48 protein-coding genes (2 of these 48 cut by a window edge) are annotated in these 57,671 nt (G+C 49.3%); 23 read left to right on the top strand and 25 right to left on the bottom strand.

What is annotated here, in order from left to right; translation table 11 throughout:
• Both FEK30_RS04025 and dnaA read right to left on the bottom strand, forming a co-directional pair.
• Positions 1 to 626, bottom strand: the 5' portion of a protein-coding gene (locus FEK30_RS04025) for a cobalamin-binding protein (RefSeq protein WP_138071957.1). 304 nt of this gene lie to the left of the window's left edge; 626 of the gene's 930 nt are visible here — the first part of the coding sequence; it begins with the start codon at positions 624 to 626; its stop codon lies beyond the left edge, outside the window.
• Between the two features lie 73 nt (positions 627 to 699).
• Positions 700 to 2,049, bottom strand: a complete 1,350-nt coding sequence (gene dnaA / locus FEK30_RS04020) for a chromosomal replication initiator protein DnaA (RefSeq protein ID WP_062431512.1) — start codon at positions 2,047 to 2,049, stop codon at positions 700 to 702.
• Between the two features lie 71 nt (positions 2,050 to 2,120).
• Between dnaA and FEK30_RS04015 the strand changes: the two genes are divergently transcribed.
• Positions 2,121 to 3,245 carry a PDDEXK family nuclease gene (locus FEK30_RS04015; RefSeq protein WP_138071955.1) on the top strand — a complete coding sequence of 375 codons (1,125 nt, stop codon included), beginning with the start codon at positions 2,121 to 2,123 and terminating at the stop codon, positions 3,243 to 3,245.
• On the opposite strand, the gene FEK30_RS04010 is transcribed toward FEK30_RS04015, so the two are convergent.
• Together FEK30_RS04010 and cysS are read right to left on the bottom strand one after the other, a co-directional pair.
• Entirely contained in the window at positions 3,238 to 3,690 is a 453-nt protein-coding gene (locus tag FEK30_RS04010; RefSeq protein ID WP_138071953.1) for a nitrate reductase associated protein, read from the bottom strand. The genes FEK30_RS04015 and FEK30_RS04010 overlap by 8 nt on opposite strands.
• A 79-nt stretch (positions 3,691 to 3,769) precedes the next feature.
• Positions 3,770 to 5,188 (bottom strand): cysteine--tRNA ligase, encoded by a 1,419-nt coding sequence (cysS, locus tag FEK30_RS04005; RefSeq protein ID WP_138071951.1) that lies wholly within the window; start codon positions 5,186 to 5,188, stop codon positions 3,770 to 3,772.
• A gap of 156 nt (positions 5,189 to 5,344) precedes the next feature.
• Between cysS and FEK30_RS04000 the strand changes: the two genes are divergently transcribed.
• Positions 5,345 to 6,982 (top strand): vWA domain-containing protein, encoded by a 1,638-nt coding sequence (locus FEK30_RS04000; protein ID WP_138071949.1) that lies wholly within the window; start codon positions 5,345 to 5,347, stop codon positions 6,980 to 6,982.
• 130 nt (positions 6,983 to 7,112) lie between these two features.
• Complete coding sequence (locus FEK30_RS03995; protein ID WP_099239989.1) at positions 7,113 to 7,490, top strand: hypothetical protein; 378 nt, start codon at positions 7,113 to 7,115, stop codon at positions 7,488 to 7,490.
• A 107-nt stretch (positions 7,491 to 7,597) separates the two neighbouring features.
• On the opposite strand, the gene FEK30_RS03990 is transcribed toward FEK30_RS03995, so the two are convergent.
• The 4 genes from FEK30_RS03990 to FEK30_RS03975 form a co-directional block, all read right to left on the bottom strand.
• Positions 7,598 to 9,424 (bottom strand): two-component system response regulator, encoded by a 1,827-nt coding sequence (locus FEK30_RS03990; RefSeq protein ID WP_255448009.1) that lies wholly within the window; start codon positions 9,422 to 9,424, stop codon positions 7,598 to 7,600.
• A gap of 369 nt (positions 9,425 to 9,793) precedes the next feature.
• Entirely contained in the window at positions 9,794 to 10,645 is an 852-nt protein-coding gene (locus tag FEK30_RS03985; RefSeq protein ID WP_255447943.1) for a sulfite exporter TauE/SafE family protein, read from the bottom strand.
• Between the two features lie 54 nt (positions 10,646 to 10,699).
• Complete coding sequence (locus tag FEK30_RS03980; protein ID WP_099239993.1) at positions 10,700 to 11,233, bottom strand: rhodanese-like domain-containing protein; 534 nt, start codon at positions 11,231 to 11,233, stop codon at positions 10,700 to 10,702.
• Positions 11,234 to 11,305: 72 nt separating this feature from the next.
• The gene (locus tag FEK30_RS03975) at positions 11,306 to 11,986 is read right to left on the bottom strand and encodes an MBL fold metallo-hydrolase (RefSeq protein WP_138071945.1); all 681 of its coding nucleotides are present in this window, start codon (positions 11,984 to 11,986) and stop codon (positions 11,306 to 11,308) included.
• A 404-nt stretch (positions 11,987 to 12,390) separates the two neighbouring features.
• Between FEK30_RS03975 and FEK30_RS03970 the strand changes: the two genes are divergently transcribed.
• The gene (locus FEK30_RS03970) at positions 12,391 to 13,809 is read left to right on the top strand and encodes a gluconeogenesis factor YvcK family protein (protein ID WP_062436397.1); all 1,419 of its coding nucleotides are present in this window, start codon (positions 12,391 to 12,393) and stop codon (positions 13,807 to 13,809) included.
• A gap of 77 nt (positions 13,810 to 13,886) precedes the next feature.
• On the opposite strand, the gene FEK30_RS03965 is transcribed toward FEK30_RS03970, so the two are convergent.
• Positions 13,887 to 15,308 (bottom strand): diguanylate cyclase, encoded by a 1,422-nt coding sequence (locus tag FEK30_RS03965; RefSeq protein ID WP_138071943.1) that lies wholly within the window; start codon positions 15,306 to 15,308, stop codon positions 13,887 to 13,889.
• Positions 15,309 to 15,460: 152 nt separating this feature from the next.
• Positions 15,461 to 17,872 carry a GH116 family glycosyl hydrolase gene (locus FEK30_RS03960; RefSeq protein WP_138071941.1) on the bottom strand — a complete coding sequence of 804 codons (2,412 nt, stop codon included), beginning with the start codon at positions 17,870 to 17,872 and terminating at the stop codon, positions 15,461 to 15,463.
• Between the two features lie 222 nt (positions 17,873 to 18,094).
• Between FEK30_RS03960 and FEK30_RS03955 the strand changes: the two genes are divergently transcribed.
• The 3 genes from FEK30_RS03955 (at position 18,095) to FEK30_RS03945 (ending at position 20,131) form a co-directional block, all read left to right on the top strand.
• Positions 18,095 to 18,337 carry a hypothetical protein gene (locus FEK30_RS03955; RefSeq protein ID WP_099240001.1) on the top strand — a complete coding sequence of 81 codons (243 nt, stop codon included), beginning with the start codon at positions 18,095 to 18,097 and terminating at the stop codon, positions 18,335 to 18,337.
• A gap of 89 nt (positions 18,338 to 18,426) precedes the next feature.
• On the top strand, positions 18,427 to 18,837 hold the full coding sequence (locus FEK30_RS03950; protein ID WP_255447942.1) for a type II toxin-antitoxin system VapC family toxin: 411 nt from the start codon (positions 18,427 to 18,429) through the stop codon (positions 18,835 to 18,837).
• A gap of 181 nt (positions 18,838 to 19,018) precedes the next feature.
• Complete coding sequence (locus tag FEK30_RS03945; RefSeq protein ID WP_062436387.1) at positions 19,019 to 20,131, top strand: VWA domain-containing protein; 1,113 nt, start codon at positions 19,019 to 19,021, stop codon at positions 20,129 to 20,131.
• Between the two features lie 63 nt (positions 20,132 to 20,194).
• On the opposite strand, the gene glcD is transcribed toward FEK30_RS03945, so the two are convergent.
• The 8 genes from glcD to ggpS form a co-directional block, all read right to left on the bottom strand.
• Positions 20,195 to 21,676, bottom strand: coding sequence for a glycolate oxidase subunit GlcD (gene glcD, locus FEK30_RS03940; protein ID WP_138071937.1), 1,482 nt, complete (start codon positions 21,674 to 21,676; stop codon positions 20,195 to 20,197).
• A gap of 173 nt (positions 21,677 to 21,849) precedes the next feature.
• On the bottom strand, positions 21,850 to 22,752 hold the full coding sequence (locus FEK30_RS03935; RefSeq protein WP_030008311.1) for a phosphoribulokinase: 903 nt from the start codon (positions 22,750 to 22,752) through the stop codon (positions 21,850 to 21,852).
• A 109-nt stretch (positions 22,753 to 22,861) separates the two neighbouring features.
• Positions 22,862 to 23,548, bottom strand: a complete 687-nt coding sequence (locus FEK30_RS03930) for a M41 family metallopeptidase (protein ID WP_138071935.1) — start codon at positions 23,546 to 23,548, stop codon at positions 22,862 to 22,864.
• 25 nt (positions 23,549 to 23,573) lie between these two features.
• Positions 23,574 to 24,170, bottom strand: a complete 597-nt coding sequence (locus tag FEK30_RS03925; protein WP_138071932.1) for a molybdenum cofactor guanylyltransferase — start codon at positions 24,168 to 24,170, stop codon at positions 23,574 to 23,576.
• Complete coding sequence (locus tag FEK30_RS03920; RefSeq protein WP_138071930.1) at positions 24,163 to 24,798, bottom strand: phosphoribosylanthranilate isomerase; 636 nt, start codon at positions 24,796 to 24,798, stop codon at positions 24,163 to 24,165. Before FEK30_RS03920 ends, FEK30_RS03925 begins: the two co-directional genes overlap by 8 nt.
• A 125-nt stretch (positions 24,799 to 24,923) precedes the next feature.
• The gene (locus tag FEK30_RS03915; RefSeq protein ID WP_339367123.1) at positions 24,924 to 25,865 is read right to left on the bottom strand and encodes an NAD(P)H-dependent glycerol-3-phosphate dehydrogenase; all 942 of its coding nucleotides are present in this window, start codon (positions 25,863 to 25,865) and stop codon (positions 24,924 to 24,926) included.
• A gap of 196 nt (positions 25,866 to 26,061) precedes the next feature.
• Positions 26,062 to 27,762 (bottom strand): glycerol-3-phosphate dehydrogenase, encoded by a 1,701-nt coding sequence (gene glpD, locus FEK30_RS03910; protein ID WP_138071928.1) that lies wholly within the window; start codon positions 27,760 to 27,762, stop codon positions 26,062 to 26,064.
• A 147-nt stretch (positions 27,763 to 27,909) separates the two neighbouring features.
• On the bottom strand, positions 27,910 to 29,412 hold the full coding sequence (ggpS, locus tag FEK30_RS03905) for a glucosylglycerol-phosphate synthase (protein WP_030007709.1): 1,503 nt from the start codon (positions 29,410 to 29,412) through the stop codon (positions 27,910 to 27,912).
• A gap of 103 nt (positions 29,413 to 29,515) precedes the next feature.
• Between ggpS and FEK30_RS03900 the strand changes: the two genes are divergently transcribed.
• Positions 29,516 to 29,776, top strand: coding sequence for a hypothetical protein (locus FEK30_RS03900; protein WP_138071926.1), 261 nt, complete (start codon positions 29,516 to 29,518; stop codon positions 29,774 to 29,776).
• A 526-nt stretch (positions 29,777 to 30,302) separates the two neighbouring features.
• Complete coding sequence (gene gghA / locus FEK30_RS03895) at positions 30,303 to 32,852, top strand: glucosylglycerol hydrolase (protein ID WP_181445677.1); 2,550 nt, start codon at positions 30,303 to 30,305, stop codon at positions 32,850 to 32,852.
• Positions 32,853 to 32,908: 56 nt separating this feature from the next.
• Here the strand turns inward: gghA (FEK30_RS03895) and FEK30_RS03890 are convergent, their stop codons facing one another.
• The 4 genes from FEK30_RS03890 to FEK30_RS03875 form a co-directional block, all read right to left on the bottom strand.
• Positions 32,909 to 34,027 carry a mannan-binding protein gene (locus FEK30_RS03890; RefSeq protein WP_138071922.1) on the bottom strand — a complete coding sequence of 373 codons (1,119 nt, stop codon included), beginning with the start codon at positions 34,025 to 34,027 and terminating at the stop codon, positions 32,909 to 32,911.
• A 190-nt stretch (positions 34,028 to 34,217) separates the two neighbouring features.
• Positions 34,218 to 35,897: a PLAT/LH2 domain-containing protein gene (locus FEK30_RS03885; RefSeq protein WP_138071920.1), complete on the bottom strand. Its 1,680-nt coding sequence runs from the start codon at positions 35,895 to 35,897 to the stop codon at positions 34,218 to 34,220.
• A gap of 644 nt (positions 35,898 to 36,541) precedes the next feature.
• On the bottom strand, positions 36,542 to 37,726 hold the full coding sequence (locus FEK30_RS03880; RefSeq protein ID WP_138071918.1) for an MFS transporter: 1,185 nt from the start codon (positions 37,724 to 37,726) through the stop codon (positions 36,542 to 36,544).
• A 160-nt stretch (positions 37,727 to 37,886) separates the two neighbouring features.
• On the bottom strand, positions 37,887 to 39,320 hold the full coding sequence (locus FEK30_RS03875; RefSeq protein WP_012308431.1) for an MFS transporter: 1,434 nt from the start codon (positions 39,318 to 39,320) through the stop codon (positions 37,887 to 37,889).
• A gap of 114 nt (positions 39,321 to 39,434) precedes the next feature.
• On the opposite strand from FEK30_RS03875, the gene FEK30_RS03870 reads away from it, so the two are divergent.
• The 5 genes from FEK30_RS03870 (at position 39,435) to FEK30_RS03850 (ending at position 45,789) form a co-directional block, all read left to right on the top strand.
• Positions 39,435 to 39,677, top strand: a complete 243-nt coding sequence (locus FEK30_RS03870) for a ssr2422 family thylakoid membrane protein (protein WP_083500730.1) — start codon at positions 39,435 to 39,437, stop codon at positions 39,675 to 39,677.
• Positions 39,678 to 39,856: 179 nt separating this feature from the next.
• Positions 39,857 to 42,205, top strand: coding sequence for a glucosylglycerol hydrolase (gene gghA, locus FEK30_RS03865; RefSeq protein WP_138071916.1), 2,349 nt, complete (start codon positions 39,857 to 39,859; stop codon positions 42,203 to 42,205).
• 76 nt (positions 42,206 to 42,281) lie between these two features.
• Positions 42,282 to 43,790: a glycerol kinase GlpK gene (gene glpK, locus FEK30_RS03860; protein ID WP_030007700.1), complete on the top strand. Its 1,509-nt coding sequence runs from the start codon at positions 42,282 to 42,284 to the stop codon at positions 43,788 to 43,790.
• 95 nt (positions 43,791 to 43,885) lie between these two features.
• A complete protein-coding gene (gene stpA / locus FEK30_RS03855; protein WP_138071914.1) occupies positions 43,886 to 45,136 on the top strand; it encodes a glucosylglycerol 3-phosphatase in 1,251 nt (416 codons plus the stop codon).
• 77 nt (positions 45,137 to 45,213) lie between these two features.
• Entirely contained in the window at positions 45,214 to 45,789 is a 576-nt protein-coding gene (locus tag FEK30_RS03850; protein ID WP_138071912.1) for a Uma2 family endonuclease, read from the top strand.
• A 20-nt stretch (positions 45,790 to 45,809) separates the two neighbouring features.
• Here FEK30_RS03850 and ccmA read toward each other — a convergent pair whose 3' ends face one another.
• The gene (gene ccmA, locus FEK30_RS03845) at positions 45,810 to 46,664 is read right to left on the bottom strand and encodes a heme ABC exporter ATP-binding protein CcmA (RefSeq protein ID WP_012308426.1); all 855 of its coding nucleotides are present in this window, start codon (positions 46,662 to 46,664) and stop codon (positions 45,810 to 45,812) included.
• Positions 46,665 to 46,761: 97 nt separating this feature from the next.
• Here ccmA and FEK30_RS03840 point away from each other — a divergent pair, with 97 nt between their 5' ends.
• From FEK30_RS03840 to FEK30_RS03815, 6 genes are all read left to right on the top strand, one after another.
• Positions 46,762 to 47,649 (top strand): glycerophosphodiester phosphodiesterase, encoded by an 888-nt coding sequence (locus FEK30_RS03840; protein ID WP_138071910.1) that lies wholly within the window; start codon positions 46,762 to 46,764, stop codon positions 47,647 to 47,649.
• Between the two features lie 26 nt (positions 47,650 to 47,675).
• On the top strand, positions 47,676 to 48,122 hold the full coding sequence (locus tag FEK30_RS03835; RefSeq protein ID WP_138071908.1) for a hypothetical protein: 447 nt from the start codon (positions 47,676 to 47,678) through the stop codon (positions 48,120 to 48,122).
• 76 nt (positions 48,123 to 48,198) lie between these two features.
• Positions 48,199 to 49,815: an RluA family pseudouridine synthase gene (locus FEK30_RS03830; protein ID WP_138071906.1), complete on the top strand. Its 1,617-nt coding sequence runs from the start codon at positions 48,199 to 48,201 to the stop codon at positions 49,813 to 49,815.
• A gap of 202 nt (positions 49,816 to 50,017) precedes the next feature.
• The gene (locus FEK30_RS03825; RefSeq protein WP_138071903.1) at positions 50,018 to 51,136 is read left to right on the top strand and encodes a response regulator; all 1,119 of its coding nucleotides are present in this window, start codon (positions 50,018 to 50,020) and stop codon (positions 51,134 to 51,136) included.
• A gap of 219 nt (positions 51,137 to 51,355) precedes the next feature.
• The gene (locus FEK30_RS03820) at positions 51,356 to 52,024 is read left to right on the top strand and encodes a Mo-dependent nitrogenase C-terminal domain-containing protein (RefSeq protein ID WP_065711749.1); all 669 of its coding nucleotides are present in this window, start codon (positions 51,356 to 51,358) and stop codon (positions 52,022 to 52,024) included.
• A gap of 92 nt (positions 52,025 to 52,116) precedes the next feature.
• Positions 52,117 to 53,019: an acyl-CoA desaturase gene (locus FEK30_RS03815; RefSeq protein WP_138071901.1), complete on the top strand. Its 903-nt coding sequence runs from the start codon at positions 52,117 to 52,119 to the stop codon at positions 53,017 to 53,019.
• A 21-nt stretch (positions 53,020 to 53,040) separates the two neighbouring features.
• On the opposite strand, the gene FEK30_RS03810 is transcribed toward FEK30_RS03815, so the two are convergent.
• Both FEK30_RS03810 and hemW read right to left on the bottom strand, forming a co-directional pair.
• The gene (locus FEK30_RS03810) at positions 53,041 to 53,979 is read right to left on the bottom strand and encodes a GDP-L-fucose synthase family protein (protein ID WP_138071899.1); all 939 of its coding nucleotides are present in this window, start codon (positions 53,977 to 53,979) and stop codon (positions 53,041 to 53,043) included.
• 30 nt (positions 53,980 to 54,009) lie between these two features.
• Complete coding sequence (gene hemW, locus FEK30_RS03805; RefSeq protein WP_138071897.1) at positions 54,010 to 55,200, bottom strand: radical SAM family heme chaperone HemW; 1,191 nt, start codon at positions 55,198 to 55,200, stop codon at positions 54,010 to 54,012.
• Between the two features lie 187 nt (positions 55,201 to 55,387).
• Between hemW and FEK30_RS03800 the strand changes: the two genes are divergently transcribed.
• The 3 genes from FEK30_RS03800 to FEK30_RS03790 form a co-directional block, all read left to right on the top strand.
• A complete protein-coding gene (locus tag FEK30_RS03800; protein ID WP_012308417.1) occupies positions 55,388 to 56,467 on the top strand; it encodes a PIN/TRAM domain-containing protein in 1,080 nt (359 codons plus the stop codon).
• Positions 56,468 to 56,513: 46 nt separating this feature from the next.
• Positions 56,514 to 57,224: a DUF1176 domain-containing protein gene (locus FEK30_RS03795; protein ID WP_138071895.1), complete on the top strand. Its 711-nt coding sequence runs from the start codon at positions 56,514 to 56,516 to the stop codon at positions 57,222 to 57,224.
• Between the two features lie 124 nt (positions 57,225 to 57,348).
• A protein-coding gene (locus FEK30_RS03790; RefSeq protein ID WP_065711545.1) for a hypothetical protein crosses the window boundary here: on the top strand, positions 57,349 to 57,671 show its beginning. The gene runs 661 nt beyond the window's last position; only the first 323 of its 984 coding nucleotides appear in the window; the start codon lies at positions 57,349 to 57,351; its stop codon lies off the right edge, out of view.

Below are 57,671 nucleotides of genomic sequence, written 5' to 3'. Positions count from 1 at the left end.
GAATGTTTGCCCGGTTTGCCTAAAATATTCTCGCCGCCCGCGAGTTCAATGAGTTCCGGGAGCCAATTACCGCCGCCCATGAGGGGATCAATCCATTCAATGGCCGCCACCCGGGGCCGTTTTGCTAAAGTCTTGCCCCGTTTTTGGCAGGCTTGTACTCGCTGTTGTAGATCCTGCAAAACGGGTTGGGGATCGCGGTTAAACTGCTGGGCAACACGGCGAATATCCTGGTAAACGTCCGCTAGGGTATTGGGCTGGAGCGAAATCAACTGCGGCGGATGATCACTCAACTGGGCGATCGCCTTTTGCACATCGGCCAGGGTGACGGCACAAACATCGCACTGATCTTGGGTGACAATGTGGGTGGGTTGTAGGGCTTGCAAGACATCGAGCTTCACTTCATAGATCCCCAAGGCTCCTTGGAGCAACGCCAAAACTTCTTGGTCAATTTCGCCGCTGGGACGTTCTGAATCAAGGCGGGCAGCGGTACACACGGGGCGATCGCCAATCTCTGGGGGATAGTCACATTCGTGGCTCCGGCCCACCACGTCCGGAGTTAAACCCAGACAATCTAAAATTTCGGTGGCACTGGGCAAGAGCGAAACAATCCGGTAGGAAGCAACCATGAATAAAACACAATCGATGAACTACTGCTCATTGTAGCGGTGTCTTTTTTGGCACGATGTGAGCCGCTTGTCCCTAGAGGTTTTGGTGGTGGTGGTTAATGCGATCGCTAATTTGGCTCACCAATTGGGAGATTTTTTGATTTTTCGTCAGTAACTGACCAATTTTGTCGCAACTGTACATCACCGTAGTGTGGTCTTTGCCACCGAACAGTTCACCAATGCGGGGCAAGCTGAGATCGGTGTGTTGGCGCATCAAATACATTGCAATTTGCCGGGCCGTACTAATTTCCCGTCGTCGAGAAGCCCCCTTCAAATCCTCAATGCTCACCCCCGTGGCTTCGGCGGCAATTTGCAAGATCACATCCGGGGCCGCTGGAGCATATTCCACCGTCGGATTCAAAATGGGGGCGAGGTTTTCGACGGTCATCGGTAGGCCAGAGATCGCAATGTGGGTCACTGCTCGCAGGAGCGCCCCTTCCAATTCGCGGATATTCGCCGTGTAGTGGGTGGCGATATATTCAATCACCGAGCGGGATAGGTTTAAATTTTCCGCCTCAGCCTTTTTCTGGAGAATCGCCATCCGGGTTTCCAGGTCGGGGGGTTGGATGTCAGCAATCAGACCCATAGAAAAACGGGAAGACAGCCGTTGTTGCAAGCCTGGAATCTGATGCGGCGGGCGATCGCTCGCGAGGACAATTTGTTTACCCGCTTCGTGGAGAGTATTAAAGGTATAGAAAAATTCTTCCTGGGTGTATTCTTTCCCCTCGATGAACTGAATGTCGTCTACCAGTAAAATATCGGCGGTGCGGTAATGCTCCCGGAACGTTTGTAGACTATCCTTGCGAATCGCAACAATTAAATCATTGGTAAATTGCTCCGTGGAAACATAGAAAATCTTCGCATCCGGCTGGGTATCCAAACGGTAATGGCCGATCGCCTGCATGAGATGCGTTTTTCCCAGACCCACCCCCCCACAGAGCACCAGGGGATTAAAATCCCGCCCCGGTGATTCCGCCACCGCTAGAGCTGCAGCATGGGCCATGCGATTGGTTGGGCCAACCACAAACCGCGAAAACGTATATTTCGAGTTGAGTTCTGGGGTCTTTTTGCCTGGACGGGTCGATTGGCCACTGCGGGAACTATAGAAACTCTGGGTCGCTGCGAGGGTATTCCCTTCTGGAGAAGTGAGGCGTACCTTAACGGGCTGCTGCAATAATTCGGCGATGGTTTCGGTGATCAACGCACCATAGTATTTCTGGATATGGTTCAGGACAAAGGCATTTGGGGCACAGAGTACGATTTCATCCTCTCGCCACTGTTGGATCGCCGTCGGCTGAATCCAAGTTTCGTAGGTGGGGCGACTCAGTTGTTGTTCAAGTTTTGTCAGGACTTCTTGCCAAAGCCATTGGGGATCTTGCGCCACAGATTTCAAATAAAATAAACAATATTGAAAAAAAGTTATTCTTTTAATTGTAAACACATTCTTTTCTTTCCATGCAACAAAGTTATCGTCTTATTAAAAAACAAGAGCAATGGCATTTGGGCAGTGAAGCAGAGCTGGAAAATTTTATCTGGGATAATCTGAAAGATATTTTTGATCTCACTCCTCTCAAGAGACAGCATTACATCGACAATAACATTTGTGATATCTTGGCCGTTTCCAAAAATAAAGAACTGGCAATTATAGAACTTAAAAATGCAGGAGATCGGCATGTTATTCAACAGTTAACGAGATACTATTATGCCACTTCAAAACAGAAGCCATTCCCAGATAAAATAGATTATGACCAGCCTGCAATCTTAATTATTATTGCTCCTATATTTCACGATGAAACCTTAATTAACTGCTTATATCACAAACTTGCATTTGAATTATTTCAATTTTCAATAGTCGGTGACTTGCATCCACAATTCAAATTGAAGAAAATCAAAGAAGATGCTATTCACTGTTTTGAAACACCTCTTAAACCAAAGCTAGAGGGTAATCACGAAATCTCACCACCATCACAAGCTTTTTTGAACATACTAGCTCGTTGTGAAAAAAACTATGACACTCATCTTATTTTGAAAATCAGAGAAAAGATACTAGCATTTGATCATAGAGTCTGTGAAATCAAACGAACCCCTAACTTATTTTTATTTGGAAAAAATGAAAAGGACTTCTGTATTGATTTAAGGTTTATCAAAAGAAAATTATTTAAGGATTTTTTTCGTTACGAGTTAGAAATATCTTTCCGCCTACCTATTTCATTCTCAAAGCCCTATAGATTCAGTCGATATACTCTGACGAGTTCACATTTTCAAATGTATCCTCTTATTGAAGGTTTTAAGATAGAAGGGAATCTTAATTGCTTCCACTTAGAAAGAAATACACAAGGGAAGAGCAAAGGATGGATGGGAGGTGCAACATCTCATTTGTTGAGTTTCTATATATATGATTTTTTGTATGCAGAACTTGATCTTGACTGTGAGTGGAATCCAGATGAGTTATCAAAACATCTTGTAAAATATTGCACAATGGAAAACCTGCCTAATCCCCTCGATAGTGCGGAATCTCTTGTGATGTTTTTGGCAGAAATAGCATTGAAACTATGGGTGAAAAAGTTTGATGTTAATTGATAACTTCAAACTCCTTTAGAGCAGGGACAAAGTTATGATTTTCGTGACTGGGGCGACTCAGCTTCAGTAGGGCAAACCGTTGCAGGGGTGTTAGGGCTTGCCATTGATCGGAAGTAATTTCTACGTTGCAACTGCGGGCTTTTTCAAGCACTTGGGCGGGAATTTCCGTTTGTAACCAAGGGGGATTTGGGTCAATGGCTAGGACTTTGGCTGGTGTGCCAGTTTTCTCTGTAATCAGACCTTGGAGTGTTTCGTGGTAAAGCTGCACCTCAGCAGGGGTTTCACAGGGCATCTGAATCAATTGCGTTTTTTCGGCCTCTGTGAGTTTGTGCCAATGGTCGAGTTTCATTTTGACGCCGCAGGTATCGAGTTTGTAGCGCATGATCATCGGAATGCAGCGCAGCGATGCAATGAAGTCCTGCTCGAACCCAAAGAAATCTGTCATGGGATTTTGCCTCAGTAAAAGTTTGAGAATTTACATCCCCCTAAATCCCCCTTCATAAGGGGGACTAAGAGTTCTTTTTTTACTCCCGGTGCCACTCGGTAATACCGCCTGGTTTGTCCACCAGCACAATCCCTTTTTCGGCGAGTAAATCCCGGAGGCGATCGCCTTCTGCATAGTTTTTATTGGCGCGGGCGTCTTTGCGCTGTTGGATCAAGGCTTCAATTTCGGCATCGGTTAAACCAGCGGCCTGTTGCTTTGTTTCCGGGACAAAACCGAGGATATCGGCCAATTCCTTAAGGGTGAGCCAAAGAGAGGCGAGAATTTGCGGATTTTGCTGGAGTTTGCCTTCGTGGACGAGGATATTTTTCTCTTTTTTTAGTTCCTTCGCCAGTTCAAAGAGAATCGCCAAGCCGCCGGAAAAGTTGAGGTCATTGTCAACAATTGCTTTAAATTTCGCCAGGATGCCCTTGTCCGCAGTGATATTGTTCGTATCCAAATGTTCTGCCCCAAATAGCAGCGCATCATTGAGGGTTTCCCAGCCTTTGGTCGCAGCGGTGAGGGCTTCGTCGGTGAAATCCAGGGGCTTAGTGTAGTGGGCCTGGAGGATAAACAAACGCACGGCCATCGGGTCATATTTTTCCAGCAGCTCCCGAATCGTGATGAAGTTGCCGAGGGATTTGGACATTTTTTCCCCTTCCACCTTCACCATGCCATTGTGCAGCCAATATTTTGCTAAAGGCTGACCCGTTGCGGCTTCCGACTGGGCGATCTCGTTTTCGTGGTGCGGGAAAATCAAGTCACTGCCCCCCACATGGATATCAATGGTTTCCCCTAGGCGATCGCGCACCATCGCCGAACATTCAATGTGCCAACCGGGACGACCGGAACCCCAGGGGGAATCCCAGGCGGGTTCCCCTGCTTTAGCAGCTTTCCAGAGGGCAAAATCGAAGGGGTCATGTTTTTTCGGCGCATCAGGATCTTCTGTGACGCGACCGCTGGCTCCTGCTTGCATATCCTCTAATTTGCGGCCAGAGAGTTTCCCATAGCCATCAAACTTGCGCACCGCATAGTACACATCTCCCTGGGAGGCATAGGCAAAACCCCGTTGTTCGAGGTCGTGGATCAGCTTTTGAATCCCATCTAAACTGTGGGTTGCCCTAGGATATTCATCGGCGGGTTGAATGTGGAGCGCTTCCATATCCTCGAAATAGGCTTCGATAAATTTTTCGGCGATCGCCCCCATGGAACTTTTTTCCGCCCGCGCCCGATTGAGGATTTTGTCGTCAATATCAGTGAAATTTTGGATGTAATGCACCTCATAGCCCGACCATTGCAAGTAACGTCGCACCACATCCCAGATCAAACAGGTGCGTGCGTGACCCAGGTGGCAATAGTCATATACCGTAATCCCACAGCAGTACATCCGCACCCGATTAGCTTCGAGGGGTTCAAAGGGTTCAGAACGGCGATGGAGGGTATTGTAAAGACTGAGGGACATGGTAAGCACTGGCGTTGAGCGTGTTTCATTCTAACCCACGATTGCCCAGGGAATTCAATCCCCATTGACTCCTGCCGTTACAGTTTTTTGAACCTAGGCGATCGCCCCAAAAGACGGTGTTAGGTTGAAGGTAATTCTTCTCCTGGAGGTCAGCCCATGGCCACTTCATCATCTCGTAAACCGTTGTCCCAACGTTCCCTCACCCTCCTCCTCAGTGGTTGTTTGTTGGGGGGACAGATCCTTGCGGGTTGTCAGATGGCCTCCCAGAGAACTTCAGACACAGGGATGGATGCCATGGCCCCCCAAGTGGCAGAAACGGAGTCCATGCCGGTGATGCCTCCTCCCGATGGAGACATTCCCCAGGAAGCGCCAGATCTTTCCCAAGAAGATTACAACCTCATCCGCGATAATCCTTTCCAATTGGTGCGCACTGAACCGCTGTCTACCTTTGCCCTTGATGTAGATTCTGGGGCCTATAGTAATGTCAGGCGCTTTTTAGATGATGGTCAGCTTCCTCCCGCTGATGCGGTGCGCCTAGAGGAGATGATTAATTATTTCACCTATGACTATCCGGCTCCGGACGATCAACCCTTCGCCATTAGCACCGAACTCTCCCAAGCTCCTTGGCAACCCCAGCACCAACTCCTCCGCATTGGTATTAAGGGCCAGGAAATTGCAAATGAAGCCCTTCCCCCCAGCAATTTGGTGTTTCTCTTTGATGTGTCGGGGTCGATGAATGATCCCGATAAATTGCCGCTTCTCAAGTCAGCGTTTCGGTTATTGGTGAACGAGTTGCGCCCAGAGGATCGCGTTTCCATTGTGGTGTATGCCGGGGCGGCGGGTTTAGTCTTGCCCTCGACTTCTGGGGCCGAAAAAGAAACTATTCTGGCGGCCTTGGATAACTTAGAAGCAGGGGGTTCCACGGCGGGTGGTGAAGGCATTGAATTGGCTTACCAGGAAGCGGCGGAAAACTTTTTCGATAATGGCAATAACCGAATTGTTCTGGCCACCGATGGGGATTTTAATGTGGGGATGTCCAGCGATGCAGAACTAATTCGTCTGATCGAACAAAAGCGAGAGCAGGATATTTTTCTGACGGTGCTGGGCTTTGGTACAGGCAATCTCAAGGACGCCAAGATGGAGCAGCTCGCCAATAACGGGAATGGGAATTACGCCTACATCGACAACATCCTCGAAGCGAAAAAGGTGCTAGTGACGGAAATGGGTGGCACGCTTTTAACTTTGGCAAAGGATGTGAAAATTCAGGTGGAATTTAACCCGGCCCAGGTGCAGGCTTATCGTCTGTTGGGTTACGAAAATCGCCTGTTAGCGGCCCAGGATTTTAATGACGACACTAAGGATGCGGGGGAATTGGGGGCTGGCCATACGGTGACGGCTCTCTATGAAATTGTGCCGGTGGGTGTTGACTCGCCCGTGGAGTTGCCGACGGTGGATGATTTGAAATACCAAGAAACGCAATCCAATTCGGGGAATTTTGCGGGGGAATTGCTGCAATTGAAGCTCCGCTATAAACCCCCCACTGGCGATAATTCGGCACTGATCACCCAGGCGATCGCCAATGACAGTACACCCCTAGATCAAGCCTCTCCAGATTTTCGGTTTGCGGCGGCGGTAGCGGAATTTGGGATGCTATTGCGGGACTCCCCCTACCGTGGCGAAAGTTCCTTTGATCAAGTTTTAGAACTGGCCCAGGGCAGCAAAGGAGCAGATCCAGAAGGCTATCGCAGTGAATTTATTCAACTGGTTAAAACGGCCCAGGCTTTGAAATTTTAAGGAAGAAGACCAACGCAGTTTTTTGTTCTCCCGTAGGTTGTGGGTTAGGCGATCGCCAAGTGCATAGGGTCTGCTACCCGGCCACTACATAGCACCACGAAATGAAACATATCCTTCGGAGAACAGATCAATGAAAATCACACGACGCACCATTGGCAAAGGTTTAATGCTTGGCACCATGATTTTAATGGGGAGTAGCTTTAGTGCTAACGCAGCGCCGCCACCCCCTAGCGGTTGCCCGACCGGCTGGGCCCCCCGTCCCCAGGAAGTAAATTTCCAGCTTGGCCCTTGCTTACCCGGTACCATTGCCACGCCTCTACCAAGTCCTCAGCAGGCTCAACCCAAACCTCTGACCTGCCCAGAAGGTTGGCAGCCCCGGCCCCAGGAAGTAAATTTCCAGCTTGGCCCTTGTCTACCCGGCACTATTGTGACACCGACTCCCCAACCCCAGGCGGAACTTCTCCTTCCTGCTATTCAAAAAATGCATTTGGGTCTGCCCGGAAGATAACTCACAAAAAAACAAGATCACCATGGTGCTGTTTTCTGAAAACTTTGACCGGGGTGATCTTATTTCTTGATTTGATTTAAGCGAGTTCAAAGGAACCGTTCAGTTACCTAAGCAACATCCGTATAGGCTTCAAAATCCATAAAAGGAGAACTATAGGGCTCAAGATCCATGAAAGGAGAGCTCAAAAACTCCTCTGCTTTGATGGGACGACTAAACAAAAAGCCCTGGATTTCATCACAGTTAAATCGCGTCAAAAATTCCAACTCTCCCTCATCTTCAACCCCTTCAGCAACTACCTTAAGGTTGAGATTGTGGGCCATTTCAATAATTGCGGTAATAATTGTTATATTAACACGGTTCCGGTGAATCCCATGGATAAAGGAGCGATCTAGTTTGAGGGTATCAAAGGAAAACTGCTGCAAATAGCTTAAAGAAGAATAACCCGTGCCAAAATCATCTAAAGCAATTTTCAAACCCAAAGACCGCAAGGCCTTTAAACGTCGTATCGATACTTCCCCATTGTTCACGAGGGTGCTTTCTGTCAATTCCAGTTGGATATCTTGGGGTTGCAATTGATTGTTGATAATAATTTGGCTGAGGCGATGGTGCAGATTGAGTTGGGTAAATTGTTTTGCCGAAAGATTGATCGACATATAAAAGTCCTTGAGGCCCGCAAGTTGCCAACGACGCAATTGGCAACAGGCTTCTTCCATGACATATTCCCCAATCGGGATGATTAAACCGGTTTCTTCGGCCAGGGAAATAAATTGATTGGGCAAAACCAAACCACGGGTTGGGTGAAACCAGCGTAAGAGGGCTTCGGCACCAACCACCTTGCCCGTTTGCAAGTTCATCTTCGGCTGGTAAACAACTTCGAGTTCGTTGCGTTCGAGAGCTTGCCGTAGGTCGGCTTCGAGGGAAACCGTATTCAAGCGGCCCACGTTCATTGCGACGGAATAAAAAGCGTGTTGATTGCCCCCTTGTTTTTGAACTCGCAACATGGCTGTGTGGGCATTACTGAGCAGTTCATCAAGGGTAATGCCATCTCTGATGTAGAGGGCGATGCCGATGCTGAGGCTGATAAAAACATCCTGTTGGTCTTCTGTGGTAAAAGGGGAGCTAAAGGCCGCGAGGATTTCTTCGGCAATGTTGACGACTTCGTGGCGATGTTCTAGGGGATGAAGAATCGCACAAAATTCTGAAGTGTTGAGACTAACGACAGTGCCATATTTCTCTAAGGTTTGTTGTAGGCGATCGCCTACCTGCTTGAGTAAAGCGCTGACAATACCGTGGCCAAGGTATTCATTAAGGAGCTGAAAGCGGTCTAGACCAATGGAGAGAAGCGGAGTGGAGGGCACTGTCTCACTATCTTCTTGACCGAGGGGTAACTGTGCCACCACCTTTTCAAAAGCATAGGTAATCCTATTTTGATTCGGTAGACCGGTGAGACTATCTTTCTCGCTCAGTTGGTTTAACTGCTCGGAATAGTATTGTTTGACCTTGGAGTATTTGTTGAGACGTACTTCGACAGCCTTGAGGAGTTCTGCAGCTTGGATCGGTTTCATCAAATAATCATCGGCTCCGGATGCCATTCCCTGGCGGAGTTGCTGACCCTCTGCTTGGGCCGTCAAAAAAATGAAGGGAATCATTTCCGTTGCTTCCTGTTGCTGGAGCCGTGCCAAAACGTCATAACCACTCAAATGGGGCATCATCACATCACAGATGATGAGATCCGGGTGATATTCCTTGGCTGCCTGAATTCCTTTTTCACCATCACTCGCTTCGATAACGATGTAGCCAGCATTTGTAAGAATTCTTCGAGTCAGTTTACGGATAACGTAGTCGTCTTCAATGACGAGAATCGCCGTGATTTCTCCGGGATTTTGCAGGCCAGAGGAAACATCATTTTGGACGGAAAAGTTGTTAGGAGACATATTCACTCAGCATCTCAGGGCGTTGGTGGAACATTTTTTCGGGGAAAGAAACCAAGCTATTTGCCATCAGATAATTGGATGTTCGCTGTTTCTGTAAGGATGTTTTCTTTCATTAAGTGCCACAATCATTGCGCTGTAGATGCCAATTGCTATCTCAAAAACGTTGGAGGTTCGGGGTCAAACCTCGGACTAGCGGGGTGGCTACGCGCGAAAAATGTTGGCTCGCCTTAATTTTGATTTATGAAAATCAAAGGCGTTATGTGTAGAAATGTAACACGGTGGCGGGAAAAAAGTAAATCTGGGGTATTTACTCTAATTTTTTTCCGTGGAAAATTAAAACCAAAAGATTGCTTTCGCTAAGGGAATTGTTTATTTCTGTTGGGCGATCGCCACAGTCGTTTCGGGCAAGGTCGTCAACCGGGGTAGGCGATCGCGCTGTTGAAACAAAATAAAAGCCGCCACTACCAAGAGAAAATACCCAAAGCCCTTTTGGAGTTGTTTTGCATTGAAATAGCGCCCACTGTAGCCGCCGAGTAAAATTCCCAGGCTCGCCACAAAGGTAAAGTTCACCATCAGATGCCAATCAAAAACCACATCAGCCTGGCCAAAGTAACCCAGGAATCCGGCGATCGCATTCATCACAATAATCACCAGGGAAGTGCCCACCGCCTCTTTCATTTCCGTTTTACCGAGTAACACCAGGGCGGGCACAATCGCAAAGCCCCCACCAACTCCCACTAGCCCCGTCAAAATGCCAATCCCCAAACCTTCCGTGAGCAACCACAGCCAACAGTAACGGCACACCGGGGCCGGATAATCTTCAAGGTGTGGCTCATTTGCTTGGTGGGCGATCGCCTTGCCGCTTTTGCGAATCATAAAAATCGCCGCGATCAACATCATCACCGCAAACAGCAATAGCTGCACCGTCCCTGTGATGAAGGGTAACCGGGTTAACTGCGCCCCCAGGAAAGCCCCCACCATGGTCGCCGAGCCAAAAATCCCTGCTTTTTTCAAGTTAATATTCCCCTGTCGCCAGTGGGGCACCAAACCCACGGCACTGACAATGCCGACGATAAACAACGTCATGGCGATCGCACTTTTCGGGTCAACCCCCATCACATAGACCAAAATCGGCACCGCCAACACCGAACCACCGCCCCCCATCAAGCCCAGACTGATTCCAATACAAGCCGCTAAAAAATATCCCAAGAGCTGCATCATATCCTCCAAAAAAAAGCCCCCAGCAACTGTGGGGAGCAATGTCGTTCGTTAAATCTATTTGACTCGGTTGTAGGGGAGACGGGCCAAAATTTTCGCCATGCCGCAGAAGCCCGTAAAGCCCGCAAACATCAACCCAGAGCCGACAAATCCTGTGAGTAGCAAAAACCAAGGAGAGACAAACGCACTCAGTAATGTACCGACGAGGACTAGACCCCCGGCGACAATTTGCACCTGGCGCATCATCGGTAAAGGCGCTTTTTTATCTTCGTTGTAGGGCAAGTTAGCGCCCTTCCAGGCCGTAAATCCGCCGTCAAAATGGGCCACTTGGTAATAGCCTGCCGCAAAGAATAATTCTGCCGCCCGTCGGGAGCGATTGCCGCTTTGACAATAAAGGATCACATTTTTCGTTGTCTGGGGCACGGTGTCTACGGTCAAGCGAGACAGGGGAATATTTTGCGCTCCCGCCACGTGTTCTCTCGCGTATTCAGCTTGTTCGCGCACATCGAAAACGACGGTATTGGGAGAATTGACCTGGGCGGCAAACTCGGCGGGTGAAAGTTCAAGTAATTGTTGTTGGGTAGTAGTCATTGCACTAAAAAAAATGGTGATGATTGGGTGTAATCCGAGACGAAAAATGGCTTGCTTGCCAGGGAAAAAGAGTTAAACATTACCACAGGCTTGGTTTGCGGGCACTGCTTCCATAATCTTTTTCGGGTCGGGGAGGTTGAGGTTATCCATCAGGTGAACAAAGGCTTGGCGATCGCCTTTGAGGCGGGGGTTAAATTGCTTTTCTTCAGCGATGGTCGAAACCATTTGCCCACGATAATCATGGCCCGGATAAACCAAGGTTTCGGGGGGTAAACGAAATAGTTTTTGAATCGAATCGTAGAGGGTGCCTGCATCACCACTCTGGAAATCGGTACGGCCACAGCCCCGGATAAACAAGGCATCCCCCGTGAATAGATGGGTGCCATTCGCTAAAAAGGCCATGTGACTATCGGTGTGTCCGGGGGTGGCGATCGCCTGAATTTCGATGGAACCGACCTTGAGCACTTCTCCATCGGTAACGGAACGATCCGCACAGGCGACTTCTGCCCCCTGGGGGACAATCCCCAAACAGTTCGTTTTTTCCCGGAGCCGACTCGTTCCCGTCACATGGTCAGCATGGACATGGGTTTCGAGACAATACTTTAACGTCAAACCCAGTTCTTGCAGAAGCTTAAGATCCCGCTCCACTTGCTCAATCACAGGGTCGATTAAGGCCGCCTCACCACTTTCAGGATCAGCCACAAGATAGGTGTAGGTATAGGTTTCGTAGTCAAAAAGTTGGCGAAAGAGCATGGTTCACAAAGACAGCAGCTGAGTGACTAAGCTGGTCGTTAAATATAAGTATATCACTAAAAAGTAATTTATCAATAGAAAATTTTAGGCTTTTTTTAGGTTTCTGGGGGAAATTTCCCCTCGCTCCCCCCGTTTAAATGCCTATACTCATGGTGACGGGGCCAGTCCACCAAAAATCTAAATTCTGCCCATCATTGGACTATTACCCCGCAAATCAAAGGTGTAGGCGTGGAGTTTGTTACATTCAGAAGCGCCATTCCGCCCTATGGTAGACCTAAGCAAAAATTCTGAAAATTTTTGTAAAAAAGGGGTTCTTTTCCTGTTTGATCTTGGGGTGTTCTTTTTTTAACAACCCTAAGCAATGCTCCCCCTGGGGTGACTCTGCTGTTCAACGATGCACCATTATGCTGATCAACCCATTTCGTCGTCCTTTCCGCAAAAACCTCCGGGCCTATCCACGACCAATGGCAGTCACTAAAAATCACCCACAACATCGCCTCAACCATTGGCTCAAATGGATGATGCCGGGTCTCTCGGTCAAGCGATGGCTCTTGATGAGTGCTTTGGGGGTTCTATTTACGGCGTTGGGGTTGGCGATTTGGCTGAATTTAACCCCTGTTTCCCGGCTGTTGGCTTTGATGGGCGCACTCCTGCAATGGTTAACGGCGGTGGTTCCGAGTAATATTTCTGGGCCAGTGGCGATCGCCGCTGGTTTGAGTCTGATTTTCTGGGGCCAAAATCGCACCTTTGGGGCAATTACCACGGTGCTAAATCCCGATGGGGACGAAGAATTAGTTGATATGCTCCACAACCACCGGCGCTTAAATAAAGGGCCGAAAATTGTTGCCATTGGTGGCGGGACAGGTCTTTCTACCCTATTGCGGGGCCTCAAAAAATACAGCAGCAACATTACCGCCGTGGTGACGGTGGCTGACGATGGTGGCTCTTCGGGACGACTGCGCCGGGAAATCGGTGTGCTACCGCCAGGGGATATCCGTAACTGTCTTGCGGCCTTTGCGGACGAAGAAAGACTCCTCACGGAATTATTTCAATATCGCTTTAAGGCTGGCGATGGGTTAGTGGGCCATAGTTTTGGGAATTTATTTCTCACGGCCATGAGCGAAATTACTGGGGATCTCGAACAGGCGGTGCTGGCTAGTTCCAAGGTTTTGGCGATTCGCGGTCGAGTTTTGCCAGCGACCCTCAGTGATGTGAAGCTTTGGGCGAGGATGGCCGACGGCCGAGTTATAGAAGGAGAATCTAATATTCCAGAGGCTGGGGGACACATTATGGAGTTGGGTTGTTGGCCCGAAAATCCGCCAGCCCTCCCCGCAGCAGTTAAGGCCATTGAAGAAGCCGACTTTATTATCATGGGGCCGGGGAGCCTCTACACCAGCGTGATCCCCAATTTGTTAGTCCCGGAAATTCGCGAGGCGATCGCCCGTAGTGGTGCCCCCCGGATTTATGTCTGCAATATCATGACCCAACCGGGAGAAACCGATGGTTATACCGTCGCTGACCACATCAAAGCCATTGACCGCGCCTGTGGCAAAAAACTCTTCGATGCTGTCCTTGTCCACCAGCGATCGCCGTCGGAAGCGGCCCTCCGTAAATATGCCCTCGAACGTTCCCACCCTGTATTTCTCGACCGCGAAGAAGTAGGGCGACTGAGGCGACGGGTGGTGATTGCCAACATCATGGACGAAGACCCAGACACAGGCTATGTCCGCCACAACCATGAACGTCTAGCGGGGATGTTGGTACGTTGGTTTAGCCGCGCCGCCGAAGTCCAAACTAAAATGGCCCATCCCCCCACCAAATAGATCCTTCCCTGGGGAAGGTGGCCGCTAGGCCGGAGGGTGTTCTCTCTCCCCTAGAGGGGAGCTAGAGGGGTGATGTTCTACCCCGAAACCCTCGATGTCACAATGCGATCGCGCCCTTCATGTTTCGCTTGATATAAAGCTTTGTCGGCCTGAAAAATGAAGTGCCCCATATCCGCCTGGGGTTGGGGTTGGGCCACATGGAGACCGATGCTGATCGTAATAAATTCACTGATCGGTGACTTTGGGTGGGGAATCTTGGCCTTGGCGATCGCCTTGATCAGTTCCTGGGCAATGTTTTTCGCGCTCGCAAAATCGACATTGGTCAATAGCAGCACAAATTCTTCCCCTCCATAGCGGGCCGCCAAGTCCGTTGGGCGACGGGCCATCAAATTTACCCAAGAGGAAACCTGTTGAATACATTTATCTCCTTTTTGGTGCCCATAGTGATCGTTGTAGTTTTTAAAAAAATCAATGTCGATCATCATCAGAGCCAAGGGATACTGATATCGCACCGCCCGCTGCCACTCCTTTGTTAGGGTGAGATCAAACATGCGGCGGTTAGCAATGCCCGTCAGCCCATCCAAGTGGGAAAGTTCCTCAAGTTCCTGATTTAACATCAAAATTTTCTGTTGGGCCTGTTTTAACGCTTCGACCTGGGCTTGCAAACGGATCGCAAACCACACGGCGATCGCCAATACCAAAGATAAAGAACTGCCTAAAATTAAGATCCCTAAAGCCACTGGGTGCTCAAATAAACTCTGGCTGGTGTCCTCGGCCACTAGCAATCTCTTGGAAAAAAAAGCCTGCCACAGGGCGATCGTCAAGGTTAATCCCAGCCATAGCAATGCCAGAGGAAAGAAAAAATTTGATACCCGACGGTGAATTTGTAGACTCAACTGCCGCGCCTGGAGAATGACGATCAGACCCACCACGATAAAACCACCGGAGGTATGAACCGCCATTTGCGTCAGCTTCCCCCAACCGTAGGTCGTCTCAATGTTCGCAAGATAGCCCAAACAAGCCACCGTCCCCAATCCCATCACCGACGCCCCCAAAAAACTTCCCCCCAGCAAATTTCTTTTTTGTTGCGGCTGCGTAATCAAAAACAATGCAATGCTGGTCAGGAAAAAACAGAGGGCGGTATTCGGGGCCATGCGTCCTGGATGGGAGGTCGCCACAACAATGTAATGGTGCATGAAAAGTTCATCCAGGGGGAGGTTTAGGCCAAAGATATATTCAGCTAGGGTCAATCCCCCCAAGAGGCCGATGAGGATCGCTAGGGCGATCGCCACTCTTTTCATCGGCCCCAAGGCAAACATAGCCAGCCCCACCAACACAAACCCCAGGGCCGTATTAAACTGCATCGGCACAAAACTAGGATGAAGCTGAATGATTTCTGGTAGGCGCAAATACCAACCCAAGATCACAGCAATCCCTAGGGTACAGACCGAAGCAGCACCAAGATAAATCAGGGCTTGGGAAAAGGGAAAACGTTTCATCAGCAGCCTGGAGTTCCACGGGCCGGGGGAGGAAAATATCGCAGTCTAATTTTGCCCGCTATTTCTATTTTGTCCTGTTGGCTCGTAAAAACTAGCAGGGGACGGTGACAAATTTGGTGAGGATCTCTTCCCTTTTGCCCCTAGTTGAGGCGTTAGATTGCCCCTAGGGCATCGTAGATCGCCCAGATACCCATGGCCCGCAGGTAGTGACAGGCGCGGAAGGTACCATTGGCCGTAATCGCTTCGGGGGTGCGGAACTGTAACCCATTGTCATAAACCTGTTTCACTACGGCTTCCACCATCCGCAGGGCTTCGGTTTGCATCCCATTACGAATCATTAGGGCGGCAATGCCAAAGTTAATCCCTGTCCACACTTCGAGGGGATGGGTATCATTTTCCTTTTCGGGGGTGCCGTCGGGGTTGAGGCCATTGGCCGCACCAAATTGACCGCCATGGAATTTTTCAAAACAAGCAGTGTAAATGGTAGCTAGGGTTGTGGCAGTGCGATCGCCGGGGTTCACATCGGGGAGATTGAGCAGTTGGGCATAGTATTGACCGCACAGTTGATCGGCCATCACCACGCGGGAATTACTCCCCGTATCTAGGGTGTAGTAGCTGCCGTTCCAGAGGGTGTCCTGGTAGAGGGGCCGGGCCTGGTCGAGCCAGGTGTGGTAGGTGGCGATCGCCTGCTCAAATTCTGCTGCGGAGACTTGATTTTGGTGTTCTTCAAAGTGACTGGGACTTTGTTGGAGGATTTTTGCCATGGCGATCGCCGCTTCGAGGGCCGCGATCCACAGCCCCCCACAGTAGGCACTGATGCCCTTAAGCTTCCAGTCATCAAAGGTTTGATCCGGTGCGCCCCCATTTTCGGGAATGCCATCGCCGTCTAGATCAAAGATCTTCAGGTAATCAAGGGCTGTGACGACACTTCCCCAACAGCTCCAGAGAAATTCCGTGTCCTCGGCCCCGGTCATCACAAAATCCCGGTACACTTGCAGGACAAAATCTGACCCCAAATCTTTCCAGAGGTTGCAATCCTGGTAAGCGGTGTAATTGGTGGCTTCCCAAGGATGTTCGTTCGGTGCCCCCAGATCATGGGGCGTTGCCCCAGCGACTTTGCGGGTGGCCATGGTCTTGTTGTAGCCGATCATCCGTTGGGTATCGTCACTGGTGGGAATCGCCCGGGCAAAGGCTTCTAGCACCGCTTTATCCAGTCGCGGCCAGAGCATCGTCAAACCAAAAGAACCATACATCCGCACATCGAGGCTTTCGTACCAGCAATAGTCGAGGCATTCTAAAACCCCAAACTGACCGACGGGATCATTTTCCGTGGCCGCCGTCCAGAGGCTGCCCCCCTGGGTTAAGAGGTACAGCTCATTAAATAAGGCCATCTTTAACCAATCCGGCAGGTCATCCCGCCCCAGGATCGGTTGTTGCCAGGCCGCGATCCGTTCTTTCCAGAGATCGCTATGTTTCATCGCCGTGCGGATCATCGTCCAGACATTATTCCCACTCCGGCCAAAAAAGTCTGTGTAGCGGCGGAAATAGGTGATATCCGGCGCAAATTCCATCACAGGCAAATCCCAGGCGAGAAAGAAGGGGATTTTCTTCGTTTTGCCGGGTCGGAGGGTAAAGCGTACGGCGATCGCCCCGGCAATTTGTTCCCCAGGTGCAGCCGGTGTTTCATCTTCAATGTCTGGCAGGGAGCCATTCCCAGCAAAATAATCCCACACATCGCGGCCATCCCCCACCGGGTTCCAACGGTTGTGATAAAAGACTTCCAAAGTCGGATTCGTCACCGTCGCAAAACACAGTTGGCCTTCCCCTTCGCTGAGATCCGCATGGGGCCGCACCCGATTCAGCAGGCAGCCCACCCGATAGCGGTCTTGTACCCACTGGTTTAAATTGCCAGTGCTATCGCCCCAACGGGATTGGTATTCGTACACCGGGGAGCCGTCATCCCGCAGTACCACCTCCGGCGTTTTTTGGGCTTTGGTAAACCACCCCACCATGTTTTGCCAAGTCATCATAATACTGATGGTGATCGGCTTATCAGTGGGATTGTGGGCTGTCCACTCAAACACGGCAACGGGATAACTGGTTTCTTGGTAATTCTGGGCAATGATCGGCGAAAACTGTTCACAGGTTAGCTCTGCGGCGAAAACCCCTTGATATTCGTACCAACTGCGCGGGTATAGGGCGGCATAGGTGCCTTTTTCAGCGGGATACCATTGCCAACTGCCCAAGGTGCCATCCTCAGGGGCGACGGTACTCATCGCGTAGGCTTGGGCTACTTCTCCCTCCGGCTGTTCAAAGACACTAAATTGACAAGCACCAGCATTGCGAAAGGTGTGTTCCCCCGCATCTAAATGCCACAGATTAAAATCTCCCCGGGGCGATCGCCCGATGCAACCCGCCCCAAACCCACCGAGGGGCATCCCATGCCAGGGGCCATCATCCAAATTACTGCCATAGCGGACGGTGTAGGGGTGATCCCATCCCAAACCAAGGGGACGTTTCCAGGCACAATCGGGGATGACAGGGGGTTCTGCAAACAGACTCATAGGGACGGGCTGATCTCATGATTAAATACAGCTTTCAGTCTATCGCCTTTATTCTCTCCCTGAACTATCCTCCCTAGAGGGAGGTGGCCGCAGGGTATTCTCCCCTGGAGGGGAGTTAGAGGGGTGCCCCTGGAGGGGAGTTAGAGGAGTGTCTCTCAAAAGTCCAAGGTTTTTAGCTAAATTGATATTGTCCAAGGAGAAAAGCCAAGGAGGAGAGGTTAAATGCTGACACAACTACGGATTCGCTCCCAAGTGGATCAAGATGGAAAGGTTCATATCCAAATGCCACCGGAATTGATGGGTCAAGAAATTGAGCTGCTGATCACCGTAGAAACAGAACCAAGCCTAGAGACCGTTGAGGCATTAGGTTATCCGGCAGATTTTTTTGAGACAGTTGCGGGGGGCTGGATGGGTGAGTTCGAGCGGGCAGATCAGGGTGAGGTAACGCCGCGGGATTGGGATTAATGATTTATCTCCTTGATACAAATACCTGTAGGGAACCTCGATTAATTGCTTTTTTGACGATTTTTTGAGCCTGAAACAACGAGGATACGTTGCCGATCTGGCGAAATTTTGAATTTTTCGAGGTTCCCTGTATTCGTTTTTTGACAAACCGTAGTAGTGGGGTATTAGCAAAATTCTGGACAGTGCCTCGTCGAGAAATCGTCATGTGTGATGTTGTCAAGGCAGAACTCTTCCATGGAGCCTGGAAAAGTCAACGACGAGAGGAAAATTTACGAATATATCGCCAGTTTTGCGATCAGTATGTCAGTTTGCCTTTTGATGGTCGAGCAGCCGAGACATTCGGGCAGGTCAAAGCCAATTTAGAAAGGCGTGGATTGATTATCGGGGCATATGACCTACAAATTGCCTCAATCGCCTTAGCAAATGACTTGGTCTTAGTAACACACAATGTCAAGGAGTTTAGTCGTGTTGATGGTTTGCGTTGGACAGATTGGGAGTAATGTTCTTTGCTTGAGTGACATTTTATTTAGACCTATTCTCATTTAGGGAAACTTGACTCTTTATCTAAGCCTTAATTTTTAGCTGAAAGCAATTTGGATGAGTGACATTGAACAAAAGGAGGGATTTTCACGTCAGGGAAGAATAAACGTTTTCTATGACATTCGAGGGGAGATGGTAAAGATGTTTCAATTCAAACGAACGTTATCGGTAGGGGCGATCGCCACTAGCCTAACCATGATCACCGGGGGAGTTTGGGCGGCAGAAAAACCCACGATCCAAATTGCGATTTTGCTGGATTCTAGCAATAGTATGGATGGCCTCATTGACCAGACCCGCCGCCAGTTGTGGACGGTGGTCAATGCCCTAACAGATGTGCGCAAAGATGGCGAAATCCCCGACCTAGAGGTGGCCCTATACCACTATGGCAATGATTCTTTACCCCCCGACGAAGGCTTTAACCGTCAACTGACAGATTTCACAGCGGAACTGGACGGGGTTTCAGAGGCATTATTTACGATCCGCACCAATGGCGGCCAGGAATATAGCGGCTGGGTGATCCAAGATGCCATTAACCAACTCAATTGGGATAGCGACCCCGAAGACTTCCGGACAATTTTTATTGCGGGGAATGAACCCTTTGATCAGGGGAGTGTGAACTGGGCCGAGGCGGTGAATCTCGCCAAAAATCAAGATGTTCTGGTCAATACAATCTACTGCGGCAATGCCGAAAGTCGCGAGCGGGATCTGTGGGCTGCTGGAGCCGAGTTGGGGGATGGGGCCAATTTTAATATCGACCAAAATCGCGCTGTGGTGATTCAACCCTCTCCCTATGACGCTGAAATTCGTCGCCTGAATGATGAACTAAACCAAACTTATCTGCCCTACGGCAGTCTAGGTGAGCAGGGCTTAGAGCGACAATTGGTACAGGATGCGAATGCTGGGGCCGCCATTGTGACGCGGGGAATCTCGAAAAGCTCTGCCTACTACCGCAACAGTTCTTGGGATCTTGTCGATGCGATCGCCGAAGCAGAAGTAAGTCTTGAAACCCTCGCAGAAACAGCCCTACCAGAGGAATTGCAGGGTCTTAGTCTGGCAGAACAAGAAGCCTACATCGCCAATACCCAAGCAGAACGCGAACAAATTCAGGCCCAAATTCGTGACCTGACGGCCCAACGGGAAGCTTATCTCAGCAGCTTGCCCAGCGATGAAGACGCCAAAGATACCCTCGACTACGTGATGATCCAAGCCCTGCGGAGTCAACTGGCGCGCAAGGGGTTTGTCTTGCCCCGCTAGGGCTATGGGAGCAAATTAATCATCCTCCAGCAATTTTGTGGGCAGCGAACCTAGGCTGACCCATTAAAAAATCTCGCTATTTTTTAGATCGGCCACATTGGTCATCTTGGCCGATTCGCCACAGGTGCGGGGGGTTGGAAACAGCTTGCCGGGATTCGCTAATCCCTTTGGATTAAAGGCTTCTCGCACATAGCCCATGGTTTCGAGATCGGCCTCGTTGAACATATCCGGCATATACATTTTTTTGTCCGCGCCGATGCCATGTTCTCCGGAAATGCTGCCCCCCTTCGCAACACAGAGCTTAAGGATTTCGCCGCCGACTTTTTCTACGGCTTCTAGATCCCCTGGAATGGCGCTGTTATACAAAATTAACGGATGTAAGTTGCCGTCCCCCGCATGGAAGACATTGGCAATTTTGTACCCGTGGCGATCGCCAATGGCATTAATCTCGGTTAGCACTTCGGCCAACTTTGTCCGGGGAATCACCCCATCCTGCACGAAATAATCGGGACTAATATTGCCCGCCGCCGCAAAGGCTGATTTACGCCCTTTCCACAATTTCAGCCGGGTTTTTGGATCATTGGCGCTGGTGATTTGCCGCGCTCCCTGGGCTAAGCAAATTTCCTTGATTCGTTCCTTTGCTGCCTTGACCTCCGCTGCCATCCCATCAATTTCGATTAACAAAATAGCCGCCGCATCACGGGGGTAACAATTCAGCTTGACGATATCTTCCACCGCATTAATGCTAAAGTTGTCCATAATCTCCATTCCCGCTGGAATAATGCCCGCACTGACGATCGCCGCCACCGAATTTCCCGCCGCCTCGATGGATGTATAATCTGCCAGAAGCACACAAACCGCTTCCGGTCGCTTCAAAATTTTCAAGGTAATTTCCGTGGCAATGCCCAGAGTCCCTTCTGATCCCACAAAAACGCCCATCAGGTCATAGCCCGGCATTTCTGGCACAACGCCGCCAAGGGTGACCACATCCCCCGTGGGGGTGACGACTTTGAGTTGGAGTACATGGTTCGTGGTGACGCCATATTTAAAACAATGGACACCGCCAGAATTTTCCGCCACATTGCCCCCAATGGAGCAGACCGTTTGACTCGAAGGGTCGGGGGCATAGTAAAAGCCAGCCCCACTCACCGCTTGGGTGACCCAATTATTGATCACGCCTGGCTGCACGGTAATCTGCTGATTTTCGAGATCCACATTCAGGATTTCTCGCATCCGCGCGGTCACGATTAAAATGCCATTTTCTAGGGGCAAAGCGCCCCCCGATAGCCCTGTCCCGGCCCCCCGCGCCACCCAGGGGATTTCTTGCTCGTGGCAAAATTTGGCGATCGCCGCAATTTCTGCAGTGGTTCTGGGGAGCACCACCAGGGCAGGCCGTTTACGGTAGGCACTGAGGCCATCGCATTCATAGGTAAGAATTTCTTCCTTACGCCGGACAACGCCATCCCGCCCGACAATTTCCACCAGTCGCCGCCGAATCCAGGGCCAATCTCGTTGTTGCGTTGAGGATACTGACGAAAAAACCATTGCTATTTTCAGGAAAGCACAGTGGTTTCTATCTTATCCCTTGGCTGAGTCGCCCCAGCACAAACCGCAGATTTTGTTACGGTTGCTGGCCCCTAAGCAAACGCCCCCACCAGCGGCAGAGGCGATTGGATAACCCATGATTAATTTCAAGCTTAGAAACCTGGGAACAACTCCTAACGGATTTTCCGGGCTTCTTCGACCATTTGGTCAATGAGGGGCGACAGAATAATTTCCATGGCAAAGCCCATTTTGCCCCCCGGAACAACCAGGGTCGTATGGCGGGACATGAAGGAACCCGGAATCATACTGAGCAGGTAAGGGAAATCAATGGAAAATCTTTCGTAGAAGCAGCGATTGGTGTGGACAATCACAAAGCTCTCATCGGGGGTGGGAATGTCCCGCGCAATAAACGGATTAGAGGTATCAACCGTTGCGACCCGTTGGAAATTGATGTGGGTGCGGGAAAATTGGGGCGTGATGTAGTTCACATAGTCGGGCATCCGGCGCAAAATCGTATCAACGATGGTTTCGGCACTGTAGCCACGCTCGGCATTATCCCGGGAAATCTTTTGGATCCACTCTAAGTTGACGATGGGCACAACCCCCACCAACAGGTCAACGTACTGGGCCACATCGATGCCATTACCCACGGCGCCCCCATGGAGCCCTTCATAAAAGAGCATATCGCTGTTGGGTTTGATATCTTCCCAGGGCGTAAATTCTCCGGGCTGGCAACTGACGCCGAGTCTTTCGTTGTGGTGTTCGGCTTCTTCGGGGCTGTGGAGATAGTAGCGTTGTTGTCCGGAGCCCTGTTCGCCATATTCTTTGAAAAGGGCTTCGAGCTTGTCGAGGACGTTCGCCCCAAGGCCAAAGTGACTGAAGTTTTTCCCGGCGGCGGAAGCCTGGGCCATCATGCGGCGCATTTCGACCCGATTATATTTGTGGTAGCTATCACCTTCGATGACAACGGGGTTGATTTGCTCACGACGGAAAATATGCTCAAAGGCGCGTTTTACGGTGGTCGTCCCGGCTCCGGAGGATCCAGTGACAGCAACAATAGGATGTTTTTTAGACATGGATGGTGATAGTAAACGGACAAGGGTAAGTAGCACAAATCATATCAGGCGATCGCTCTTTTCGCGGCAGGGGCGATCGCCTTCTGGATCTACCAGGAGACTTTGGGGATCAAGTAGATCGCTCGCTAGAATCTTGTTTAATCAGCCGATAACACTCTTCTAGGGGGGCGCGGTCAGCCATTGCGGTGACCAAATTTTGGAAAGCATCTTGGTGGCGATCCAAAAGGTTTTTTGCTTGGAGTAGGGCCCACTGTTCCCGTTGTTGGTAGCTGGCGACAGAAATGCCGAGTTTAGCTAACAGTTGGCGGAGTTGGTCGCGGTCGTTGGCTCCCCCTAGGGCTTTGCCGTAGATCGTCGTTTCGGCGGCGATCCCCGCCATTAGGGTAGTGCTGAGACGTTCGAGTAAAAGATTCATCTGCTGGGGATTTTTGAGGGAGGCTTCGACGCTTTCGAGATCAAAACTGACGCCTCCTTGACCCGTTTGTCCCTGCTTAATCGCTTCCCAAGGGGTCAGACTGTAGCCCGTAATCGGAATGCTGAGGAGATAACCCGCCAGGAAATGGCCCGCTTCGTGGTGCAAAATGCGTTGGCGCTGTTCGGCGGGGGTAAACAAATCAAGGAATAAGGTCATGCCTCGCCCTTGCCAATTGAACGTATCCATGGTGGCAAAGGCCATCACGGCAGCGGTAATGCCAGCGGGGACAAAGGGAGACAACTGAAAAATCCCTCCCAAAAGGCTGGTCATGGTCATCAAGAAAACACCGATGGCGATTAGGTTAAGGGCGGTTTGTTGCATGGCACTGGGTCGGTCAATTGATTGGCTACGGCGAGGGCGGTTGCGTCTTCAAGGTAGCGAAATCGGCGGGGGTGTTGCAATTAAAGAGCATTGCTGGGTTGGCGATCGCCAGCGGGAAAACAGGCACAGTGGCTAACCATTTTTGAAAAGAGCGCCCCCCCTGATCGATAAATTGTTGGAGCGAAGTTTGGGCCGTATTGCGATAGAAACCACAGCAGGGTTCATAAAATTGCCCCTGATTGACGAGGGCAGCTGTGTACCTTGTGGGAATTTCGTCTAGTTGCTGAATCCATTGCTCTAATTGCCCCTGATCAAGCTTGGGCAGATCACAGGCGAGCAGTAAAACCCAGCCCTGGAGATTTAGGGTTTTCATACCCTGATGTAAAGCAACGAGTCCCCCCTGTTGAGCGGGATCATCGAGCCAGTGGACAGTGGTGCTGAGATAGGGTTGATAGCGATCGCGCCAGGGGGTCAAGAGATAAATTTCGTCACTGAGGGCCGTGGCTATCTCAAGGGTACGCCGAAGCAGGGTTTGTTCACCCCATTGCAAAAGGGCTTTGTCGGTGCCCATGCGCTGGCTTTTTCCACCAAGCAAAATAAATATTGGCACAGAATTAGGCATGGAGGGGCTGGAGGGCGGCCATCAGGGCTTGAACTTTGCTGAGGTCTTTAATGCCGGGGGACAGTTCTACGCCGCTCGATAGGTCAATGCCATCAGGATGCAGTTGGCCCAGGGCGACGGCAATATTATCGGGATTGAGGCCCCCCGCGAGGAACCAAGGAATTGCTGGGCGAAATTGACGTAGATCATCCCAGTTAATTTGGTGGCCCGTCCCGCCGAGTTGTTGGGGATCGTAGGCATCGAGGAGTAGCGCATCGACCACAGTTTCGTATTGTTTTGCCCATTCTAAAGAGCGGCGATCGCGGATCCGCAGGGCTTTAATAATTTCCAGGTCGGGCCGTTGCTGGCGGAGTTGCTGGCACAATTCTGGGGATTCATCGCCATGGAGTTGGGCGGTGGTGAGGTTGCCCTGACTAATGATTGCCAGCATTTCAGACAATGTCTGGTTCGCGAAAACACCCACTTTGCCAATGTGCGCGGGCAAGGCTTCCGTCAGGGTTGCCAGTTGGGTGGGCGTCACATACCGGGGCGATTTTTGGACACAAATAAATCCCAGATCCGTTACTCCCACCTTGGCGATCGCCTGGGCCTGGTCTATCTGGGTCAGCCCACAAATTTTTATCCGCATGAAAGTTCCCTACGCCATAACCATGGTGCGAATTTAGCACAACACCGCAAAAAAAGAGGCGGCGATCGCCCCTAATCATGTTTGAAATCTTTGTAACTAGAGCTCTGGGGCCATAGAGATCACTTTTACTCCAGCAGATCACAGGCTTCTGGCTTCAGATCCCGTTCCATCAACATTGTCACCGCTTCCATGGGCGTAATTTTCCCCTTGAGAAGACGATAAACTTGCCGGGAAATGGGGATCGGAATTTCCTCACGGTTAGCCAAATCGAGCAATACAGCGGTGGTATTTACCCCTTCAGCGGTACTTCCCAGTTCTTCGAGAATCTGTTCGAGGGATTTGCCCTGGGCCAGGCCGTAACCCACGCGATAGTTGCGACTGAGGGGACTGGTACAAGTAGCAAGCATATCTCCCAGCCCTGCAAGACCCAGGAAGGTTTCCGGTTGGGCTCCTAAGTGCGCCCCTACGCGAATCATCTCCGGCAACGCCCGCGTAATTAAAGCTGATTTGGCATTGGTACCGAGCTTGAGGCCTTCGCAGACTCCCACGGCGATCGCCATGACATTTTTCAGAGTGCCGCCTAATTCAGTGCCTAGGGGATCGTTGTTGGTGTAGACCCGGAAACAGTCGGACGCAAACACTTCTTGGACAGTTTCTGCGGCCTCTAGGTCAGTGCTGGCTACTACCGTCGCGGCGGGCAAACCAGCTTCAATTTCCTTCGAGAGATTTGGCCCCGATAACACGACTACTGGGTGGTCAGGGAAAGTTTCTTGCCAAATTTGAGACGGAGTCCGGGTGGTCTTGGGATCTAAACCCTTGGTGGCCGTCACAATAATTGCCTTGGCGGGGAGGGAAATCGCCTTGAGTTGCTCTGCCACGTCGGATACCCCCTTCATGGAGATGGCCGAAATGATGATGTCAGCGTCGGCGATCGCCTCTTCGAGAGAAAGCTCACCCCGTCGCGACCAGAGCCGCAGATCGTGGTCATTCACGGCGGCTAGGGTGGCGAGGGCGGAACCCCAGGCCCCAGTCCCCAGCATGGCAATGGTTTTACGGTTTGTATTCACAGACTTTAGACGTATTGTCGGGACAACAGTATTAAGGGATTGGGCGTCTTGGTCAAGGTCATTGGGAGAAATGGTTGTCATCTATCTTCTCAGAAAAATCGGGTCTAACAAACTTGAGTCGGGAACGAAAACAACGCCAACCGCCTACCGGTGAAGTTGTTTGCTTTAGTGTAAGTAAGGATCTACGGCAAAACCGTTAGGAATAAACTTCTGTTTTTGAGGCCTGGGCCTGGGCCTCAATGCGATAGTCAGGCAGACAGTTCTGCTCAATGAAGGTTTTGTAATCGGCCACTTGGCGATCGCCTTCGGCATCATCCCAACCACAGTGGGTTTTGAGGGTCGCCACGAGGGTCGGCAGGGCATCATAGCCGTAGTTGGCCAACATCGCGAGGGTGGTGCGGCGGCGGCAAATATCCTTGAGGTTATGGGCAAGTTCAGAGCGCACCGCATAGACCGCTTGGGCCTTAATATCTGGGAGATAGGGCACCAGGCGATCACCCAGGTCAGGGGCATCATCCACAAGGGCGAGGACTTCCGGGGCTTTAGCGCCATACATCCGGAACAGATGTTGGATCGTGGTGCGATCAACCGTGGGTGTATAACGACGGATCATGGTTTCAATGGTGTGGGAATCGGCGGCGATCGCCCCCGGTAAAGTCCGTTTGCGAGTGGGACAAGGGGGAGCGGGACGATTCAATTTGCGGTAGACCAAATCCACCATTTCTTCGCCCACCTGCCGGTAGGTAGTCAGTTTTCCACCAATTAGGGAAATGAGATTTCTTGCCCCTTCAGGACTATGGTCAAACAAAATATGACTGCGGGTAATGCTGCCGGGTTTTTTATCCCCCACATAGGGTAAGGGCCGCACCCCGGAATAGGTAAAGCGAATATCAGCCCGACTGAGCTGGGCCGATGGTAACACCCGGTTGGTTTCGGCGAGGAGATAATCGATTTCGTCGTTGTCGGCCTTCACATGATCGAGGCTGCCGATATATTTCAGATCCGTGGTGCCAATGAGGTATTTACCCAACCAAGGAATGATGAAATAGGGGCGATTATCGCTGGCCGCTTCCACATAGAGGGCGGCTTGGGGAGCACCGGGGAACGGATCAACGACAATGTGGCTTCCCTTGGTACCGCCCATTTTTTGTTCCGTGCCGATGGGTTTGGCTTCGCCGGCGGCGCGGCCTAACTGACAGACTTCATCAACCCAGGGGCCGGAGGTATTTACAACGATGCTGCCCTTGGCTTGGACTGTAAAGGTTTGGCCCGTGAGTTGATCTTCACAGGCGATCGCCTGAATTGTGGCAGTATTCTCATCCCGTTGAAGAGCTGTGACGGCGGTGTAATTTAAAACCGTGGCCCCCGCTGCCTGGGCATCCAAAATATTTTCTAAACAGAGTCGCTCGGCGTATTCTACCTGGCCGTCGTAATATTGGGCGGCCCCAACCACATCCTGCGATCGCACCGTGCGGAAAAGATTCTGGAACTTACGGGCGCTCAACATCCGGTGGGAGGGTACCGTTTTATCAAAACTCAAAATATCGTAGAGCAACATCCCTGCTTGGATGAGCCAGTAGCCCCGGGCCGCCCCTTTGTAGAGGGGGATCGTCATTTGGAGCGGTTGCACCAGGTGGGGCGCGGTACGCAGGAGCACTTCTCGCTCGTGGAGGGACTCCCGCACTAGATGAAACTCTAAATACTCTAGGTAACGGAGGCCCCCATGGATTAGACGGGTAGACCAACTGGTGGTGCCACTGGCGAAATCTTCCTTTTCAATGAGCAAGGTTTTTAAGCCCCGTAAGGCCCCGTCCCGGGCGATCCCAGCGCCATTAATGCCGCCACCAATGATGATTAGATCGTAGGTTGTGTTTTGAATGGTTTGAAAATCTCGCATTATTCAGGTTGGGAATTAGGGTCAAACTTGTGCGGTTAGTTGGCTTGGGTCATGACTGGTGCAATCCACCGTTTTTGTCTCACTACCCAACCCAGGGGATTTTGATGGCGGCGATCGCCTCTCCCCCAGGTTAAGCAAAAAAACGACCTAGACGGGGGTCGGCTCCTTACCCAGGACTGCCGTTGCCTTGGCTTCCCGGAACATATGATTGGCCCACTGCTGCACGTCATAGCGTTGGATCGCCTGGTACATACTCTTCATACGCCGCTGTTGTTCCTCGACGGGCATGGCCAGGGCTTGATCAATGGATTCATCCATCCGCTTCGCCGCGTAGGGGTTGGTGAGGATCGCATCGGGCAGTTCCACCGCTGATCCGGCGAATTCCGACAGGATCAAGACCCCATCATCGCAACCATGGGCGACCACATACTCTTTAGCGACTAGATTCAAGCCATCCCGCAGCGGCGTAATCCAGGCAATATCTGCGGCCCCAAAGAAACCGAGAAGTTCCTCGTAGGAGAGGGCACTGGTAAAGAGCAAAATCGGGGTCCAGTTCAACTTGGCAAAGCGACCATTGATCCGACCCACGAGTCGCTCAATTTCACTTTGGGCGTTTTTGTAAACCCGCATCCCAGAGGCAGCCTTGGCCGCGGCAACCACCAGATTCACTTTGGTTTGCAACTCCGGTCGCCGTTCTAGTAGGCGTTCATAGCAGACCAACATTTCCTTGGTGCCCTTCACGTAGTCCACTCGTCCAGCGGACAAAATCAGCTTGTTGCTGCCCAGTTCTTCCCGGATTTTGCGGATCCGTTCTTGGGTACTGGCTTTCTCTACCTGGGCGCGGATCTGGGTGGGGTTTGTGCCCACGGGGAAAGCATCCAAATTCACCAGGTGATCTTTATATTTCAACTGGGTGGTAATTTCGGGTTCTGCGAGGGCGGTGCCTACGGCAGTAAAGGCGTGCTCATCGACGGGCACTTGGCGGGTAATTTCGACCTTGCGCAAACTCCGGGCGACGGCGACAAAATTTTGCACATAGCGGGGCAGATGGAAACCGCACAGGTCACAGCAGAGGAGGCTGTCTACGATTGCTTCACGCCACGGCAGAATGTTAAAAATATCAACACTCGGAAATGGCGTGTGGTGGAAAAAGGCAATTTTAGCGTTGGGTTTTTTCTGGCGGATGAAGTAGGGGGTCAGCCAGAGATTGTAATCATGGACCCAAAACAGAGCATCGTCATCGGCATCTTCGCAGGCTGCCTCGGCAAACATTTCGTTGATTTGCTTAAAATTTTCCCAGTCTGAGGAGTCGTAGGTAAACTGCCAGGGGAAGGAGTGTAGAATCGGCCAGAAGGCTTCTTTTGAGGTGATGTGATAGAAATTTTTAACCTGGTCGGCGGACAGGGGGATGCGGTGAACCACGGAGTTTTCCTGACCGGGAAATGCCATCTTGGCTTGGAATTTTTCTTGTTGTTTGCCAGAGATTTGTTTCCAAGCGACCCAGGTGCTTTGTTCGGCGTTGGCAAAGAAGCTTTTGAGGGTCGGCATGATCCCGTTAGGGCTTGTTTTGTCACGGTAGAAGGTTTTACCGTTTTCGCGCACCTCATCATAGGGTTCCCTATGGTAGAGAATGACGAGAGAAGATTTCATTAAGACCTCCAGGGGTTGGTATGGTTCAGATAAAAAAAGGCCGCTTGCGGTAACAATGGGCCTGTGTCCAGCAGATGTTGTGGGCCGGGGGCACCGGGTAAAAATGATTTGCAACCTGGATCTTGGGGGGCAAACCGTTGGCGATCGCCGTTACACAGCACCCAAATCAACCATTGGCTCTAGCCTTGAACTCACTCCCCACAACCAGAGGCACAACACTGGGGCGATGCTCACCAACAAATATTTAGGGGCCCAGTGTAAAGGGCGTTGCCATTATTTCCCGACGAACGGCAAATTTAGTGGGGAAGCTCACCTGGGGAAGCTGGGTTTCAAAACTTCCGAGGGCTTGTTTCATGGGCCGTAAAAACTACAAAAATGGTCGATAAATGGCCATCGTATTCAATTGGACACTTTTTCATTATAACATTTTTCTCAGTTTATGTTTTTGGCTGAGTTAGTGATGGCTTGCCGGAGGGAAAGATAATGATTTATTATGGGTGGGACTTTTTATTTAAACGGTTATCTGTGGGGTGAAAGCCCGTCGAAAGGTTAATCTTTCGGGCAAAACTTAATCTTAAATTAAGGTAGTTTTAAGCTCAAAAAATCGATGCATCACAAAGATTCCTGATGCTTTCTGAAGTAATTAAGGTATGAATAGCCGCATTTTAAAGTGATTTTTTGGGGGCGATCGCCGACAAATTGATAGCCGAAAAAATAATTTGATTCTGTCAGGATATATTGATTTATCTCATCGACTCATCAGTTATCTTTGCTGTTTTGCGATCAAAAGATAAGTCATTCGGCAGATGCGAGGATGCATGGGTTGGCAACGGGCGATCGCCCCAGGCACCCGATCCGATGAATTAGTTGTTGTTACGGTTACTTAGATAGTGAATACGGCCTCTCAAATTCAGCTTAGCGAAGCAGACACCCAAATTTTGTTAGATTGGGCAGCCCAAGTGACCCATTCCAATGAAAGTTATTTCCACAAGGGGCAACGCCTCGCCAAACGCTTGGGGGCCCATTACCGGGCGGATGGCCTCACGGAGATCGGTTTCTGGACACCGGAACTGGCAGGGGAAGTGATCCAAACAAACCGCGATATTTTCTTAGAAGTCTTTACCCCCCTCGAAGCGGTGGACTTTAGCGCCCCCAGCCAAACCATTAAGTGCCGCCGGGACTGTGTAGAACTCAAACAACAGGGGGAATTCTGTTGGGGGGTGGTTGCGGGGATGCATCCAGGCACGAGGGAGCAAATGGGCTCTCTGTATTGGTTGCGCTACTGCGATCGCCTCCAGAATGAAATTTCGATCATCCGCGACGTTTTGGCCTATTCTCTGCCCTATGGGGTTTTTGGGCCAGCAGAACTCTACGACATGGACAGCCTCCAGCGGCAACGAACAGACCTTGCCTATTTTGAGGCCCATTCGACCCCCCTCGACCCCGACCAAGCCTCCTGGGAACGGCCGATCCTTGATAATGCCAATGAGGTACTGCCCCGGGTGCCAGCCCCTTTAAATATTTTGCAGGTTCACCTTAAAACAGCCTCCCTCGAAGGAACCCTAGCGGGCCTGACCCAGGTTTACCAGCGCCTCTCGGAAAAGATTGCCGCCGGAGAACCCCTCACCGCTGCCGAACAAAATTATGTCGGTTACGACGCGCTGCAGTTGCTCCCCATTGAACCCACCATTGAATATCGCCTTGAGGGGGACAACCGCCACCACGAATTTTTTGCGATCGCCCCCAATGAAGCTATTGAAACCGGGGAAATGGCCTGTGGCCTCGAAGTAGAAGTCACCCTCCGCAAGGCCAAAACCCAAAATTGGGGCTATGATGTACCGATTTTAGGCTCAGCGGCGACCAACCCAACGATCCTCAGTAGCCTCCGTCCTGATGAATTGGTGGACTTTATCAGTACCCTCCATAATTTTGCGGGGGGGCCGATCCAAATTATTTATGATCTGGTCTATGGCCACGCGGACAATCAATCGTTAGAGCTCCTGAACAATCAGTACCTCAAAGGCCCAAATATGTACGGGCAGGATCTGAACCACCAATTACCCCAGGTGCGGGCGATTCTTTTAGAGTTGCAACGGCGACGCATTAACTCCGGGGCCGACGGCATTCGCATTGATGGCGGGCAAGATTTTCGCTTCTTTAATCCCCTTTCCGGTCGCGTTGAGCAGGACGATGCTTATCTGTTGGCCATGAGTGATGTAATCCAAGATATTGGCGATCGCCAACGGTTACTCTTCACTATTTTTGAGGACGGTCGGCCCTGGCCAGAAGAAGGTTGGGAAAATTCTTCAACCTATCGCGATTTGATCGAATTGCGCCCAGAATCCTACCAATGGGGGCCATTGATTTTTGCCCACAATACACCCACCATCGAAGGGTTTTGGGATTACAAATGGAACCGCATTATTGAAGTAATGTTCCAAGGCGATCGCTGGATCACCGGTTGTGCCAACCACGATACGGTGCGCCGGGGGAACCAAATCGATGCCCAAGCCGCCGCCATTAACTGGCATTTGGGCGCGACCCTCAACGAAGTTATTTTAAATGCCTACGATAATCCGGCGACCACCCTCTGGGTCTATGGCTTTATGCCCGGCCTGCCGATGGATTTTATTAATTCTTTGATGCGGGCACCCTGGGGCTTTTTCCGCAATACTGACGAACTTTATGGGGTCAAAGTCGCGGCGGAGGAAGTGGGCTTTTTGGACTGGCAGATTACCCCAGAATTATTTGCTAAACCCTGGGCCTTTCGGCATCTCAAACAGTTGGGCTTTGAGGATCTAGATTTTCTGAAGCGGTTTATGCGCGCCTTAAACGAGGCGATGATCGTCACAGATTACGATTTACAGAAAACCGCAGATCTGTGCCAACGCTGTATCGGCAATCCCGACGGGGTCTGTGAAGTTAAACCGATGCAAGAAATTGGGGAGTCCGATCACCAGGCTTTCCTCGACCATTTAACGGTGCCGAAACTGAAGACCATTGCCATGGCGTTTATGGAGGATGGCCACGAAACCTGTCGGGTTTCCCATTATCTCGACCGGGTTGATTCCGCCCAGACGAAATTTAACTTAGCCCTGCGGGAATATCGTCGCGCTCACCCTTGGCTGCGGGAAAATCTCCAGGAAGGCGATCGCTTTAATCGTCTCAGTAACGAAGAACACACAATCTTTTACGGTCTGCGCACGGAACCCCTGGCTGAGGAGAACGATCAAACCCCAGAACAAATCGTGATGGTGACCCACATGGGCGGCGAACCAACCACCATTACCCTCGGTGATTGGCTCCAGTTGGATCTTTCTGAATGGCGTGTGGCGATCGCCACCCCTGGTTTAGACATTGGGAAAACAGAAGATGAGCTGAAGATCTTTGAATTAAAAGATAGCCAAGGCCTCATCCTTGAGCGTATTTTTGACGAGTAAAAGCTAATGGTCTTGTTAGATCATTAATCCTAGGACTATCGAATGATGTTGCAAAATCAGAAAAGATAGGTTGCAGATAGTCCATAATGATCTGACAAGTCACGCACCATTGTTCCACCAAACAAATTCAAAAAATCACCTTTCCCTGGCAGTTCATACTGGGAGGTTGTACGAAACTTTGTAAGATCAAGTGTTGTGCGATTCGGTTGAATACTTTCATTACTGACTAATACATAGTCTAGCCATTCAGATGGATCATTTGGATAGCGATATTTTGCGAGATCATTCATGCGAGGATCAAAAGTATAACCCTGGGGAATATTTCCTAAAAACTGAGCATTTAAAGTCTCAAGAGCATTGTCATATTCAGCAGTTTGATAATTAAAGTTCAGGTCACCAGCGATAATGATTGCTTCTCTCCGTGCTTGTGCACCCCCTGTTTTTTGATTAATAAAAGTCTCCAATTGTCTTAATTGATTTGCTCTGACACCGCTATTTTCCGTATCTGCTTGTAGATGAGTCCCAAAAATATGATAGATGATCCCTTCTTTATTAATTTTGGCGTACACAGCCCCCTTATTCGATTGACAATCAAAGCCACTACAATCAGAAAAAATAATCTGGTCAGTTGCCATGATCGGCCAGCGACTTTGCAGATATACCCCACCATCTTCTAGTTTTCCATTATTTGTATCTACTACTTCAGTAGCAGAGGAATACCCCGCTTCTTTTAAACTGCGCGATAAGTTGTTTCGAGCTTCATTATCGAAGGCTTCATTAATGACAATGACATCCCATGGGTTTGAATTACGAATCGCTGTGGCAATTTCTTGGGCGCGGTAATTTTGCATGAGATTGCCTTGGCCGGGAATATTGCGGCTTAAGAGCATTACATTGTAATTGAGAATAGAGAAACTTTTGCTCTCAAGATTATTTGAAAATTCAAGCTGGCAGACAGACATAACCCCTGAAATCGTTGTCCACCAGTGACCAGTCCAGGTTCCTCCTTCTTCCTGAGCGAGTCGGGGACACTTGATATTCGCATCACTTTGATTCCAAATTGGTCCAGCTTCAACGGCACGAGTTGTATTTGCAGTTGCAGGTAAACTCAAAGAAAATAGGAGGCTAATCGTTGAAGTTGTGAAACAGGAAAAGAGAGCAAGTTTGTTAAACATAATTTTTGTCGCTTTGAGTAGTAATTTTGTTGCTTTACTGGGGTGTATTTTGAGGTTGAATTTGACCTAAATAATATTTGATCTGATTACTTTGTGTTTGAGATGCTTACCGTAAAATACTTGATAAGTAAAATAGGCTCCTTGTTTTGAAGCCCTTAGATTACTAATTTGTCAATCGTCATATCCGGTATTAGCGGTAGAAAGAAGTCACAGCATATAGATCGCTCTTCGGCTCGTTATTTTGTCCATAGGAGATCATCTTGCGATAAACATCCAACTGAAGCTGAACATTCCGGGAGGAATCATTGAGATAAACAGACCAGTCGTCGCGTCCTGTTTCCTGGAAGGTGAATGTTACTTGACCATTAGCATTAAACTCTTGCCAAACCCCAGGACTTGTTTCTCGTAGATGACCATTTGCAAATCTCGCTAGGGTGACGTCAGAAGCCGTAATCGGATATAGATCACTTTTCGGCCCGTTATTTTGCCCATAGGAGATCATCTTGCGGTACAAATCTAACTGAAGCTGGACATTCCGGGAGGAATCATTGAGATAAACAGACCAGTCGTCGCGTCCTGTTTCCTGGAAGGTGAATGTTACTTGACCGTTGGCATTGAACTCTTGCCAAACCCCAGGACTTGTTTCTTGCAGATAGCCATTCGCAAATTTGATCAGGGTCCCGGTTACGGCATTCGGTGTAGGAGTTGTTGGGTTTACGGGCGGTGTCGGGTTGGTGGGAGGTGCTGGCGTGGATGGTGTTTGACCAATGGTTTGACCGCCTTGACCAGAGACAACCCAACCTGCTTGCAACCACTTGGGTAAATATTGACGACGAATCGTATTGACTTGGTCAGGATCGAGATGCGTAAACCATTCGTCTTCTAGTGTATCTAAGCCAATTGTTGTAATTGAACCATCTTCGTTGCGCTGAGGGATAACGAGGAAATCACCTGAACTAACGGGACGAATTTGCGCACCAACTTTGCGGATAGCACGACTTTCACCCGTAGAGGAACGATACACCTGTTCAGCATAGGGAACTTCAAACGTTATCTTACGGATGATCGCTGTATGAGCTGGTGCCATAAATGCCCAATTAAATTCCGAAGCGCTCATTTTTTCCTGGGATTCGGAACTTGCTTCATTAATGGAACGTTGCCATTCTGCGCGGGCCTCTGCCCCAAAGGTTCCAGCCACGGTCTCCGGACTTTCATAGGTGATCGAAATTCCAGCGCCGACGGTATTAGTAGTGTCTTTAGAGACAGAAACGCCATCGACCCGACTCCAGCTTTCTGTAATGCGCATTACTTCCTGCTCAAGAGTACCTGGGTTATTGCTGAATTGGGCCAAAGTAATTCTGATCGGGTTATTCACAACGGGGCCAGCAGGCGTAACCGTTACCCTAGGCAGTGCTCCCCCTGTGCGATTGAAGGAGACGGGATCGTAATCTAAAAATTTACGAATTGAGAATTCAGACCATCCGTCTGCATCATCTTTACGATTACAGGTGGTATCACGGTAAACCCGGACATAGTTGGCGGCCCATTTATCGGCTAGCCAGCCATCGACATCAATGGTGACTCTATTGATAAGGCCAATATCTAAGGTTTCATGGACAAATTCATCTAAATCATTATTTTCATGGCTACCTTGCAGTGTGAATTGTTCACTCGTGCCGTTTTCGCCATGCATCGTCATGTAAATAGGATTATCTGTACCAGAGCCGGAATCTGTGTAAGTTTTGACAGAGATACAGTAGGGAATGGTGCTTTGGGCTTGGGCGGGTTGGACTGTGCCCACGAATCCCAGCGTTAGTAAGCTTCCAAGGGCGGCATTTTTGAGGAGGGGAGAGGAATCAAAGTTAAACATAATTCTTAGTCTTTGTAAAAAGTTAGTCAGTTATGAATCAGTTGCAAGGTAGTAGTTATAGAAAAATTTGTCCTATGCAGTTTTTGATGGTTATGAACTGGAATTATTATTAATGAAGCCTCGAAACTACTGCTAAAAGAGAGTTTCAGGAAAATTTCGATTTTAATCGTTGAATATAGACACCACACATAATCTGTCTTATATCCAAAGAAAATTATTAAGATTCAGTGGGAAAAACTTCAAAAAACTTGTATCTTTGCTGAGAGTGCTGAGTCGTTTTATTTAAGCTGAATGCAAGCAAATTCAAGTAATGCCATTACTTTTGCATCCTAAAGCTGCATATTACAGCAAAAAAGTATTCTGTTTTACAAAACAGCTTGCATTGAAATATTTCTTATGAACTTTTCCGAATCTTGAGGCCTAACTTTGACAATTTCTCCATTGAAAAATCTGTTATTTTCACCGCCGTTTCTTCATCGACTTGAAGTGTGTTCTGTTATAGATTCCCCCCATCAATCCAGAGCAGACCGTAATGAAATACGGCCAAATATAGTCGGTTGAAGAAAGTGGCTTCAACCCCGAACAAAGGGAGCATCAAGACAAAAGTGGCAGCTTTCATAGTTATGATTTTGGGGCTTCGTTAGCTAGAGGGATGCACTCGCCTTTTTATGTTGGGAGATGAGAGCCAGAGTTGTGGCGATCGCCAAACAAACCACCCCGATCAAGCCCTGCAAACGGTTTGCTTCTGCTGGTACCCACTGGGACAAAACCATCCCCGCAAGGCCAGAAATTCCAAAAAAGATGCCGATGCCCAAGCCAGCCCAATCCCCCGGAATTGTCTTAAAAATGTAGGGTAAAGTGCCGTTTCTGACGGTCGCCAAGGCCCAGGCCCAGAGCAGAGCAATAACCACATAACCGCCATCCTGGGCGGGCGCCCCCAACAGCAGCAAGAGAATGACGGTCAACCAACCAAAGGCAACACCCAAGAGGGGATATCGCTGCCACCGGAGCGTTAGCCAACCTACAGGAATCGCCAAAATCGCCACCAGCAAATTTAAGCCTTGGCCGACACTGATCCCTAACGTCAGCGGAATTGAACCAAATAAATCGAGCCACCGCTGTAAAACAATTGCACTCCCCCACGTGAGGGCGATCGCCATGAGGACTGTTTGTACAAAACCCAGCCAGGGTAAGGGGCTTGGGGTTGGTGCTTCCTCAATTAGGGGCGCAGCAGGCTTCGGTAAAACCAACCCTAAACACAAAGAGGCGATTAACAACGTCACTGATCCCGCGAGGAAAGCCGGTAAAGCTCCCACCGCTAACAATCCATTTTGAATACTCGGTTTCAGAACGCCCATCACTCCGATCACCATCGTCAGCACAGAGATGGCGAGGGGCAACTCGGCGCGGCTGGGGGTACTTTTGAGCAGTAGCACGTAAATCGGGGTACGAAACATCGTCATCGCCAAGGCCCAAGCAATGGCAACTGCGGGCAACACCCACCGCAATGGCAGTTGCAGCGCCCCCAAGATTGGCAGGCCAATGAAAATAGCCGCCGCTAAAATCACCCCCAAACTGATTAAAGGCAACCGACTCCCTAAAAAACGCTGTTGGCGATCGCTCAAAGCCCCAAATACCGGTTCCATCACCACCGCCAGTAAAACCTCTACCGTCAGCAGTTGCGCCGTAAAATCCTCTGAGAATCCCCACCCGCCCAACAACGTACCGAGATAGGCACGATAGGCAATCCACATTAAAGAGATCGCTGCCTGGATTGCGGCGATCGCCATTACCCGTCGCCAAAGAATATTGTTCTGTTTGGTTGCCATAAACTTGTTCTATGCCGCCACAATTTTTTTCACCATAGCGAAGAACGTTTAGCCCGCTATAAAAGTCTTACATCTTGCAATCTTGCGATAAAAAACTAAGCTATCCCAACCAATCTAGAGAACAAAAAATCAAGTATTTATTTACAGGATCAATCCTGTTTTATTTGGCTGGACTGGATAGGCGATCGCCCGCTTGGAGTTTGCGGCGGATCTCAGCGTGAAACCCTTGGGTAATCGGATAAAAATAAGCCAAGATCAATCCCCCGATGAGCAACACCGTCCCCAAAGGGCCAATCACCAACCGAATCACCCAGAGGGCAGAATCTGGCTGTACCGCCGGGGGACTCCCCGGAACCCGCTCAATGTAGCCCGCCCAATCAAGGGCTTTGCCGACAATGTAAATCCCAAAGGCAATGCCGAGCTTTTGGAGCATCACCATAAACGCATAGAAAACCCCTTCCCGTCGCTGCCCGGTGCGCAACTCATCGAGTTCGATCACGTCCGGCAACATCGACCAGGGAATCAAATAGGCCGTTGAAACCCCCAGGCCCGCCATAAATCCCAACAAAAACAGCCATTTTTCTTGACCCGGTTGCAGGAAAAATAACCCTGCCTGGGCGACAATCCAGAACCCCATGCCCAGGGCATAAACGGTGCGTTTACCCCAACGGCGACTGAGGCGACTCCAGACAAATAACATCAGTAGGGCTGTTCCCTGCACCACTAGGGCAAACTGGGTGAAGACAAAATCCGAAAGCCCCAGCCAACTCACCACAAAGTATTGCATCACCACCGCCGTAAGTTGCGCCCCCAGCCAGGAACAGAGATAAATGCCCATCACCAGCAGAAACGGGCGATTATTAAAAACAATCTGTAGTTGCTGCACCAAGGATAAACGGGGTTGGTGGCGCTGTTGGTGCTGTTGGCGATACTGCTCCATAAACTGCACCCGCTGCCACGTACCACGCACACACCAATACATACTGCCAAGGGCGATCGCCGCTGTGATTACCGCCAGCACAAGATAACGCTGGGACACCACCGGCACCACCCGAAAAACTCCCTGGGCCAGGGCCAACGCCAAAATACTGCTTCCAATGGCAAAGGTAAACCGAAAACTATTGAGTTGAGTGCGCTCATTATAATCAGACGTCAACTCTGGGGTGAGGGCGACGTAGGGTAAGAAAATCACCGTGTAGGCCGTATTGAAAATCAGCGCCAAGGTAATGTAATAGATCAACAACCACTGGGTATTTGTTGTGGGAATTCCCCACATAGCCACAAAGCACAACGCAAACGGAACCACCCCAAAGATCATCCAGGGAAAACGCCGGCCCCAGCGAGAAGTGGTGTGATCGCTCAACCAGCCCACAACAGGATCACTAATGGCATCCATTACCTTGCCCACCATCAGAATTAAGGCACTTTTATCCGGTGGTAAACCCGCCACATCCGTAAAGAAAAATAAGACAAAAAAGACCAGGATATTCCCAGTCATAGAAACACCAACAGTGCCTGCACCATAGGCCAGTTGGGTACTCAGTTTGAGGGGAGCGAGGGCCTGATGGGGCGGGTTAGAAGACGGATTGGACATTAACAAGTTCACGCAACAGTCTAAAAACTAACACTATTTGCCCAGAGCCGATGCCCTTGATGGTGTTTTAGCCACTTTACTGGGCAGTGTAAAATGAGATTATCCTAAGCAATAATGCCCATGCCTGAAAGTGGAACCAGTGAAAAACTAGACCGAATTGAAGCTACTTTGGAAAAATTGGGTTCTGAAATCAGTTCCCTTGGCGATAAGGTCGGCAAGTTAGATGGTGATGTGCGGATTATTAATGACCGCGTCGATACATACCAAAAAGCCTCTACCCAAGTCGTTAACCTTGCTTTTAGCCTGATTGTGGCGGCAACATTGGCGATTATTATTCCGATCATCTTTGGCAGATAATCCAAGGCGATCGCCACAGTCAAAAAAATTTTCTATCCCATAATTGGGAACACTGCATCGATCAACTTTATTGTGACAAACTAGCTTTGGAATTTTTTGTCACTAAGATCAGCATAGTAAAATGGCGACTGTAGCAAGCACGGGTAAATTGTCAATTACAGTTTTGCCCTAAGGTTCGCGTGAATATTTCACCCCCCATTCAACTTGTCGAAGCCCCCACCCAAGCTTTATTGACCTGGGCTAAGGCGATCGCCACGGGCACCCCAGACCCATTTCAGCGGGGGCAACAACTGAGTCAGAAATTGGGCGCAACCTATGGCAGTGATGGCCTAACCCAAATAGGATTCTGGATTCCGGAGGTGGGCGATCGCCCCGTTTACCTCGAAATTTTTACGCCCATGGAGGCAATCGATTTTCGCCTTGCCGATCAAGTCATTCCGTTCCGTCGGGAGGTGCTAGAACTGCCGCGCCAAGGGGAATTTGCCTGGGGTGTTGTGGCGGGTCTCAAGGCTGGTACCCGTACCCAAGCGGGATCGTTTTACTGGTTGCGCAGTGGTGAACAGATTGTCCGCGATGTCTTTGCCCACTCCCTCCCCTACGGTGTGTTTGCGCCAGCCGAGCTCTACGACATAGCCCAACTGGAGCGAGACAGGGCCGACCGCGACTATTTTCACCAGGAAACTTGGGTCACACCGCCCCGCAATATTTTGCAAATCCATGTCGGCACTGCCTCCTCCACCGGCACCCTAGCCGGACTCACACGCATTTACCGTGACCTCGCCCGCAAATTGGCCAATAGCCAACCCCTCACCGCCGCTGAAAAAAACTATGTGGGCTTTGATGCGATTGAACTTTTACCCATTGAACCCACGGTGGAATTTCGCCCTGCAGAAAACGAAACAATCCATGCTTTTTGGCAAATTAGGGCGATCGCCAACCAAGAAGTGCAAGTCCACTTGAAAAAACCAGACACCCAAAATTGGGGCTACGACGATCTGATTTTAGGGGCAGCGGCCACCAGTCCCGCCCTCCTCAGTACCCTCAGACCCGCCGAAGTTGTGGATTTTATTGGCACGCTCCACACCGCCTTTGCCCGCCCGATCCAGATTATTTTTGACCTGGTTTATGGGCATATCCATCACCAAGCCCTGGGATTAATTAATGCGCAATTTTTCCGGGGCGCAAATATGTATGGCCATGATACAAATCAGCAAAATCCGATGGTTCGGGCTGTCCTCCTGGAGTTGCAGCGGCGAAAAATTAATTTAGGCGCTGATGGGATTCGGGTGGATGGGGGTCAAGATTTTCAAGTGTCCGACGCCATTTCCGGCCAACTAGACTATGACAATGATTTCCTGCTGAAGATGGCTGCGGTACCCCAAACCGTTGGCACGGCGACCCGCGAGCTGTACACCATTTATGAAGATGGTCGCCCCTGGCCCAATGTCGGTTGGGAAGATATGGCTACCCATTTGGATTTAATTTACCTAAAGCCCGATTGTTTTCAGTGGAGTCCGTTGATCTTCGAGCATAATACGCCCACGTTACAGGGATTTTGGCAACGGGAATGGCGGGATGTGTGCAAAATTATGGCCCATGGCGATCGCTGGGTGACCGGTTGTGCCAACCATGACACGGTACGCAAGGGCAACCACATTAATACCGTCGCAATTCGCATTAATGAATATTTAGGGGATTCTTTGCCGGAAATTTTACAAAATGCCTACGATAATCCAGCAACCCAACTGTGGATCCACGGCTTTAGTCCAGGGATTCCGATGGATTTTTTAAATGCATTGATGCATACCCCCTGGGGCTTTTTTCGGAATACAGATGATCAATATGCCGTCAAAATCATGGCGGACGAAATTGGCTTTCTCTATTGGCAAATTACGCCGGAAATTTACCGACAATCCTGGGCATTTCGGCGGTTTAAAACCATGGGCTTTTATGATCTCTCGTTAATGCGGCAGTTCTTTAAGACAGTGGAACAGGCCATTGAAGCGATTGGCTATGATCTACCAAAGCTGGCGATTTTTCTGCAAACCGAATTAGAACCACAATTTGATTTTTTAAAGCCGATTACCATTGCCAACCTGAAGGAAATAGCGATCGCCTTTATGGAGGATGGCCACGAGGCTTGTCGGGTCTCCCATTATTGTGGATCGGTACCGGATGAGCGGGCGAGCTTTAATTTACGCTTGCGGCAATATCGCCAGGCCCAGCCTTGGCTGCGAAATCATCTCGATCCTGCAAGGGGCGATCGCCTGCACCATTGGTCGGATCACCAACGCACCATTTTCTACGGCAGGCGCACCAATCCCGACACCCAGCAGCGGCTTGTGTTAGTGGCGCACATGGCCGGGGCTCCGAAGACCGTTGAGATTGGCAAATGGCTCGCCCTGGATTTGGATCGTTGGCAGTTGGCGATCGCCACACCGACTTTGAAGCTCAACACCATCCATGACTTAGCCCAAATTCACCTGCACAATGGCGAAGGTTTTCTGTTATCTGAAATCCCTCCCTAAATGATATCTTTTGAGCCTAAAAACACACTTTTTTACCTAATTTAACCCACTTAAAAAACCTTATTTAATAATGACCATGGCCCATCAAAAATACATTCTTGCGTTAGACCTCGGCACCACTGGTAATCGTGCCCTTTTGTTTAACCACAAAGGCGATATTGTTGCCCAAGCCTATAAAGAATTAACCCAATATTATCCCCAGCCCGGTTGGGTCGAACATGATGCGACGGAAATTTGGAACGACACCAAAGCCGTCATGCAACAGGTCGTCAACAATAGCAGCATTGAAACCCAGGATATCGCGGCGATCGGCCTGACGGTGCAGCGGGAAACCTGTGTCCTCTGGGATAAAACCACTGGCAAACCACTTCATAAAGCAATTGTCTGGCAGGATCGGCGGACGGCTCCCCTCTGTCAAACCCTCAGTGCGGCAGGCAAAGCGGCAGAAATTTACGATAAAACGGGCTTGGTGTTGGATGCTTATTTTTCGGCAACGAAACTGAATTGGTTATTAAGCTGGGCTAAGGAAAATAGTGCCATTAACCCCAATAATGTCCTCGCTGGAACCATTGACACCTGGGCCTTGTGGAACCTCACGGGAGGCAAAGTCCACGCCACAGATCACAGCAACGCCAGCCGGACAATGTTGCTCAATCTCAACCAAAAAGATTGGGATCCGGATTTGTTGGATTTATTCGATATTCCCCGCCAGATGATGCCAACGGTGCAGTCGAGCCTAGGGGAATTTGGCAAAACCGATCCAAGTTTATTGGGGGCGGCAATTCCGATCACCGCCATCTTTGGGGATCAACAGGCGGCCCTCTATGCCCATGGTTGCGATCGCCCCGGCTTATTGAAATGCACCTATGGCACAGGAGCGTTTTTGGTGGCGCACACGGGCGACGAGATTAAACGCTCCAAGCATAAGCTCCTAACGACCATCGCCTGCACCCAAGCCCATCACGATGGCACAAATCTCGATATTGGCTATGCCCTCGAAGGGAGTATGTTCACCGCTGGGGCTTGTATCCAATGGTTGCGCGATGGCCTACAAATTATCGAAACGGCGGCGGAAACGAATGATCTTGCCCAAGGGGTGAACGATAACGGCGGCGCTTATTTTGTCCCTGCCCTGAGTGGCCTGGGAGCGCCCCACTGGGATATGAGTGCCAGGGGCGCATTTCTCGGTTTAACGAGAGGCGTCAAAAAAGAACACATGGTGCGGGCTGTCCTAGAGGCGATCGCCTACCAAGCCAAAGAAGTAGTCGAAGCAATTAACCAAGATTCTGGTACCCCGATCCAAGAATTAAAAGTCGATGGCGGCGCGTGCAATAACGACTTTCTGATGCAATTCCAAGCCGATGTATTGGGCATTCCCGTGGAACGTCCCGCGGTGCTGGATGCCACGGCCCAGGGAGCCGCCTTTGCCGCCGGATTGGCCGTTGGCTTTTGGGATGATTACCAAACCCTGGTGCAAAACCGCAAGATTGATTACGTTTTTAAACCCAGTGCCAACGCCTCCCAAGCCCAAGCCCATTTCAAAGTCTGGCAAAAAGCCGTTGAACGAGCGAAAAACTGGGCCTAATCCCTTCCGCCTACAATAAGTCCCCCTTCATAAGGGGGATTTAGGGGGATGTCCCCGACATCAATCGTAAAACTATCGAATTTAACAAAGAATTTATGACTGCTTTACTACTCCATGATCAACACTATTCCCTTGATCATGAAGCCTTCCTTTCAACCCTCAGCAACACAGAAAATTTACTCATTATTCAGGATCTTGATGGCGTTTGCATGGGGTTAGTCAAAGACCCCTTAACCCGCAAAATTGATCCTGACTATATTCGTGCCACGCGTAAGTTTAAAGATCACTTTTTTGTCCTCACCAACGGTGAACATGAAGGCAGAAGGGGAGTAAATCGCATCGTCGAACGGGCATTTCGCAATGTTGAAGCCAAAGATGAAACAAGCTATTTACCCGGTTTAGCGGCGGGGGGCGTGCAGTGGCAGACGGATAACGGTCAAATTTCCCATCCCGGTGTCAGCCAGGCAGAGCTAGATTTTCTTGGGACAGTACCAGATTTGATTGGTCAATGTTTAGGGCAATTTTTTACTCAATACGCTGATATTTTCCCCACTGAGCTTCAACCTGAGCTGATCCATGCTTCTGTTTTAGATAATCTCGTTTCGCCAACGGCAAATTTAAACGTCCTGGCCGAATATTTAGGCGATCGCCTGGAGATTTACCAAGACCTCCAGCGCACTATGGAAACCCTGATGAATGATTTGCTAGAAAAAGCTGGCCAACAGGGTTTAGACAATAGTTTTTTCGTGCACTATGCGCCCAATTTAGGCAGAGATAATGTGGGGAAAGAAATTGTTCGCTTTGCCACAGCCAAGGATTCTGGCACCACAGATTTTCAGTTTATGGTGCGCGGTGCCGTCAAAGAAGCGGGAGTTTTAGTGCTGCTGAATTATTACTATGCCCAACGCACGAGCCACTATCCCCTAGGGGAAACCTTTAACGCTCGCCAAGCGCCCCAAAACCACGAGGAACTATTGCAACTGGTGCAAGACAATTTTGATCCGCAATTGATGCCATTAATCGTTGGCGTCGGCGATACGGTCACAAGTCACACCGAAGGCGATCAAGTTCGACGGGGGGGGAGCGATCGCCTTTTTCTTCAGCTTGTGCAAGACATTGGTAAATGGGCAAACAGCGGCAATTTAGTTGTTTATATCGACAGCTCCCAGGGGGAATTAAAAAATCGGATTCCTTTAAAACTGGGGACAATCAATGGTCAAACCCAAGTGATTGAGGGCATCACCGATCCGGCTGATCCGTTACAAATTAACGTTGCTTTTCCGGGAGGGTTTGAACAATACACCGCCCTCTTTCAGCAGGCCGCCGCAAACCGATCTGGAACATAGTTGAAGTTAATTTAAGCCTCAGACAAGCTCACTATAATGGCAGTAGTAGCCCACCGGTGGAAGTTTAGGCAATGGACATGACCCTTCCTTTAGAGTTGAACCTTGAAAATTGCAATTTCAGCGACGAACAATTTTTTCAACTCTGCCAGCAAAATAAAAATTTCCGTTTTGAGCGGAATGCCCAAGGAGATTTAGCAATTATGTCCCCCACTGGTGGCGAAACTAGCGAACGTAATGCCAGCCTCACTGCACAATTATGGCTCTGGAATCACCAATACAAACTGGGTAAAACATTTGATTCTTCTGGGGGATTTATTTTGCCCAATGGGGCGATGCGATCGCCTGATGCCGCCTGGATTTCCTTGGTGCGCTGGGAAGCCCTCGCACCGGAAGTAAAGACGAGGTTTTTACCCCTCTGTCCAGATTTTGTTGTGGAGCTATTGTCACCGACGGATTCCCTAGCCCGCACCCAAGCCAAATTACAGGAATTTATCGACAATGGGTCGCGGTTGGGTTGGCTAATTAATCGTCAAAATCGGCAAGTTGAGGTGTATCGCAGCGGCCAACCCGTAGAAATCCTAGAGCAACCTGAGTTTCTCGATGGTGAAACTGTCTTACCGAATTTTCAGTTGGATTTAAGCACCATTTGGTAAGCGTTGATTTCGTCCAAAACTTAGTCCAACTGCCGCCCGGTGAGTTCGACGAAAATATCCTCGAGGTTGGATTCCCGCACCATCATGCTGGTTTTATCGGGCAAGTTGTCGAGATAATGTTCTGCCTCTTGGAGGGTCGGGAAAAATTTGTATTCCCAGCGATCGCCTTTTTGTTTGACGACTAAACCTTTGCCATGTTTTGCCTGGAGTTCCTCGAAAGTGCCCTCATCGATCAGGCGGCCCGCTTCCATAATGCCAATGCGATCGCAGAGGGTAGCAGCTTCCTCCATGTAGTGGGTGGTGAGGAGAATCGTCATGCCATTTTTGTTGAGGTCACGAATAATTTCCCAGAGACGACGGCGGGTTTGGGGATCCAGGCCAACGGTGGGTTCATCGAGAAAGAGAATTTTGGGTTCATGCAACAGAGCACGGGCGATCTGGACACGGCGTTTCATCCCCCCCGATAGGGTTTTCACCAGAGCATCGCGGCGATCGCTCAGTTCTACATACTCCAGAGACTGACGAATTAACCGTTGCCGACGAGGGTTGGGGATATGGTGTAGGCGGCCATGGAACTCTAGATTTTCCCAAACAGTGAGATCCACATCCACACTCATCTGTTGCAACACCACGCCAATATTGCGTTTGGCATGGGCGCGATTTTGCATCACATCTTCCCCAGCAATGGAAATTTTGCCGCTTGTGGGTTCGGTGAGGGTGATCAACATCCGGATCGTGGTGGATTTCCCCGCCCCGTTTGGCCCCAACAGACCGTACATTTCCCCAGCTTGAATCGCAAAGGAAAGCTCATTGACCACCGGGACTTTACTAAAAACCTTGGTGACTTTATCGAGGGAAACCGCCGCAGATGTCATGGAATTTGTAACTGTTTGTAAAGTTTACTGTCCCCATTATGCCCTGTCGCGCTGTTACTTTTTACCGTGGGAGAAGTGATTAGAGGATTTTTCCGCGATGCAATCGAGATTTTTTCAGCCGTCCGCACATCCCCTAATCTTCGGCCATCGGGGGGTTGTGACCGATCACCAAGAAAATACCATGGCGGGTTTCCAAAAGGCGATCGCCTTAGGTTTAGACGGCGTTGAACTCGATACTTTCCTCACAAAGGATGGCAAATTGGTGGTTTTCCATGACCTCTATACCAAGCGGCTGACGGGGGTCACAGGGAAAATTACCGAAATGACCTGGCCAGAGATCCAAACCCTGCGCATTAAAGATTCCCTCAAAATCGGCAAACAAACCTACACCTATCCCCAACCCGAAAAAATTCCTCTCCTTGAAGATGTGTTGAGCGAACTGCGGGGCAAATTGTTAATCAATATCGAGATGAAAGCCCCCCGCCTCAACCTCCAGCAACGGAAAACAGGCATTGCCGTCGCCCAATTGATCGAAAAAATGGGGCTGCAACAGGAAGCATTTGTTACCTCCTTTAGTATTTGGGCTTTGATCTGGCTGAAGCTCACCCATCACCCCATTGAAACAGGTATTCTCTACTCGCCTTTGGTGACCAAAAATTTCTTCATTCGCAAATTTACCGAAAGTCATATTTTAGAAAAAATCCTCGATGCCAGCTTAGTCAGTCTCAACGTTAATCTATTTAAAAAACAAACCATTCAGCGACTCCATCAACACCAATTAGCCGTCGGCGCTTGGACGATCTTTTCACCACCCCATAAAAGTCAAAACCCGAAAAAATTGGCCCAAGAATTAGCTCAGATTGATCGCCTTGTAGAACAAAACATTGATTATTTCATTACCGATCATCCCCGTCACCTCCAGCAGCATCTCCAGCAGCAACCGCAACCAATGGCTCAGCTCCTAGACAGCGGCGAAGTATTTTAAAGACGCAACCAAGACCAAACCAACCGATGACTTTTCGCCCTTTTACTCAGTTAATTCTCAAGACACATCTTCAACCAGCAGCAGTACGACAAAGATTAGCCGATGCCATTCAAAATCACATTGTTCGAGGTACCGTCAGCCAAAACACATTTGAAATTCGACGTGTGATCCATTACACAAATTCTTTTCTGCCGATCATGAAAGGTAAAATCAAGTCCACAGGGGAAGGAAGCATTATTAAAGTGACAATGGCCCCGCATATTTTAATAATCTGCTTCATGGTTGGCTGGCTGGGTTTTGCTTCTGGATTGTTAGCGATCGCCGCTTTTCATTTACTAGAATTATCTATTGTTCTAATCGGTTTTATTCCCGTGGGGATGCTTATTTTCGGCTATATTTTTGTCACGGCAGCATTTAAGTTTGAGGCACGCCAATCAATATTATGTTTGCGCCAACTATTGGCAATCGCATAGGTCACCAGCGGACAAACGGTGTGCTCACGCCTAAAATAAAGGGCTTACGTTTACAAAAGATGAGCGTCGTATTGTCATGGCTTCGCCCCGATTCCCCTATCAACCACAATTGGAACCCGATGTTGTTACTGCTTGGTATGAGGGGGTTTGTCCGGCCACTAAACAACTTTGTCGTCTCCCCCGCACCAAAAATGCTGAGGCGATCGCCCGCGAATTAATGGTGGAACTGAGGGAAAATCCGGATTTTAGTTGGGAAGGGAAAATGTACGGGGTATTGCTAGCAGAAACGGCCACCGGGCAACGGGTATTTCTCAAGGCATTTTCGGGACTGCTCAAAGGCGAAAAAGTCCTTCCCGGTTGGGTGCCGCCGATGGATGGGGGCGATCGCCTGATTTTAGAAGAGCAAGAAATTCTCGCCCAGTTACGGCAGATCCGCCGGGAAATCCAACGCCTAGAAACCCTACCAGAACGAAAAACTTACCAAACGTTGCAGCAACAATGGCAAACAAAAATCGCGCAGTTTAATCAAGAACGTCGTCAGAAAAAACAGGTACGCCGCCAAAAACGCGAGGTTTACCAGACCCATTTAACAGGAGCCGAATTAGCGCAAGCGATCGCCGCCCTTGAAGAAGAAAGTCGCCAGGAAAGCAACCACAAACGCGATCTCAAACAGGCCAGGGATCAAGAGATTAATCCTCTCGCTGCGATGATTCACCAGGCCGATCAAGACTTACAAAACCTCCGCCAGCGCCGCAAAACCCTGTCGCGCACCCTCCAAAAACGGATGCACCAGGTCTATCACCTCAAAAATTTTCAAGGAGAATCAAAGGCGATCGCCGATTTATTTCCCACTGGTTTACCCACCGGTACCGGCGATTGTTGTGCGCCCAAACTCCTCAACTACGCTGCGAAACAGAACCTTAAACCCTTGGCCATGGCCGAGTTTTGGTGGGGGAAAAACAGCCCTGACAAACAAGTAGGCGAATTCTATTTAGCTTGTGAAGAGCGCTGCCAACCGATCCTCGGCTTTTTGCTTTCGGGCTTGGGGGGAAAGTCGTTTCAAGATATTTTGACAACCCCTGAAATTCCCCTAGAAATCATCTACGAAGACCACAGCCTAATTGCCATCCACAAACCTGCTGGTCTCCCCTCGATTCCAGGGCGCAGTAGCCAGACCTATGACAGTGCCTTTTCCCGATTGCGCCGCGATTATCAAGATATTTTCCTTGTCCATCGCCTCGACCAAGATACATCCGGAATTCTTTTATTTGCCAAAAATGCTGAAACCCAACAGAATCTGCAAACCCAGTTTCGCCGCCGCAAAATTCATAAGGAATACGAAGCCCTCCTAGAGGAAAAAATTCAGCATCCAGAAGGAATGATTACCCTTCCCCTCTGGGCAGACCCTGGCGATCGCCCCCGGCAAAAAGTAGATGCGCAACGGGGCAAACCCAGCGAAACCTATTTCGTTCAATTAGATTCCCATCGCCTCAAACTCAAGCCAATTACAGGCCGCACCCACCAACTCCGGGTCCATTGCGCCCACCCCGACGGGTTAAATAATCCGATCCTTGGCGATCGCCTCTATGGTAACCGGGCCGTCCCCCGTCTACATCTCCAGGCCACAGCCTTAACTTTTATGCACCCCGAAACCAAAAACCCACACACAATCCAGAGCGCCCCAGAATTTTAACGTTTGTATCATCAGAAGAAACATTCTGAAAGCCGGATGGCATACTTTTTGAACTCTTTACATTTTTCTAAAAAAATTAATGGAATAATGAAAGAAAACTAGGGTTTAAGCCAAACCAATGTTTTAACGTGCGTAATTCTCATCATTTCAATGCCATCCTGCCAGGGGTAATTCCAAAGCCAATGTGGTGAACTTAAGCATTATGATTCAAGATTCTTATCTGCAGCACCGAGGCGATATTTTAATTGTTGATGATGTTCCCGAAAACCTACAACTTCTTTCAGAAATTTTGGTTGAAAAGGGCCACGAAGTGCGACAGGTAATCAATGGCAAACAAGCCCTCAAAGCAGTGGCAGCGGATCCCCCTGATTTGATCCTGCTGGATATTAAAATGCCCATCTTAGATGGTTATGGCGTTTGCCAACGACTAAAGGCTAATCCAGACACCGCCAAAATTCCCATTATTTTCATCAGTGCTTTAAATGATGTTTTCGATAAGGTGAAGGCTTTTTCCTTAGGGGGCGTTGACTATATCAATAAGCCCTTTGATATGTATGAGGTGCTTGTGCGCGTTGAAAATCAACTTAAGATTTTGCGTAATGCCCAGGAGCTTGAAGAAAAAAATAACCAGTTAGCCCAGATCAACCAAGATCTAAAATCCTTTAACTATATGGTTTCCCATGATTTACGGCGGCCATTAACGAAATTGTTAGGATTTTGTGACTTGCTCTTGGGTGATGTTGATACCTTTGACGAAGAGACCTTAGAAACATTAGATATTATTGCAAATTCTGCTAAGGAAATGAATCATATCATCTCTGACTTGATGCGCCTTGCAGAAATTAAAGAAAAGCAATTAACCCTTGAGAGGATTAATTTAAGTGAAATTGCCATAGAAATTATTCAGGATCTCCAAGGTGAAACCCCTGATCGAGCCATAGAAATTAAAATCGAACCGGATGTGATTATCCTAGGCGATCGCCCGCTCCTTAAGATGGCCTTTGAAAACCTATTTGAAAATGCCTGGAAATACACCAGCAAGGTCAAAAATCCTCAAATAAAATTTTATAAAATCGATTCTCAAACCTACTGCCTAGAAGATAATGGTGTTGGTTTTACCGCAGAACATTTAGAAGAGATTTTTTTGCCATTTAAGCGACTCCACACCCAATCTGAATTTGAAGGAACGGGAGTTGGTTTAGCAATTGTTAGACGTATTATCGAAGTGCATCGGGGACAGATCTGGGCCGAAACACGGGGTAATCAAGGGGCTAAATTTTGTTTTACTTTTGGTTTTGATCTACCCCAAACAAATACTTAGAAAATATTCTGTAAATCACAAAACAGTGTTTAGAAAATTAGCTTATTAAAAATCAATAAATAACATCGATTTTACCTCATTAATTTAGTTAAAGCAGCCCGAAAAATTGATAATTAGATCTTAATCTTGTTGGGGCATGGATTAATTTCACTGTATTTTCTATGGCTTCTTGATTTCTTGCCTACAATGGGGAAAGAGTTACAGATTTTTGAAACAGCTATGAGTTCTGCGAGCACAACTGTCTACAGCGATCGCCAAATCACGGCTTGGTTACGGGGACTACTGACCATTGCCTGGGCCGACGGTCATTTTGATGCCGAAGAGCAAGAGCTTATTACGCGACTGACCCAGGACGAACTCGCCCCCCACAGTAGCCTAGGGGACTTAGAACCGATTACAGGTCAAGAGTTGGCGGCTGACCTCGGAGAAGATCTCAATATCCGCGAAAATTTTCTCCGGACAGCGGTAATGATGGCGATCGCCGATGGGGTCTATTCCATTGTTGAAGCCGATCAAATCAAAGCCTTTGGGAAAGCCCTTGGGGTAGATCTCAGCGCCCTCCATAACCTTGAAAAAACCCTCTACGACCCCGAAACTGTCACCACCGAAACCCCCCAACCAGAAGTTCACCTTGATGCCCTTAAACCAATCCGCAACTGGCTCGATGGCATGGACATCGACGATCCCCGCGTGGCCCGCTTCATCTGTAAAATGGTGCCGCCCCAATGCCCCTTTGAGCGGGATATCAAGCTATTTGGCAAAAAAATTGTCCATATTCCGCCAATGTGCAAACTCAATCCCCTCTATGAACAATTGGTCGGCCTCCGCTTCCGTTCCTTATCTTATTTAGCCGATGACTGTGACGAAGACATTTCCGAATTTATTTGACCCGACCGCAAGGGATTCGGGACTCACGAGTTGTAAAGTTATGTAAAAACACGGTTTCATAGAAGATATTCTCAACTCGTTAGGAAAGCATTTTGACGCATTACAGCAACGTTCTTGACCCGATTCCCTCTACACCACCACAACCTAATCCCCGTCCCCACAACTATTCTCGACTGACTCGCCTCAGCTATGCCACTGGCCCAGTTTGGATTATCCTTTGTCATCTCGGCATGGCGATCGCCTTTTTTACAGGTCTCAGTTGGGGAGCTATCCTTTGGATTGTCTTTTGGTACTGGCTGAGAATGCTCGGCACCACTGCCATCTACCACCGTCTCCTGACCCACAAAGCCTACCAAGCTTCCCCCTGGGTGAAATGGATCGGCAGTTTTATTACTGCTTCGGCGGGGCAAATGGGGCCGAGTTGGTGGAAAGCTCACCACGAAGATCACCATCGGTTTAGCGACCATCCCGGCGATCCCCACAGCTCCAAAGAGGGGTTTTGGTGGGCCCATTACCGCTGGCTCATTTCTCCCAATACCTTCCCGAAAAAATTGCCCGCTGACATTGAGCGAGATCCAATCCTGAAACTGATTGATCGCTTCCATTTTGTGCCCCTCATTGCCCTAGGCGCATTGTCCTATGGGGTCGGCGGCCTGGAATATCTGGCCGCATTTTTTATCAGCACCACTCTCCTATTTCATGGTGTCGCTTTCGTGAATTCCGTTTGTCACAAATGGGGCGATCGCCCTTTCCAGACCACCGATCACAGCCGTAATAATAGTTGGGTTGCCGTCCTTGCCCTTGGGGAAGGTTGGCACAATCTGCACCATGCCTTTGGTTGGTCGGTACGCCACGGAATCACGATTCAAAAAGGTAAGGTGAAATACCTACCGGACTTTACCTATTCTTTTATTCGTCTCCTGGAGCGCATGGGATTAGCCAGTAAGCTAAAACAACCCACCGTTACCGATCTACAAAACGCGGCCAATCCCTAGATTTTCTCCAAAGGGAAATATCTATTCCGGGTTCTGGCAATACCAATCAATAGTCTCCTGTAAACCCTGCCGTAAACCAATCGCTGCCTCGAAACCAAATTTCTCTTTGGCTTTCTGGGTATCTAGGCAACGGCGGGGTTGTCCATTGGGTTTATCTGTTTCCCAGATAATCTCTCCGTCAAAGGCCATTAGTTCACAAATTAGCTCAACCAAATCCTTAATAGAAATTTCTGTATTGGTTCCTAGATTGATGGGGGCTGCCTCATTATATTTTTGCGTTGCTAAAACGATGCCCTGGGCCGCATCCGTTGCGTGGAGAAATTCCCGTGTTGGGCTGCCATCTCCCCAAACCTTGAGCTGTTTAACACCATCCCGTTGCGCTTCATAAACCTTACGGATTAAAGCGGGGATCACATGGGAACTTTCCGGCTTGAAATTATCCCCAGGGCCGTAGAGGTTTACCGGGAGTAGATAAATGCCATTGAAACCATATTGCAGGCGGTAGGCTTCTAGTTGCACGAGGAGTGCTTTTTTGGCGATGCCGTAGGGGGCATTGGTTTCTTCGGGATAGCCTGCCCAAAGATCCTCTTCTTTGAAAGGTACAGGGGTAAATTTCGGGTAAGCGCAAATCGTCCCGACACAGACAAATTTTTCGACCCCCGTTTCGTAGGCACTGTGGATTAGCTGGGTACCCATCATTAAATTGTCATAAAAAAGTTCAGCGGGTTTCTCGCGGTTGAGGCCAATCCCCCCCACGTGGGCCGCCAGGTGAATAACGATATCCTGACCTTGGACTGCTTGCTGACAGGCTTCGAGACGACGCAGATCACAACTGGAAGAACGGGGGACGGTAATATTTCCTAGTTGAGCACCGGCTTGGATCAATTGGTGAATTACCTGTTGACCGAGGAAGCCAGCGCCGCCAGTGACAAGGACTTTTTTCTGGGAAAGATTAATCATGGGTAGGGAAAGAGAAAGGGAAAGGCGTGATTATTCTACGGGGTTTTCTGGGTCGAGGTCGTGGAAAAGTTCCGCGAGAATGGTGTTGGAGAACAGTAAGCCTTCTGGATCGCTTAGGGCAAGACGTGGTGGCGTTGTGGGGGAAAGGAGAGCCCAGCCTTTCTGAAAAGCGGGTTTTAGGATTTCTAGAATCTGATCCACACTACTTTGGCCAAATTCTGTGATCAGTTGAGATAAATCTAGACCTTCCGTTAAACGAAGACCCAACATCAAGGTTTCAAGGAGGCGATCGCCTTTTGTTAAAGCTTCCACATTTAAGATGCCGTGATTTTGTTCATATTGTTCAACCCAGGCGTAATATTCGGCGCGGGTGCGGGGCCGAGAAAAGCGCTGATTTTGGGTAAAACTGGCGGCCCCCATGCCAAAACCATAGTAGAGGCGATTTTCCCAATAGACACGATTATGGCGACATTGGTAGCCGGGTTTGGCGTAGTTGGAGATTTCGTAGTGGTCATAGCCTGCTTTGCGGAGGGTTTCACTGGCGAGGCGATACATGGCAGCGGTATTTTCATCGGAAGGAAGGGGGCGTTCACCGGGTTCGTATTGTTTGCCAAAGGGGGTCTGGGGTTCGATCACTAGGTCATAGCAGGAAATGTGGTGGGGATTAAGGGCGATCGCCTGATCAAGGGAAGCTTGCCAATCGTCGCGGGTTTGATCTGGCAATCCGGAGATCAGATCCAAACTCCAGGGGATCTGCGATCGCTCCAGGTGATCACACGCAGTAAATATATTTATTACCCTGTGCGATCGCCCACAGTTTGCCAGCAAATTATCCTGAAAAGCTTGTACCCCAAGGCTTAGGCGAGAAATACCAATATTTTTGTACCGGATCAATTGTTCTAAAGAAAAAGTGCCTGGATCAATTTCGAGGGAAATTTCTGCTCCCTGGGCAATGCCAAATTGCTGATCAAGGGTTCTTAAAACTTTTTCCAAGAGATCCACTGGAAATAAAGAGGGTGTGCCACCCCCAAAGAACACCGTCTTTAACTCGCCCCCCAGGATCGGTGTCGCGCGGATTTCTCGACAGAGCCAGGCCCCATATTCTGCCATCTGGGCGCGAATCCCCGCAGTTTGTTTTTCCCCCGTCACCGTAATCGGAAAATCACAGTAAAAACAGCGGCGTAAACAGAAGGGGAGATGGAGATAAGCACTGGTAACCACGGTAGAACAGTCTCAATGGGGAATAGGAAGCATTTAGCTGGAAAATTGGCGCAGAAATCAACAAATTTTGTTAATTCCCAGAGGCGCGAAGGAATGGAAGGCCCACCGATATAATGAGGGCATTATTCTCCATTATCCTAAACCCCAAATTCCCCCTAAAACTGGGACTTATAGCCGGGTAAGACCTATGTTCGATATTTTCCTTGTTCTGATCTTTGTGGTGGCGATCGCCCTTGTGGGATTTGATGTCATTGATTTACTCCCTGCCTCCGTGCGTGACCAAGCCTCCAACATTGACGCCCTCCGGTGGGTGGGGGCCGGTTTTGCCTCACTCCTGGGCCTTTCCATCGGTCTCCTCGCCCAGAGTACCTATCGCCGCTTCGAGCAACAATTTCGGCGCACCCCCATCGAAATTATCGTCACCCGTGCTGTGGGTTTAGTGATTGGGCTTTTGGTGGCAAATTTAATGCTTGCTCCCATTTTTCTGTTGCCCATTCCTTCAGAGTTTGGTTTTCTTAAGCCCACCTTTGCCATTCTCGGCAGTATTACCTTTGCCTACCTTGGCGTAAGCCTCGCCGATGTCCACGGGCGCACTTTTCTGCGGCTGATCAATCCCAATAGTTTAGATACTCTCCTCGTTGCTGAAGGAACCCTCCGTCCTTCGCCGACAAAGATCATCGACACAAGCTGTATCATTGACGGTCGCCTAGAAGAACTCCTTAAAACAGGTTTTATCGAAGGACAAATTCTCATTCCAATTTTTGTCCTCAACGAATTACAGCAACTCGCCGATGCTAGCAACGACCAGAAGCGCGCCAAGGGTCGTCGGGGCTTAGATATTCTCCAGAGTATGCAAAATCGTTTTCCCAAACGGGTTTCTGTCAACCCCGCAGACTACGATGACATTGCTACTGTGGACGCTAAATTAGTGCATTTGGCCCAGGAAATTAATGGGATTCTTTTGACCAATGACTACAATCTACAAAAAGTTGCCAATCTTCAAAAAGTCGAAATTTTAAATATTAATGACCTTGCCCAAGCGATTCGTCCGATCTATCTCCCTGGAGATAATTTAGATGTCAAAATTCTTAAGCAAGGAAAGGAAGAAAAACAAGGGGTGGGTTATCTCGAAGACGGCACGATGGTTGTTGTCGAAGAAGGAAAACAATTTATGGGTTCCGATGTTGCTGTAACCGTTACTTCATCTTTACAAACCTCTGCGGGGCGGATGATTTTTGCGAAATTAAGTTCTTCCCTGGCTCTTTAATTAACTAGTTAATTTTCTTATGATTTAGTGCGTGGAGGTCAGATATATGAGGTTTAAATTTATTACTTTTAGTACCCTGGTCAGCCTTGGCTTGGGGTTAGGCAGTTGCCAAAATCAGTCTAATCCTTCTGCCCCTGAACCCGACGGAACAACACCTACCGATCCGACAGAAGAACCAATTCCTGTTCCCGCTGAACCATTGCCCCTAGTTAATTCTCAAGGGGCCGATACGAAGGAAGTAGAAGCAGTAGATCAGAATTATTCCTCCCCTGATATTAGCCAAGCAATCATTCCGGGGCTTATGGAAAACCGGGAAGATTTGGGGCTTTGCCAAGAGTTTAGATTTGAATCGGAGCTCACAGAAGCGGCCTCTAATGTTTACCGTGTGGGTGAAGATGAGTATCTTGTGCACCTTGTTTGTGGCTCGACGGCCTATCAACTGCTCCAGAATTATTTTTTATACCGAAGAGACGAGGATCAATTCGATCTGACGCCACTACCGATTACTTATTTCTACCAAGATACGGATCAACAATTGATTAAAGAAACAGAAGTAACCAGAGCTGGGTATTCAGAATATGATCCGAATAGCCAAACCATTAGTATTTTTACAAAAGGCAGAGGTTTAGGGGATTGCGGTAGCTTGGGTTTTTATCAATTTACAGGTACAGATCTCAGCTTAAATCGGTTTCTCCTCAAGGATGAATGTGATGGTAACTATATTGAACCCATTAACTATCCTCAAGTTTATCCCTAGGAAAATTATGAAGTTTTTTGCCTTGATTTGCTTAGCTCTGTGAAGTCCTAATTACTTGGCTAAAATGTCACCAAAATAGGACACAATGGGTAGATATATGGTTCTATTTTTGAGTCCATTACCCATGGAACAGAAAAATCTGAAAGCTTACCTTGATTTGGTGCAAAAACTCTTAAACTGCCGCCGGGGTGAAGAGTGGATTGTCCTGCGGCAAAACGAGCAGTTGGTGGATGCCCAATTTATTGAAGTGATGGAACAGGTGGCTAACTACCTTGCGGCGGAAGGTGAACTGAATGGGGCTCGCTATCTCCACAACTGGGCGGGCAAATTACATCACATTCTCACCCAACCGAATCCGGTCGCGCCCCAACCAGATGCCACTACCCAAGCCTATGCCCAATTGATCGAAGCGCTTTTAAATTGTCGTCGGGGAGAAGAGCAACAGAT

Source organism: Picosynechococcus sp. PCC 11901 (assembly GCF_005577135.1).
Lineage (GTDB): Bacteria > Cyanobacteriota > Cyanobacteriia > Cyanobacteriales > MRBY01 > MRBY01.
This window is presented reverse-complemented; position numbering and strand designations above follow the sequence as displayed.

Bases quoted from the DNA above. Each gene is read 5' to 3' on its own strand.
- FEK30_RS04015 (WP_138071955.1), top strand. From the start codon at position 2,121: ATGCAACAAAGTTATCGTCTTATTAAAAAACAAGAGCAATGGCATTTG.
- FEK30_RS04010 (WP_138071953.1), bottom strand. From the start codon at position 3,690: ATGACAGATTTCTTTGGGTTCGAGCAGGACTTCATTGCATCGCTGCGC.
- cysS (WP_138071951.1), bottom strand. From the start codon at position 5,188: ATGTCCCTCAGTCTTTACAATACCCTCCATCGCCGTTCTGAACCCTTT.
- FEK30_RS04000 (WP_138071949.1), top strand. From the start codon at position 5,345: ATGGCCACTTCATCATCTCGTAAACCGTTGTCCCAACGTTCCCTCACC.
- FEK30_RS03995 (WP_099239989.1), top strand. From the start codon at position 7,113: ATGAAAATCACACGACGCACCATTGGCAAAGGTTTAATGCTTGGCACC.
- FEK30_RS03990 (WP_255448009.1), bottom strand. From the start codon at position 9,424: ATGTCTCCTAACAACTTTTCCGTCCAAAATGATGTTTCCTCTGGCCTG.
- FEK30_RS03985 (WP_255447943.1), bottom strand. From the start codon at position 10,645: ATGATGCAGCTCTTGGGATATTTTTTAGCGGCTTGTATTGGAATCAGT.
- FEK30_RS03980 (WP_099239993.1), bottom strand. From the start codon at position 11,233: ATGACTACTACCCAACAACAATTACTTGAACTTTCACCCGCCGAGTTT.
- FEK30_RS03975 (WP_138071945.1), bottom strand. From the start codon at position 11,986: ATGCTCTTTCGCCAACTTTTTGACTACGAAACCTATACCTACACCTAT.
- FEK30_RS03970 (WP_062436397.1), top strand. From the start codon at position 12,391: ATGCTGATCAACCCATTTCGTCGTCCTTTCCGCAAAAACCTCCGGGCC.
- FEK30_RS03965 (WP_138071943.1), bottom strand. From the start codon at position 15,308: ATGAAACGTTTTCCCTTTTCCCAAGCCCTGATTTATCTTGGTGCTGCT.
- FEK30_RS03960 (WP_138071941.1), bottom strand. From the start codon at position 17,872: ATGAGTCTGTTTGCAGAACCCCCTGTCATCCCCGATTGTGCCTGGAAA.
- FEK30_RS03955 (WP_099240001.1), top strand. From the start codon at position 18,095: ATGCTGACACAACTACGGATTCGCTCCCAAGTGGATCAAGATGGAAAG.
- FEK30_RS03945 (WP_062436387.1), top strand. From the start codon at position 19,019: ATGTTTCAATTCAAACGAACGTTATCGGTAGGGGCGATCGCCACTAGC.
- glcD (WP_138071937.1), bottom strand. From the start codon at position 21,676: ATGGTTTTTTCGTCAGTATCCTCAACGCAACAACGAGATTGGCCCTGG.
- FEK30_RS03935 (WP_030008311.1), bottom strand. From the start codon at position 22,752: ATGTCTAAAAAACATCCTATTGTTGCTGTCACTGGATCCTCCGGAGCC.
- FEK30_RS03930 (WP_138071935.1), bottom strand. From the start codon at position 23,548: ATGCAACAAACCGCCCTTAACCTAATCGCCATCGGTGTTTTCTTGATG.
- FEK30_RS03925 (WP_138071932.1), bottom strand. From the start codon at position 24,170: ATGCCTAATTCTGTGCCAATATTTATTTTGCTTGGTGGAAAAAGCCAG.
- FEK30_RS03920 (WP_138071930.1), bottom strand. From the start codon at position 24,798: ATGCGGATAAAAATTTGTGGGCTGACCCAGATAGACCAGGCCCAGGCG.
- glpD (WP_138071928.1), bottom strand. From the start codon at position 27,762: ATGCGAGATTTTCAAACCATTCAAAACACAACCTACGATCTAATCATC.
- ggpS (WP_030007709.1), bottom strand. From the start codon at position 29,412: ATGAAATCTTCTCTCGTCATTCTCTACCATAGGGAACCCTATGATGAG.
- FEK30_RS03900 (WP_138071926.1), top strand. From the start codon at position 29,516: ATGATTTGCAACCTGGATCTTGGGGGGCAAACCGTTGGCGATCGCCGT.
- FEK30_RS03890 (WP_138071922.1), bottom strand. From the start codon at position 34,027: ATGTTTAACAAACTTGCTCTCTTTTCCTGTTTCACAACTTCAACGATT.
- FEK30_RS03885 (WP_138071920.1), bottom strand. From the start codon at position 35,897: ATGTTTAACTTTGATTCCTCTCCCCTCCTCAAAAATGCCGCCCTTGGA.
- FEK30_RS03880 (WP_138071918.1), bottom strand. From the start codon at position 37,726: ATGGCAACCAAACAGAACAATATTCTTTGGCGACGGGTAATGGCGATC.
- FEK30_RS03875 (WP_012308431.1), bottom strand. From the start codon at position 39,320: ATGTCCAATCCGTCTTCTAACCCGCCCCATCAGGCCCTCGCTCCCCTC.
- FEK30_RS03870 (WP_083500730.1), top strand. From the start codon at position 39,435: ATGCCCATGCCTGAAAGTGGAACCAGTGAAAAACTAGACCGAATTGAA.
- glpK (WP_030007700.1), top strand. From the start codon at position 42,282: ATGGCCCATCAAAAATACATTCTTGCGTTAGACCTCGGCACCACTGGT.
- stpA (WP_138071914.1), top strand. From the start codon at position 43,886: ATGACTGCTTTACTACTCCATGATCAACACTATTCCCTTGATCATGAA.
- FEK30_RS03850 (WP_138071912.1), top strand. From the start codon at position 45,214: ATGACCCTTCCTTTAGAGTTGAACCTTGAAAATTGCAATTTCAGCGAC.
- ccmA (WP_012308426.1), bottom strand. From the start codon at position 46,664: ATGACATCTGCGGCGGTTTCCCTCGATAAAGTCACCAAGGTTTTTAGT.
- FEK30_RS03840 (WP_138071910.1), top strand. From the start codon at position 46,762: ATGCAATCGAGATTTTTTCAGCCGTCCGCACATCCCCTAATCTTCGGC.
- FEK30_RS03835 (WP_138071908.1), top strand. From the start codon at position 47,676: ATGACTTTTCGCCCTTTTACTCAGTTAATTCTCAAGACACATCTTCAA.
- FEK30_RS03830 (WP_138071906.1), top strand. From the start codon at position 48,199: ATGGCTTCGCCCCGATTCCCCTATCAACCACAATTGGAACCCGATGTT.
- FEK30_RS03825 (WP_138071903.1), top strand. From the start codon at position 50,018: ATGATTCAAGATTCTTATCTGCAGCACCGAGGCGATATTTTAATTGTT.
- FEK30_RS03820 (WP_065711749.1), top strand. From the start codon at position 51,356: ATGAGTTCTGCGAGCACAACTGTCTACAGCGATCGCCAAATCACGGCT.
- FEK30_RS03810 (WP_138071899.1), bottom strand. From the start codon at position 53,979: ATGATTAATCTTTCCCAGAAAAAAGTCCTTGTCACTGGCGGCGCTGGC.
- FEK30_RS03800 (WP_012308417.1), top strand. From the start codon at position 55,388: ATGTTCGATATTTTCCTTGTTCTGATCTTTGTGGTGGCGATCGCCCTT.
- FEK30_RS03795 (WP_138071895.1), top strand. From the start codon at position 56,514: ATGAGGTTTAAATTTATTACTTTTAGTACCCTGGTCAGCCTTGGCTTG.